We start from the raw sequence: 57113 nt of genomic DNA, 5'->3' as shown, positions 1-57113 counted from the left end.
ATAGAGCCTTAAATCCAACCAATTTGTATCTCGATTTTGTGCTTTCTTTTTGTAGGGCTTCAACTGTTCTAACACCCTGAAAATTCAGCATATTTTTATTGATCCCATTAAAAAGCCCTATCGTGTGATAGGGCTTTCATTCAAAACAGAGGGTAACTGTTTGAGTGCTGTTGCTTAGGCATTCTTATTGTTAAATTGATTGCCTTGGCATTTGGTACACGGGGGTAAACGGTCTGTACCAATTTCTAAGTAAACGCGATGTCCGCATTGGACACAAAAATAGAAGCCTGTTCCTGGCTTGTCGCCTGCAGTTACCATCTTTGTTCTCCGTATGATTTAGAAATGGTCTATTCAGTATAACCAATCTGTGATGATTGTCTATTGTCCATTTCGACGAGTGATGATGGCGTTTGGGCGAAGAGTACTAATTTATAACCAATACTTTAATTTAAATCATTAATAGGTAATGATTTATAATATTCTTCAACATGTTTTTTCCTCATCAACTCTTCTTTTTGTTTCATTTGCTTTGCCATCAACTCTTGCTCGTATGTAATATTAGGCAACTCTTGCATCCAAGTAGCAAAACGCTCTGTAGTAGCCTCAATAGATACTTCATCACAATAAACTTTATTTGCCTGAGATTTTACAAAATCAATTAGCAAAGAGTTAGATAAGTTACCTTCCAAATATCTTTTAAATAGCCATAAATAAATATCAACTATTTCTAAACCAACCGATTTTTTTGAGCTTTGAAATTTTGGGATAATCGTAGGTATATCTCTAAAATCCATACCACCTAAACCGAAATCATGTTTATAGTAAAAACCTTCAGCATTTCTATAAATCTGCAATAAATAATCTTGTGTGGTATTAAACTGATCTTGTTGATCTACGATTATTCCCAATACTTTTTTATTTTTCTTCTTTGCCCTCTTAGTTATTCCCCAATAAACGGATTGAAATCCAATAAGATTAGGAGAAATAAATTTTTTATCCCTTTTTGATTTAGCATTAAAAATTAACTGTCTCACATTATTTTTAGCCCAAACCAAAACATCTAAAAATAACTCTCGTGATCTAGAGTCATCTAACCGTCCCAAACGAGTTATTAACTGCTCACAAATATATATAACTTTTGTATCAGCCTCCTTATCCCTTGAACACAACCTAGCTTCCCACGCTAATTTTTTTAGTTCCCTACGGCTTTGTTGCACAAAGATTTCATAACTATATGATTTTAAAAGTTTTGATTATTTTTTGATCCAAAATTAAATTTATTTAAATCAGATGCTTACATATTTATGCAACAAAGCCGTTCCCTACTAAAAAGGAAATTCAATTTTGCCAATAGTACATATCTTAATGGCGTCCAATATCCAGACCATGTCATCGCTGGATTTATTCCTTGATCAAATACTTGATCAAAAAAACATATAACAGGATAGTCGTCTTTTTTTACTCGATAAAAGTCAAAAGTTAAAGAAAATTTCTTTGATAATTTTTTAAAATCTGCAACTAAATCAATTAACTTGTATTCTCCCAATTCTGCTGCATGCAAGCGATCAACATCAAAAATTTTTCTTATTTTTGAAATCTCTTCTTTAGCTAAAATATCCAAATTAACTGTAGAACCAATAACACCATAATACAAATATGGCTGGGTTATATCGAATAAGTTATTACCCGTATGACCACTTTCATCAACATAAAAGAACATTAAATATCCAAAACAAAAACACCCTACTTCACAGTAGGGTGTTTTTTAAACAATATCAATAACTTTAATCCCCCTTACGAAGCAATGCTTCTCACCTTTAAAAAAGGAGGGAGTTCCCCTCTTTTCTAAAGAGGGGCTAGGGGATATTTATACGAGCAACTAGAAAAGTTAAGCCACATTCCCTTCCAAGAAGTCCTGCGCAAAGCGTTGTAATACCCCACCCGCTTCATACACAGAAACTTCTTCTTCAGTATCCAGTCGGCAGGTTACTGGCACTTCCAGAATCTGGTTTTTACCATCAGCCGTGGAACGCTCAATCACAAGTGTTAAAGTCGAACGAGGTGCAATATTACCAATCACGCTATAAAGTTCAGTACCATCCAAACCTAGAGTTTTACGGTCTGTGCCCGGCTTAAACTCAAGCGGCAATACACCCATCCCAACCAGGTTAGTCCGGTGAATACGCTCAAAACCTTCTGCCACAATCGCTTCAACACCAGCAAGGCGTACACCTTTAGCCGCCCAGTCACGGCTTGAGCCTTGGCCGTAGTCTTTACCGGCAACAATAATCAGCGGCTGTTTACGATTCATGTAGGTTTCAATCGCTTCCCACATCCGCATTACTTCGCCTTCAGGCTCGACACGCGCTTTGGAACCTTGCTTAATGGTACCGTCAGAACGTACCACCATTTCATTAAACAATTTCGGGTTGGCCAGCGTTGCACGTTGTGCCGTCAAGTGATCACCCCGGTGGGTGGCATAGGAGTTGAAATCTTCCTCAGGCAAGCCCATTTTCGCCAGATATTCACCTGCCGCCGAATCCAGAATAATTGCATTCGATGGTGATAAATGGTCAGTGGTAATGTTATCGCCCAAAATTGCCAGCGGACGCATATTGGCTAATGTACGCGGTGCAGCCAGCGCGCCTTCCCAATATGGTGGACGGCGAATATAAGTACTTTGCGGACGCCAGTCATATAGCGGACTTGCCGCCTGCTCCACTTCGCCCAAGTCAAACATTGGAATATAGACTTTCTGGAACTGCTCAGGCTTCACCGAGGTTTTCACTAATGCATCAATTTCTTCATCCGACGGCCAAATGTCTTTCAGATAAATTGGATTACCGTTCTGGTCGGTGCCCAACGCATCTTTTTCGATGTCAAAACGGATGGTACCGGCAATTGCATAGGCAACCACGAGTGGCGGAGATGCCAGGAAAGCCTGTTTTGCATACGGATGGATACGACCATCGAAGTTACGGTTGCCCGACAGCACCGCAGTCGCATACAGGTCACGGTCAATAATTTCCTGCTGAATCTTTGGATCAAGCGCGCCTGACATCCCGTTACAAGTCGTACATGCATAAGCGACGATGCCAAAACCGAGTTTTTCTAAGTCTTTCAGTACACCCGCTTCTTCCAAATACAGCGCAGCTGCTTTAGACCCCGGTGCAAATGACGATTTCACCCAAGGTTTACGCACAAGACCGAGCTCATTGGCTTTACGTGCCAGCAAACCTGCCGCAACGGTATTACGTGGGTTTGAGGTATTGGTACATGAGGTAATCGCGGCAATGATGATGGCACCATCTGGCATCAAACCATCGGTACGCTGTTCAACAATACCGGCAATGCCTTTTTCTTTTAAGTCACTTGTGGATACACGTGCATGTGGGTTCGACGGCCCTGCAATATTACGGGTTACCGTTGATAAGTCGAAACGCAGCACACGTGGATATTCCGCCTGTGTCATGTCAGATGCCCAAAGCCCAATTTCTTTGGCATAGGTTTCAACCAGTTTGACTTGTTCAGGCTCACGACCGGTCAGGGTTAAATAGTCGATGGTGTTCTGATCAATATAGAACATCGCAGCGGTTGCACCATATTCAGGGGTCATATTGGAGATGGTGGCACGATCACCCACTGACATGCTGTCCGCACCTTCACCAAAGAACTCTAAATAGGCACCGACCACACGCTCTTTACGCAGGAATTCAGTTAACGCCAAGACGATGTCCGTCGCAGTAATGCCCGGCTGACGCTGACCAACCAATTCTACCCCAATAATGTCCGGCAGACGCATCCAAGATGCACGACCCAGCATCACATTTTCAGCTTCAAGACCACCCACACCGACTGAAATCACGCCTAGCGCATCGGTATGCGGGGTATGCGAGTCTGTACCCACGCAGGTATCTGGGAATGCTACGCCATCACGGTTTTGAATTACCGGTGACATTTTTTCCAGGTTAATTTGATGCATGATGCCGTTGCCTGCCGGAATTACATCGACATTTTTAAAGGCTGTTTTGGTCCATTCAATAAAATGGAAACGGTCTTCATTACGACGGTCTTCGACTGCACGGTTTTTCTCAAATGCATCCGGATCAAATCCACCGTATTCCACCGCCAGTGAGTGATCGACAATCAGCTGGGTTGGCACCACCGGATTGACTTTGGATGGATCACCGCCCTGATCGGCAATGGCATCACGCAGACCGGCAAGATCGACCAGTGCCGTTTGCCCCAAAATATCATGACAGACTACACGTGCTGGATACCATGGAAAATCATGCTCCTGCTTGCGTTCAATCAGCTGGCGTAAGGACTGCTCTAAAATGGCTGGATCACAACGACGCACCAACTGCTCGGCCAGCACTTTGGAGGTATAAGGAAGTTTGGCATATGCGCCTGGCTGAATATCTTCAACGGCTTGTCGCACATCATAATATTCTAGCGGGGTGCCTTGCAGCGGTTTACGGTAGTTGTTATTCATAGCGTACCTGCCTTGTTCTGACTTCTTCTTTCAAAGTTTTGTTGTTTAACATTCATGCTGCTTGGCATTGTACGCTGCCCGAAGCCTATTTCCCAAATTTCATATATTTCATAAACTTAAGTTTAAAATAATACATTTTTGAAAAATTTGGTTACATCTAATAGAAAATTCTGGCCAGAAATATGATTTTTTATGAAAAATAGCGCAAAATTAACCTCATTCTTTAGTATTAGATACGGTTTCGAGATTAGAACATGAGTAATCTGACTTTCTCTGCATTCACTTTAAACGGTGTAGATGCGCAAAAATTCTTACAAGGTCAAGTCACGGTAGATGTCGAAAAACTGCCGCAAACCGAAACCCGTTATACTGCAATTTGTAGCCTGAAAGGCCGTATTCTGTTTGGTTTATGGCTGACCAAACAGAATGCTGAACAGTTTGAAATTGTAGTAACGGCCGATCAAGCTGAAGACTTTGCCAAACACATTAAAAAGTTTGGTGCTTTCTCGAAAATGAAACTGGAAGAAGCCGGTCAGGTTTATCCGGTCGTAAACGGTCTAAACACCCAGTTCACAAGTACTGAACAGGATATTCAAGCATGGCAATTAAAGGCGCTTGAAAGTGGTCAGGCCTGGATTCAGGCCAGCACCGCGGAACTGTTCCAGCCACAGGAACTGCGCCTGCATCAGCGTGAAGGCATTCATTATGACAAAGGCTGTTATTTGGGTCAGGAAGTGATTGCCCGTTTATGGTTTAAAGCCAAGCCAAAACACTGGCTGCATCTGATTCAGGGTACAGGCGATGCTCCGGCTATCGCCAGCAAACTGAACAATGATGTAGAAGTAGTGAATAGCCTGGCTATTGATAGCGGTTATCAAGCTTTGGTGGTAGCAAAACCGGATGCCTTAGCCGAGATGGATGTAACGGTTCTGGATTTACCTGAAGCTTTAAGCGGTGATGTGGCGCGGCCGCAAAATTAAGCGTGTCACTAGCAGATCTATGAAAAACAGCCCAAGTGACACGTGTAACTTGGGTTGTTTTTTTATCCGTCAAAAAAACCACCTTAGAGTGAAGATTTTCATCTAAATACGCAAAAAACGAGACTGATTTACAAATTGAAGCAATCCTTAAATTCAGGATTTTTTTATTATTGTTCCTACGTGGTTTGAAAAAATTACCGGATTCCGATACATCTATATTTACATTCTTTGATTTCATCTTATGATGATGAGTGACAATTTATTCCCCACACATAAATGGAATTATGTGGTTATTGATACAAGGTTTTATACAACGATGAAAAAACTGATTTTGGCAAGTCTGGTTGCCCTTTCGACACAATTTACCCTCGCCAACAGCAATAACAGTATTCCGACCGATCCGGCTTTCGCCAAAATTGAAGCCATGGTCAAAGCCAACAACCTGAGCGGTGCCTATCAGGAATTAGACAAACTGGCCAAAACCGGTAATCCGCAAGCGATTTATAATCTGGGTTATTTGACCCAAACCGGCCAAGGTACGGCCAAAAATGAAAAGAAAGCCATCGAGCTATATGAGCAGGCCGCGAAAAAAGGCTATCCGGTGGCGAATTATGTACTCGGTAAAAACCATCTGACCGGCACTTTGGGTCTAAAACAGGATACCAATAAAGCCAAACAGTATTTGCAAAAAGCTTCATCACAAGGCTTTCATGATGCCACCATTGATTTAGCGGTGGTGTATTTCTCTGAAAACAAAGCCGATTCAGATAAAAAAGGCCTGCAATTACTGGAACCCCTCATTAAAAAAGGCAACAATCAGGCCATTCATGCCAAAGCCTTATATGACATTAGCCTGGGCTTTAAAAACAAAAATGAAGCACCCATTCAGCAAGGCTTAAAGAGCATTCAGGATTTAGCACAAAAAGGCTATATTCCAGCGCTGATGGCGGTCGGCAATATGTTTACCAATGGCAACATCGTGCCACAAAACCTGCCGGAAGCGAAAAAGATTTTCTCTGCCCTAGCCAAGGAAAATGTCCCGCAAGCCAAAGAATCGCTGGCCGTGGTAGACAAGATGATTGCCGATCAGGCCAAGAATCCACCAAAAGCAGCAGCCAAGAAAAGCTAATGCGCCTGACCGAAAAAAGCCCGATGATCGGGCTTTTTTTATTTGGGCCATATGAGGATTTAAAGAAAATACGATGACTGACTTAACCAGAAAGCCACCCCAATTAAACCCAATACCGTACTCATAATTAAAGGCTGGAGTGCCTGTTCATTCAGACCATAGTTCTGGCCAAAAATCCCAAAGGCCACCGGCATCGGCAAGGCGGCCAGCAAGGTGCCGACAAACAGCATTTCCGAGCTGACATTGGGCAGACTCCACAACAAGGTGAAAATAACCAGCGGCATCAGCAGGACTTTCATCCCAACCAGCAGCACACTTTGCAGATTGACCGAATGCAGGCGCATTCCGACCAGACTGCCGCCAATCACAAATAAAGCCAACGGCGATGCAGTTTTGCCGAGCATCTCCAGAATCTGATTGATGCTGTCCGGTAGTTTTAAATTGAGCAAGACACAGGCCATCCCGGCAATAATCGACAGAATCACCGGATTTTTTAGCAAACTTTTTAAGGTTTTCAGATATAACGCCGAAAGATGATGGTTTTGCTTTTGCAAACCGGCTTCGGCCAGAAACAGCACCATCGCCACAATAATCAGGTTTTCAATAATTAGAGTTAATGACAGATAAATGGCGGAATGACTGCCAATCAGCAGGGTTAAAATAGCCGTGCCAATAAAGCCGGTATTGGACATCGACGCGCCCATCGACAGCACACTGGCGTGGGTCAGGCTATGCCGGAAATAGGTTTTATAAATGACTAACGCCAGAAAAAACAGGATCAGCGAGCCCAGTCCATAACCAATAAAATAACCCGGATGCCAGATTTCAGCCAGATCTTTACTGGCCAGGGCATACAGTAAAAAGGCTGGCAGTGAAACCTTCATCACAAACTGGCTCAGGGCCTGAATATGCGTGGCCGCCAGAAAATTGGTACGTACGCTGCTATAGCCCAGCGCCAGTACTGCCACCAAGGGCAGTAAAATATTCAGCAACAAAAGTGCCTCCCTTCTCTAGAGCGAGATCTAAAACGCATCATCCCTGATGCTGCTGTTGCTTATTCCTGAACAGGAAATGGATGGAACAAATCTTTTAAACCATGCGGCTGACAGCGCAAGTATTGCGGCGCGATGGCAATCTGCCCGCCCAGTTCAGCGGCAGCATGCCACGGCCAACGTGGATCATAAAGCATCGCTCGTGCCAGACCAATGGCATCTGCATACTGATTTTGCAGAATTTCTTCAGCCTGTACCGCTTCGGTAATCAGGCCCACAGAAATCACCGGAATACGATGCACCGCCTGTTTAATGGCATGGGCAAAAGGCACCTGATAGCTTGGCCCGATCTCGATACTCTGCTGGGCATGCAGACCGGCACTAGACACATGAATATAGGCCGCACCCAATTGTTCCAGTGCTTTGGCCACCCCAACCGTAGACTGGATATTCCAGCCGCCCTGCGCATCCATCCAGTCGGTAGCAGACAGGCGTACCCCAATCGGATAACCTTCTGGCACCACCTGTTTCATGGCCTGGAATACTTCCAGGGTTAAACGGATCCGGTTTTCAAAGCTGCCACCATATTCATCATCGCGGACATTGGATAACGGCGACATAAATTGATGCAGCAGATAGCCATGGGCAGCATGGATTTCAATTAAATCAAAGCCGGCATCCACTGCACGCACCGCAGCACTGGCAAAGTCGGCAATTACCTGTTCAATTTCATTCAGACTTAGTGCATGGGGGGCATGATCGGTCGGGTTAAACGGCAAATTACTGGCCGATACGGTTTGCCAGCCCTGGGCATGATCCGGCGCAAACTGGTCTTTGCCCAGCCACGGTTTATCGGTAGATGCCTTACGTCCGGCATGTGCCAGCTGCACCGCAAATGGCATTGGTGACAAAGTTTTGACTTTGGCCAGCAAGGCTTTCATCTGCGCACGCTGCAAATCATTCCAGAGGCCTAAATCGGCATAGCTGATCCGCCCTTCTGGCTGGACCGCCGTGGCTTCAATAATACATAAACCGGCACCCGACAAGGCATAGTTGGCCCACTGCTGCTCATGCCAATAGCTGAGCTCGCCTTTGTCATTGGCCGAATATTGGCACATGGGGGCAATAATAATTCTGTTGTCTAATTCGAGCGTGCCAAAATGGATAGGTTCAAATAATAATGCCATGGGGCGATCCTGCCTTATGATTTTCATGAAAATTATTCTAACCGAGATAAACGGCCGAATTGGCTAAAAGCTGTTTATTTTTACCGCTTTATGTAACCGAATTAAACTGTGGCGTTGATCAAAATACGCTGCGTTTTTGTCAGCCCGATGACAGCCATTTTTTGCACGAGCGATCACACTTCAGACGCAGCACGACAAGCCTGTTCCAGCCGGTTTAAATAGGCGGCAAAACCATCACTGACCCGGCTGTCCAGACGACTGCTGGTGGTGACCCGTACCTGGTTGCTCCAGACAATCGGCAGGTTTAAGCACCGCATCTGCTCGACCAGCTGCACATCTTCATGACAACTGCTGGCCTGAAAACCACCGGCTTTTAAATAGGCCGCAGCAGAAAAACTGAGATTGGCCCCATGCACATGCCGATGGTCCATTTTATCCTGATAATGGCGCAGATATTTCTGCCGGGCGGCCGCAGATAAAGGCGACCAGTCTTTAATTTCAACCACGCCACAAATCAGTGCTGCCGGCTGATGGGCATATTGTGCAGATAACCACTGCGCATCAACCTGGGTATCGGCATCGGTACAGGCAATCCAGTCAGCACCTTTGGCAATCATGGCGCGCACGCCCAAATCCCGTGCCTTACCAACACAGCGTACTTCACAACACAAGTAGTCGATTCCGGCCTGTTGTACAATTTCAACAGACTGATCATCACAACTGTCCAGCACCACCAGCACCTTTACTTCAGACACAACGGGCGGTAATTGTGCAATGGCCTGCTGAATAGCCGCCAGACAGGCGCCCAGCGTTTCGGCTTCGTTATAGGCAGGCACCACCACCGCCATCCTCATATCAGTCCCTCCCGCGCAGCCACAGATTGTGCATCTTGAGTCCAGAGATCGAGCAGAAAATCCGGATCATTCATCTGCAAATAATGATGCAGCACCAAGTGTTGCCTTAAACAGGCATGTACCTGATCGCCATTCAGCTCAAAGCCTGCAATCGGGTAACGCCAGTGACAGGCCAGCAGCGTACCGTCTGCACTTAAACACTGCTGCAGCTGCTGCATTAGCTGCACTAATTCGGCCGGACGCAGGTAATAGGCCACTTCACTGAGAATAATCAGATCAAATAGACTATCATTTTCCAGCGCCAGATGGGTTTCAGGGACACGTTGTTGCCTCACCTGCACATGCGCAAACCTCGCCAGACGGGCCTGTGCCAGTTCAACCGCACGACGGTTGGCATCTACACAGATGAGCTGCTGACAACGCGGAGCCAGCAATTCACTGAAGATGCCATTGCTACAGCCAATTTCCAGTACCCGCTGAAACCGCGCCTGCGGCAAGGCCGCCAGACACAGCTGCCGTTTACGCTGCTCATACCAGCGCTGCTGATAGTGCCAGGGATCATCATTGTCCTGATACAGCTGGTCAAAATAGTCATCCGTGTTCAGTCGCATCAATATAGACCTCGTACGGGATTAAGAGTCGTGAAATGGTTTTTGCCGATAAAATTGGCGGCTGGTGAATAGTGTCATCAGCCTCGATCTGAGTTTTAAAACACTGAATCGCCTGCTGTTTTAAAGCCAGCTGCTGTGCAGTTAAACGGAGTTTTCGTGCCTGCGCCCAGGGAATCCGTGCATCTGCCGGTATGGCCCAATGCCAGGCCCAAATCAGCACCTGATAACAGCGCTGCCGGTGCTGTCTGGCCCAATGCTGCACCACCCGTCCGGTGGCTTCATGATCGGGATGGCCATCTTGAGCGAAGGTGGTCACCAGAATATCCTCAGGCTGCACCCAGTTTTGTAGCTGCTGCAACAGTTCGGATTCAGCCTGCATCACCTGGCCATCTGCAATGTTCAGGGCAATGCGCTGGACCTTATGTTCCAGTCCCAGCACCGCCAAGGCATTCAGACTTTCTTGTGGCCGCAGCACATTCAGCTGCTCAACGCTATAACGTTTTGACCGAGGATGGCTGCCGGTACCATTGGTTACTGCAACCAGCAGCAGTTCACGCCCTGCCGCGGCCAGTTGCTGCATCAGACCCGCACAACCGAGAATTTCATCATCGGGATGTGGCGCGAAAATTAGTACCCGGCCACGCTCAGGAAAGTGCTGCGTCAGATTCAAATCCGGCAGCCCGGTCAGTCCGGACCAATTGAGCCACTGCGCCTGATCGGTACCGCTACCATAGATTTTCCGGTCACCGACTACCGGATCGATCAGAGTTGCCATGTTTGCCCCTCCTGTAGCGATAAGCGGCCAATTGCAGCCAGATCAAAAGCAGCATGACTCTGGCGCAAAAATACCGGCAAGTCGGCAGCCAACCGGGCAAAATGTGCCTGCTCGCAAAAAGGTCGTGCGCCTAGCGCTTTTCCGACCTTTTCCAGTACCAATAGCGCAGTATCCTCAACTTGGGCGCGTAACATCCGGATGATCAGTTCATGGCTGTGTGCCGGCGCTGCATCTATCTGGGCAGCCACATGGGTAAAAAACTGTCGTGTCACGGCCAGTCGGGTACTGACTTCGCCCAAATACAATTCATGATAGGCATGGGTTTTCTGCTGCACATGCTGCTGTAAATATTCAGCCAGACGTACTGTAGCACCATACCAGCAGGCCGCAACACCGGCTGCACCATGCCAGAAGCCCGACCGATTCAGATAATCTCCGGGTTGTGCAATGCGTGTGGCTGGAGTGTGCTGAAAATGAACAGTTGCTGTGGCCGTCTGCTGCATACCGATGGCTTGCCAACTGCTATCATCTACTTGGATTGAAGGCTGCTGCATCTCGACCATCAATAATTGTGACTGGCCATCTGCACCGCGATAAGTCATTAAACCAAAATCCACCGCATATGCCGCCGAGCACCAAGCCTTATAACCGGAACAATAGCCCTGCTCATACTGTACAGGTTGTGGATGGCCTTCCGCGGCCCAGACTGCCCACCAGCCCGCCGGAACGGACTGAATCTGTAGTTCGTTTAAAATACTCAGCGCATCGAAATGTGATTCCAGCCATTTCACCAAAGTTAAATCGGTGGCCGCAACTTTGGCCAGCAGTTGCCAGCGCAGCAGGGTTTGCCCCCTGCCCGGATGAGGAAATTCAGGTGATACTGCCAGCAAACGGCGTAGTGTGGTGACGTAATCTTCGGCGGTAGGCGCTGTCTGCTGTTCAAATTCAGCCAGAATCTGGTCCATAGTGGTTCTATATTCCAAATATATAATTGTTCTCAATCTATCCGGTTGTCATCATTGCCAGCACAGTGACCACAAGCGGGCATGAGTAGCCAAACTTGCAGTCACCGTATGACGATATTGATCTTTTTAACTGATGACCCTGTTTAGATTTAGCACGTGGCTGGGCAGATAAATATTGAAAATTGTTAACGTATTAGTGAATCACCGGCGAGACCTGGGCGCGAAGCGGCATCTTGTAGTGATACAGGAAGCTGTTATGGCGCAGATCATTTAAGAAAGTAGTACGCCAGTCGGCAATATCAAATTTTTTCAGACCATCCATTAAGCGACTGTAACGCTGTATCCGCTCTGCTCGCGGCATCTCCAGTGCCTGTTTCAGGGCTCGCGTCATGGCCTCGCGGTCATGTGGATTCACAATTAGTGCATCCGGCATCTGGTCTGCAGCACCAGCTTTATCGGACAAAATCAGCACGCCCGGATCATTGGCATCCTGAGCGGCAATATATTCTTTGGCCACCAAATTCATACCGTCTTTTAAAGAAGTGACCCAGCAAATATCCGACTGGCGGTAAATTTTCATCAGCACTTCATGTGCCAAGGTCTGATGACTGCAATTCACCGGCAACCAGTCTGCTGTAGCATATTGGCTGTTAATGGCGGCAATCTGGTCTTCTAAACGCTGGTACAGGCGCTGATAGGCGGGAATATCCATGCGGCATGGACAGGCAATTTGCAGGTCCACCACCTGCTGGTGATATTCAGGATAAGAAGCCAGGAAATGGGCAAAAGCATCAAAACGTTCTAGCAGCCCTTTGGAATAATCAATCCGGTCAACGCCGATAATAGTTTTTTGTTGGGCCAGGGAGTCAAAATCAAAGATATCTTGGGTGCTCGTTAAGGGCTGAGCGGCCGCGTGCTGGATGAGGTCTGGATTCACCCCAATGGGGTAACTCTTCATCATGGTCAGCTTATTCTGATAACGCAGGATATAAGGATGAATTTCCTCACCACTGAGCATGGTCTGGCAAATGCGCATACATTGCTGCTGATCGCGCTGGGTTTGCAGTCCAACTACATCATATTCACAGAGGTCTTGCAGTAAACGTGATGCCACCGGAATTTCCCGCCACACCGCTTCATGGGCAAAAGGAATATGCAGGAAAAAACCAATCTTGTTATGCATGCCTAACTGGCGGCAATGCCGGGCGATACTGAAAAAATGATAATCATGCACCCAGATCACATCATCCGGCTCAGCAATCGCCTGTAGCTGTTCGGCAAACATGCGATTGACTTCCTGATAAGTCAGATATTCGTCTGTGGAGTATTCAATTAAATCGCTGCGATCATGCATGGCCGGCCACAAGGCATTGTTGGCAAAGCCACAGTAATATTGCTGGTACTGCTGTTCAGTTAAGGGGCTGGTCAGATATTCCACACCCTGATGCTGCACCGAGTCGAATTTCAGCTGGGAAAATTGCTCGACTCTTTCACCATTCCAGCCCACCCAGACCCCGCCAATATCATGCAGTGCATCTTGCATGGCCACCGCCAGACCACCTGCGGCTTTTTTTTTTTCAGGATTCGGTAAACTGACCCGATTGGATAACACGATTAGCTTTGACATTTTTACCCTCACATCCTCTTTTGATGGTCATTGCTCCTGTTTCGCAATGTATTTTTATTAAATGCAGCAACTCCGCCACGGCTTGGGTATTGGCCAGCCGATAGCGGGCCAGTGTCTCGCCTTCACCAACTTTAATACTCAAACCCTGACGCTGATTGACCACGGCAAATCCATCTTCATCCGTCACATCATCACCAATAAAAATGGGAAAAGTGCTGTTTTCTGGCATTGCTTCCAGTAAGCGACTAATTGCAAAACCTTTACTCGCTTGCTGAGGCAAAAGCTCGACCACACACTTGCCCTGCTTGAGCTTAAGTTGAGGATAACGCACTTGCAGCACCGCCATAATCTGCTGTGCAACCGGCGCAAGCTCTGGATATTCCCGGTAGTGCAGGGCTACCGAAAACTGCTTATCCTCAATACGTAAATTCGGGTAGGCGCGACAGGCCTGACTCAGGTCTGCCCGGAGCTGCTTATAATTAATATGACTTAAATCAAGTTGTAATTTCTTTGTACTATTCCACCAAATTTGTAATCCATGTAACTCGGCAATCGGCAGCGGTAACTGCTGTAACAGCTGTCTGGCCATCTCAATGGAACGGCCAGTAACCACACTCACCGGAATCCCCAACTGCAATAATTCGGCCAGGGTGTTTAAAGTCGAGGTGGGAATAAAACTGTGCTGCGGGTCAAGCTGAAAATCGGCCAGAGTGCCGTCTAAATCGAGAAACAGATTCAATTGACGTTGCTGCTGCTGACAGATCTCGATGATGTGTTGCGGCGTATGCATGTTGCTCCTCATCTGGATAACTCATTTTTGTTTTGCCCTATCTTGGCGTTTTTTTATGGGCGGCATGTGATTTTCAACATTAATGATGTGCAGGCTTACATTTTTTTACCTGGACGCTGAATCGCTTTTATTTTTCTGTGAATGTTCAGTTTGAGCCGCAAGACTGATCCGGCTGCGCGGTACGGCAATTCACTTTATAATGCAGCCTTGCTCTGTCTTGTATTTTTCAAGATTCAACCCGATATTAGCTGCATCCTCATGCCGAAGCCTGCCCATGCCTGAATTACCTGAAGTTGAAACCACCAAAACCAGTTTATTACCGCTGCTAGAACAGCGTGTGCACGCCGTGCAGGTACGCCAGTCCAGCTTACGCTGGCCAATTCCAGACGATCTACACAAACTGGTCGGGCAAAAACTACTGAACCTGACCCGTCGCTCCAAATATATTCTGGCCCAGTTTGAACAGGACAGCATGCTGTGGCATCTGGGCATGTCCGGCAGCTTCCGCCTATGTGAGCCCGAGGCCGAACTGCGCAAACATGACCATCTGATTATCCAGTTTGATGATATTCAGCTGCGCTACCACGACCCGCGCCGTTTTGGCTGTATTCTCTGGCTAGATGAAAACTCGCAAAGCAAACTGATTGATACGCTCGGGCCTGAACCTTTAAGTGATGCTTTCAATGCTCACTATCTGGCCGATAAACTGAAAAACAAAAATGTCGGCATTAAAATTGCAATCATGGATAACCATGTGGTGGTGGGCGTGGGCAATATTTACGCCACAGAAAGTCTGTTTAATCTGGGCATTCACCCGGCACAACCGGCGTCGAGCTTAAGTCTGGAACAGATTGAGCAGCTGACCCTGGAGATCAAACGGATTTTAAAACAGGCCATTGATTTGGGTGGATCGACCTTACGCGACTATAGCAATGCCATGGGTGAAAATGGCTATTTTCAGCAAACCCTGCTGGCCTATGGTCGTGCCGGTGAAATGTGTGTCAACTGTGAAACCACACTGGAAAACCTCAAGCTTGGTCAGCGCGCCTCAGTGTTTTGCCCGGAGTGCCAACCGCTGAAGAAAGTCAAACTGGCTCGTCCTAAAACCAGCAAGCCAAAACATACAGCGAGGTAATACCCATGAAAACGGCCATCGTCCGTCATATTCTGGTGAAAGATAAAGATACTGCCGAGCAGCTAAAAAAGAAGCTGCAAGCGGGAGCAGACTTTGCCAAAATTGCCAAACAGTATTCCACTTGCAACTCAGCCAAACGTGGCGGTGAACTCGGTGAAGTGAAAAAAGGCCAACTGGTCCCAGTGATTGATAAACTGGTCTTTACGGCTGCTGAACGGGTGTTGCATGGCCCGGTCAAAAGCCAGTTTGGTTTTCATTTGGTGGAAATTAAATTCCGGATGGATTTTTAATCCCTCTAAATCCCCCTTTAGCAAAGAGGGACTTCTCCTCTCTTTATTAAAGGGAGGTTGGGAGGGATTCTATAAAAAAACGGCGCCTTTGCGCCGTTTTCTTTTGCTTTCAATTACGCCTGCGGACGTTTTTTCAATTCGTCACGAATTTCACGCAGTAATTCAATATCTTCTGGAGTTGCTGCCGGTTCTGGCTCTGCTTCCTGCTTACGGCGCATTTTGTTCATCAGTTTCACCAACCAGAACACCACCCAGGCCAATAACAGGAAGTTAATGAAGATGGTCAGGAAATTACCATAATGGAAAATGTTCAGACCGGCTTCCTGGGCAGCAGCCAAGGTTTGGACATTGTTCGGGTTATCACCCAGAATCAGGAATTTATTGGTGAAATCGACATCACCACCTAAAATCCATGAAATCAGCGGCATGATCACATCTTTTACCAGTGAATCAATAATCTTACCGAATGCACCACCAATGATGACACCGACTGCCAGGTCCATCATGTTGCCTTTAATGGCAAACTCTCTAAATTCTTTTAAAATGCTCATATGCGCTCCAGAATATATCTTTATTTATGTGATGAAGTATACATAATTACTAGGATTTGATTTCTGCTTAATGTACGCTTTTTTCAATTATTTCCAAGTAGTTTTAGAACATTTAATACAAAAAAAACCGCCAAGTGGACCTGGCGGTTTCTTTTTTCTTCTTAATTTTAAAAATTAAGATTTGTTACGCTTACGTTCGTTTTCAGTCAGGTAACGCTTACGGATACGGATTGACTTCGGCGTTACTTCAACCAGCTCATCATCTTCAATGAATTCAAGTGCTTGTTCAAGTGTGAATTCAATTGCAGGAACCAGAGTTAACGCATCATCCGTACCAGATGCACGTACGTTGGTTAACTGTTTCGCTTTGGTTGGGTTCACCACCATATCGTCTGAACGAGAGTTAATACCCACGATCATACCTTCGTAAACTTCTAACTGAGGTTTAGCGAATAGACGGCCACGGTCTTGCAAGCTGAACAGTGCATAGCCCAAGCAAGTCCCTTGAACCATAGAAATCAGTACACCGTTTTGACGTTTTGCTACAGAACCCTGTTTCATTGGACCGTAGTGCGAGAAGCTAGAGGTCATGATACCGGTACCAGACGTCATGGTCATGAATTCAGAACGGAAACCAATCAGGCCACGTGAAGGAACAGTTGCTTCAATACGGATACGGCCTTTACCGTCCACTTCCATATTGGTCATCTCACCTTTACGGTTACCCATTTGTTCCATCACAGCGCCTTGGTGCTGTTCTTCAACGTCAAACGTTACGTTTTCGTACGGTTCTTGCATTTCGCCGTCAATCTCTTTCAAGATCACTTGCGGACGAGATACACCCATCTCGAAACCTTCACGACGCATGTTTTCAATCAGAACTGAAAGATGAAGTTCACCACGGCCAGACACTTTGAAACGGTCAGGACTGTCAGTATCTTCAACGCGCAGTGCAACGTTGTGAATCAATTCGCGGTCTAGACGTTCACGGATGTTACGTGAGGTCACGAACTTACCTTCTTTACCCGCGAACGGCGAGTTGTTGACCTGGAATGTCATAGACACGGTTGGTTCGTCTACAGAAAGCGGTGGTAATGCTTCAACATTTTTCGGATCACAGATAGTGTCAGAAATATGCAGCTCGTCCATACCGGTTACACATACGATGTCACCCGCAGATGCAGAATCTACATCAATACGCTCTAAACCGTGGTAACCCATGATTTTTAAGATACGGCCGTTACGTGTTTTACCGTCTTTGTCGATGACAGTTACAGGTGTGTTCAGTTTTACAGAACCACGCTGGATACGACCAACACCGATTACACCCACGAAGCTGTTATAGTCCAGTGAAGACACTTGCATCTGGAATGGACCATCAACGTCAACTGCTGGTGGTTCAACGATGTCTACGATGGTTTCAAACAACGGTGTCATATCTTCAGCCAGTTCTTCTGGAGATGGACCAGCCACACCACGTAAACCAGACGCATATACCACCGGGAAGTCTAGCTGCTCGTCAGTACCACCCAGGTTGTCGAACAAATCGAATACCTGGTCAATCACCCAGTCAGGACGCGCGTTTGGCTTGTCGACCTTGTTGATGATCACGATTGGCTTCAAACCACGTGCGAACGCTTTTTGTGTTACGAAACGGGTTTGTGGCATTGGACCTTCTTGTGAGTCAACCAGAAGAAGTACGCAATCCACCATCGACATGACACGTTCAACTTCACCACCGAAGTCGGCGTGTCCCGGGGTATCCACGATGTTGATACGGTATTCAGTATAGGTACGTTTATCTAACCATTTGATTGCAGTGTTTTTTGCAAGAATGGTAATACCACGTTCACTTTCAATAGCGCCTGAATCCATGACACGCTCAATCTCGCCCGCTCGTTCACCGAGAGCACCTGATTGTTGTAAAAGTTTATCTACAAGAGTGGTTTTACCGTGGTCAACGTGCGCGATAATCGCGATGTTGCGGAGAGTTTTAATATCTGACATGTAAATTCGATACGCTTTAAATTTGAGGGCAAATTATACAGAAAAATACTCTCATTTAGTAGTGACACTTTATTGACAATCGAACTTTTTTCGACAGAAGCGACGATTTAAAGTTTGTAAAGACGTGTAACTCGATTAGAATACCGCCACCTAGCCTAATTTGCTTTTGACTTATGTCTGAATTTAATTCATCTCCTGATCAAAAACCGCAACTGGATTTGGTCTATGGTCTGAATGACCGTCCTAAACCGTTTATTGCTTTTCTTGCTGCCTTCCAACACTTATTGGCCATTATTGTCCCGATTGTGACACCAGGTCTGTTGATCTGTCTGGCCTTGGGTGTTTCCAAAGAAGACACCAACATGATTTTATCGATGTCTTTGGTGATTTCGGGGATTGCAACCTTCCTGCAAGCTAAAAAAGTAGGTCCTTTTGGTGCCGGACTGTTAATTGTTCAGGGCACCAGCTTTAACTTTATTGGCCCAATCATCGGGATTGGTTCTGCAATGGTCGCAGCAGGTACACCAGTTGAGTCGGTTATGGCTGCTATTTTTGGTGTGGTGATTGCCGGTTCATTTATCGAGATGGGTGTTTCACAAATTCTGCCATGGGTTAAAAAACTGATTACCCCGCTGGTGACCGGGATTGTGGTCCTGCTGATTGGTTTAACCTTAATTAAAGAAGGTTTAATCAGTATGGGCGGTGGCTATCAGGCCATGTCGGACAAGACTTTCGCCAATGCCGATAACCTGATCATGTCTTGTACCGTTTTAGCGTTAATCATTATCCTGAACCGGATTAATGTGACCTGGATTAAAAGCTCCGCCATCCTGATTGCCCTGATCGTGGGTTATATTGTGGCTGGTTTTATGGGTCATCTGGACTTCTCTGGTCTGCAGGAAGCGCCACTGGTACAAGTGCCAACTCCAATGCACTTTGGTCTGGAATTCTCCTGGAGCCTGTTCATTCCAATGGCCTTTATTTACCTGGTCACGTCTTTAGAAGCGATTGGTGACATCACTGCAACCTCAAAACTGTCGAACCAGCCCGTGGATGGTCCAAAATGGATGGAGCGTATTAAAGGTGGTGTGCTGGTCAATGGTGCCAACTCATTCCTGGCCGGTATCTTCAACACCTTCCCAAGTTCGGTATTTGCACAAAACAACGGTGTGATTCAGTTAACCGGTGTGGCTAGCCGTTATGTCGGAATCTGGATTGCCGCGATGCTGGTGATTTTAGGTTTATTACCGGCTGTTGCGGGCGTGATTCAGGCTGTGCCTCAAGCCGTTCTGGGTGGTGCAGTGATGGTTATGTTTGGTGCGGTAGCCGCATCGGGAATTAACATTTTATCGGGTATTCATCTGGACCGTCGTGCCCTGCTGATCATTGCCATTTCTCTGGCACTGGGTTTAGGGGTTGCACAAGTGCCACAAATTCTGGAACATCTGCCAGAATTATTCCGTAATATCTTTAGCTCAGGTGTTGCGACCGGCGGTATTGCAGCGCTGATTCTGAATATTGTATTACCTGAAACCAAGAAGTAATTTCATGTCCAGAAAACACTGTCTGAGCCGGACTTGGACAGTGTTTTTCTATTGGAGAGCGACTCATGGATGCTAAAAGCGAAGTGCTATTACGACAATATGATTATTTATCAGGTCGTGTGTTACTGATCAATGCGCCTACAGACCAGCTGTTCGCTGAATTCGGTGAATCGGTCCAGCCTTTTTTCTGGACATGGAATTTTAACGATTACCACTATTTTCAGAACCAGACTGCCCCCGTTCATTTTGGTGCCGACTTTCCAGAAGGCGAATTTGATCAGGCGGTTATTTTTGTGCCGAAATCCAAAGAACTGCTGAATTATGTGCTGCACAATGTTGCCGCCCATCTGCAAACCGGCAGCAGTGTTTTTCTGGTCGGTGAGAAAAAAGGCGGCGTCGAACGTGCGGCCAAACAGCTACAGCCTTATGGTAAAGCCTTAAAACTCGACAGTGCCCGTCATTGCCAACTCTGGCAATTAACACTAGACTGCAGCGTCGAGAAAAAAGCACTGGCCGACTGGGCGCAGCGTTATACTGTAGCGACGCCGAAAGGCGATCTACAGATTTGTGCCCTGCCAGGTGTGTTCAGCCAGAACCGGCTTGATATCGGTACAGCGGTCTTCCTACCTTATTTAAGCCAAGTGCCATCGGGTAAAATTGCCGATTTTGGTTGTGGCGCCGGCATTATCAGTGCCTATCTGGCCAAGCTGAATCCAGATAACCGTATCTTCGCGCTGGATGTAGATGCTTTTGCACTTGCTTCAACCCAAATGACTTTTGAGCACAACCAGCTCAATCCGCAGCAGCTTGAGATTAAAGCCGTCAGTGGCATTGAAGATGCACCGCTGTTTTTGCATGCCATTGTCAGCAATCCGCCTTTTCATCAGGGGATTCAGACCGACTATGATGCCAGCGAAAAACTGTGTAAAACTGCGCGCCGCCACCTGAAATCGGGTGGTGAACTGTGGATTGTGGCCAACCGCTTTTTAAATTATCCCCTGTTGATTGAACAGAGTTTTGGCCAGTGTACGGTCAAGGCAGATCAACAAGGTTTTAAAGTGCTGTTCGCGAGCACTCAAAAAAATGTTAAGGAAGTATGATGAGCGAAACTCAACACAGCCGACAGCTGCAGCGTAAGCTCGGTGCTCGCCACTTAAATATGATCGCCATTGGCGGATCGATCGGGACCGGTTTATTCCTGGCCTCCGGTGCGACCATTGCCAATGCCGGTCCGGGTGGTGCATTACTGGCCTATGCCCTGATTGGCGTCATGATCTATTTCTTGATGACCAGCTTGGGCGAATTGGCGACCCACAATCCGACCTCAGGTGCATTCTTTACCTATGGCAGCAAATATGTTGAAGGTGGTTTTGGTTTCGCGCTAGGCTGGAACTACTGGTATAACTGGGCCATTACCGTGGCATTTGAACTGGTTGCGGTACAGTTCATCATGAAGTTCTGGTTCCCGGATATTCCCGGTTTCTACTGGAGTGCCCTGTTCCTGACCGTGGTGTTTGCGATTAATGCCCTGACAGTCAAAGGCTTTGGTGAGTCCGAGTTCTTCTTCTCTTTAGTCAAAGTGCTTGCGATTATCATCTTTATTATTATTGGTCTGGTCATGATCGCCAAGATCATGATGACCCCGGATGTTGCAACTTTTGGTAACTGGAGCCAAGGTGAAGCACCTTTTGTCGGTGGTTTATCAGCCCTGATTGGTGTGGCGATGATTGCCGGTTTCTCCTTCCAGGGCACAGAAATGGTCGGCGTGGCTGCAGGTGAATCCAAAGATCCACAGAAAACTATTCCGATTGCAATCAAACAGATTTTCTGGCGTATCCTGTTGTTCTATATCGTGTGTATTTTCATTATCGGCACCCTGATTGCTTATGATGATCCACGATTACTCCAGGCCGCTGCAACAGATGATGTGGCACTGTCACCGTTTACCTTACTGTATGAACAGGCCGGTTTTGCCTTTGCAGCCAGCGTCATGAATGCAGTCATTCTAACGGCGATCCTGTCTGCGGGTAACTCAGGCATGTATTCATCTACGCGTATGCTGTTTGATATGGCACGTAAAGGCAGTGCACCAAAAGCCTTTGCCCGCCTTGATCCACGTGGCGTACCGATGAATGCGCTGTATGCCACTACAGCCATTGCTGCATTATGTTTCTTGACCACCTTTATTGGTGAAGAACAGGTCTTTAACTGGCTACTAAATATGTCAGGCATGTGTGGCTTTATTGTCTGGCTGGGTATTGCGGTTTCTCATTATCGTTTCCGCAAAGGCTATCTTGCTCAGGGCTATAAACTTGAAGATCTGGCGTATCGTGCCAAGTTCTTCCCGTTCGCACCATGGTTTGCCTTCACTTTATGTGCGATTGTGGTCTTGGGCCAGAACTATCAGGCGGTACTTGATGGTGAGTGGCTGGCTGTGCTTTCCACCTATATCGGGATTTTATTGTTCCTGGCCATCTGGTTAGGCTATAAATGGAAATACAAAACCAAGCTGATTCCTTATCAGCAGATGGATGTCCAGCCGATGAAGATCGACCGTGAATAATTGATTCAGCTTTCTTTAAAAGCACTCAACAAAAAAGCAGTCCAAGTGACTGCTTTTTTTATGATCTCGATAAATGTGGCTTAGCTATAACGCATCACAAAATTTCGGTCATCAATCACAATGGCCTGACGGCAAATGCCCTCTACCTGACGCTGCTGCTCGAAAACCTGTGCTGGCATTGCATCAAAGCTGTCAAAGAAACAGACCTCTTCTGCATCCATCGAATAGATTAAGGAATGATTCCCCACGCCTTCTAGTGTGTCATAGAACACTATCACAAAGCGGCCCTGCTCAACACATGTCTGCAAAGCGCTATAGCTGAGTGCCGGCTGTAGCGGAATCTGTAATTGCTGCGCTTCCTGATAACACAGCACTTCCGTCGGGTGCTGGTGCGGATCAGGATCGGTATGAAAGCTCACCTCAAGCCCCAGCTTTTTCAACCCCACTGCTAGCGCAATTCCGAAAGTGCCATCTTCATTATTATGCCGGCACAGCTGGACCAGATCGGCAATTTCCAGATCAATCCCATAGTGCTGAAAAATCTTCCAAATAGCAAAAATACCACCATTGGCTTCAAGTTGAAGGAGTTGATCCGGAATTTCTGTGCTCATAATCCATCTTACCCAGACTGCGGGATTTTTAAGGCAATAAAATTCCATTATAAAAAAAAACGACTCCGAAGAGTCGTTTTTTCTAAGGTCTACTCAAATTATTGAGCAGCTGCTTCTGGTTGTACAGTAACTGTACGGCTACCAGTGATTGTCGCGAATACACGACGGTTCATAGCACGACCTTCTTTGGTGTTGTTGTCAGCAATCGGTTGATCCCAAGCGAAACCTTGAGTTGACAGACGAGCTGGGTCAACGTTGTATTCGTTTACAAGTGAAGATTTCACAGAGTTCGCACGAGCTAAAGATAAACGTTCGTTCAGTGCACGTGGACCAGTGTTGTCTGTGTGACCTTCGATACGCGCTGTTGCGTTTGGATACTCAACCAGTTTTTCAGCAACTTTAGCGATTTCTGGCTTGTATTGATCTTTGATGTTTGATTTGTTGGTATCAAAGAATACGCGAAGTTCCATGTTCAGGTCTTCAGTCAACTCTTGTGGAGCTGGTTGAACTGGAGCAACTGGCTCAACTGGAGCAACTTCTACCACTGGAGCAGCTGGTTTTAAACGGCCGCCAAGAACAACGTTCAGACCCGCTAAAGCAGTGTAGTTCCAGAAGTCTTCATCGATGTTATAAGTAGCACGTGCTTCAGTACGCAGCGCTAATGCATCGTTTAAGTGCCAGAATGCACCTAGACCCGCATTACCTAAAGTACCTTCTTCTTTAAGACCACGACCTTCACGACCTAAATCGTTGTCAAACTCGTATTTGTAGTGACCAGCACCTAACAATACATATGGCTTAACTTTGCTGTCATAGTTTTTAGTGATCAAATCAGAAGTCGCATAGAAGTTACCATTGATTTGAGTTTGCTTATATTCAGCGCCAGCTTGTTCAGCCATATCACCTTTCACTTGGTTATATTCAGCTTCAAAACCTAACCAAGGAGTCAGTTCAACACCCAATGCAGCACCAACAAATAAATCATCTTCCATTTCAGCAGATGAAGTTAGGTGTTCAGAACCATTGTTGTGTTTAGTGTCTTGGAAAGTGTAACCAAGCATTAATGGAGTAACAGTTACGCCTGCGTTTGCAGCTGCTAAAGGCGCAGCTACGAGCATTGCCAATGCAATACGACTCATTTTCATGGATTTATCCTCCAGAGATAACAAATTGTTGTTCAAGCTCAAGCCTAAAGTTTTGGCTATCCTGAGATAGGCTTTTTTTACCCCAGTTTTCTTTTTAAGCTAGTCACTTTGAATCATACAAACACTTTATTCTTTTTCCAAGTGCTTGATAATTTTAATCAAGTAAATTATTGACAAAATTACTTACAATTTCCGTTGTAATTCGGTAAATTTTTACTCAATTTTTTGTTGTGGATAGCTTATTGTCACTTCCACTTTATTTTAGCAGCTTTATAGAAAGATGCGTAAAAATAATGACAACCTAGAAAAATATTACAAAACAATATTTTGTATTACAGAAACATAATAAAAATATAAAAATTATAGGTCTACTTAGTATGTACCCGATCAAATCTCACACTTCAGGCTTTAGTCTGTTTGAACTCATTGTAGTGATGGCAATTATTGGCATCATCAGTGCGATTGCTTTGCCCCATTTTCAGCAATATCTGGCCCAGCAAGAAGCCAAGCGTATCCGTTATTTACTGCAATATAGTATTAACCTGGCCAAATCCCAAGCGCTCACCTATCGCGCCAATATTGTAATTTGCCCCAGTGCCGATCTGCAGCAATGTCAGAATAATCAATGGAACAGCGGTTTTATTATTTTTATCGATCATAACCGCAACCGAAGCCTCGATTCAGGTGAATCTATTGTCTTAACTGAAAAGACCCGCCTGAAATACGGTAACCTGGAATGGAAAGGCGCCCTGTCTCTGCCCAGTCTCAGATTTAACGCCCAGCAGGGTTTACCTTTAGGCTCTAATGGCAGTTTTTATTATTGTTCAGGTTTTACCCCCAATCAGCGTATTTTCCTCAGTAATCGTGGTTTTCTACGCATAGAATTTCCCAATAGCTGCTAAAACTTATGCGTCTAAAGATGTATGAAAATTACGCTTTATTCTGTGGATTTTTCCCCTATACTGCTAGGGCTTAAGCTCAAAATAAATATTGAATTGATTAGAAACAGATTGGAGATACAACGATGACGGATATCGTAATTGTTAATGGTGCACGGACAGCAATGGGTGGTTTTCAGGGTAGTCTTGCCAGTTTAACCGCACCCGACTTAGGTGCAGCCACCATTCAAGCCGCTATTTCTCGTGCTGGCTTACAACCGACCGATATCGAAGAAGTCATTATGGGCTGTGTTTTACCGGCCGGCTTAAAACAGGGTCCTGCACGTCAAGCCATGCGTAAGGCAGGCTTACCGGATTCAACCGGTGCTGTAACCATTAACAAACTGTGTGGTTCAGGCATGAAAGCGGTCATGCAAGCCGCAGATATGATTAAAGCCGGTTCAGCAACTTACGTGGTTGCAGGTGGTATGGAATCAATGACCAATGCGCCGTATATCCTGCCAAAAGCACGCGGCGGTTTCCGTATGGGCCATGGTGAAGTCAAAGACCATATGTTCCTAGATGGCCTTGAAGATGCAGAAACCGGCCGTTTAATGGGTTCTTTTGCACAGGACATGGCCAATACCAAAGGTTATACCCGCGAACAAATGGATGACTTTGCTATTCGTTCATTAAAACGTGCACAAACTGCAGTGAATGAAGGTTATTTTACCGATGAAATCGTGCCTGTAACGGTGTCTACCCGTAAAGGCGATGTCGTGGTCGATAAAGATGAACAACCATTCAACGCCAATATTGAAAAAATTCCAACACTACGCCCAGCGTTTGCTAAAGATGGCACCATTACTGCGGCCAATGCCAGCTCTATTTCGGATGGTGCATCTGCACTTGTATTAACCTCAGCAGACAACGCTGCAGCAAAAGGTTTACAACCGCTAGCCAAGCTGATTGCCTATGCTTCGAATTCACAGCATCCATCTGAATTTACCATTGCGCCAGTCGGTGCAATTCAAAAAGTTCTGGATAAAACCGGCTGGACGGTTGCAGATGTGGATCTGTGGGAAATCAATGAAGCTTTTGCCATGGTGACCATGTGTCCAATGGACGAGTTCAAACTGGACCCAGAAAAAGTCAACATCAATGGCGGTGCCTGTGCACTTGGTCACCCAGTTGGTTCGACCGGTTCACGTATTATTTTAACCCTGATTCATGCCCTGAAACGTACCGGTGGCAAGCGTGGTATCGCCGCCCTATGTATCGGTGGCGGTGAAGCAACTGCTGTGGCGATTGAGTTGCTTTAATTGAAAGTCTCCCTTTCTTAAAGGGGAGACTTAGAGGGATTCAATCAATCATTCCCAATCCTCTCCTACAAGGAGAGGGCCAGGGAGAGATCTACCCTCTCTCTAACTCTCTCCCAAAGGGAGAGAGAACTACTAGGAAGGAAAATAAAAAGCCTCCACTTGGAGGCTTTTTATCATCACAATTAAAGTAACCGTTTAAATTTTAATACTTAAAGAATTTCTTTACGCAGTTGTTCCGGTGACTTCATCGACAATAAACCTGGTGCAACATCAAATGCGGTTTTCGCACCGTACTGACCCATCTGGTTCATGCGGTAACACGCACGTGCATAAGCCACCAATACGCTTGCCGTAAACTCAGGATTACTCTCCAGTTTCAAAGAGAATTCCATGACTTGATTATGGGCATCGCTGGTATTGCCACTACGAATCACGAATCCACCATGTGGCATACGATTGTGTTCATTACGAAGAGTTTCTTCATCAATGAAGTTTACCGTTGTATTGTAGTCCGCAAAATAATCCGGCATGGTCACAATGGCCTGTTCAACCTTGGCTGCGTCTGCACCCCCTTCAAGTACCACATAGCACTCACGCGTATGCTTATCTCGGGTGCTTAACTCTGGACGTGAACCACTACGCACCTTGTCCATCGCATCGGTGGAGGGAATGGTATATTGCACACCCGCTTTCACACCCTCAACACGACGAATCGCATCTGAGTGACCTTGACTCAAACCTTTACCCCAGAAGGTATAGGTTTCACCGTCTGGAAGTAATGCTTCACCGAACAAACGATTGATAGAGAACATACCCGGGTCCCAGCCAATCGAAATCATGGCTGTTTTCTTGTTCGCAAGTGCTGGCGCATTTACAGCATCAAAGAACTCTGGAATACGTGCGTGTGTATCAAAGCTGTCGACAGTATTAAATTTACTTGCTAATTCAGGGGTCTGTTTAGGCAAATCAGCTTTCGATCCACCACATAAAATCAGTACATCAATCTGATTCTGGAAGTCAACCAATGCATCCATATGAAAAACTTTGGTTTCAGTAAAGCAGGGTGAAACAGTTTCAGGCGCACGGCGAGTAAAAATACCCACAAGCTGTAAATCCGGATTCTTTTGAATGGCAGTTTCCACACCACGTCCTAAATTGCCATAACCAGCAATACCAATACGAATAGAATGTTGCATACAGACAAGTCACTTCAAGCTAATAGTTAAACTTTTCCAAATCAGATTCAAAAAACGAAGATGATTGGGTGCTTCTTCTGTAGATTCAAGCCATGATTCAGCCTGCTCACAGAATGCACCATATTGTGCCACAATGTTGTATTTGCACCAAATTAAAGCAAAGTCAGTGACGATGCTGATCTAAAGCTATCGCACAAAAACAAAAAAACCTCCGTCAGGAGGTTTTTCGCAACGGGTGAAATTAAGCACCCGTTTGATAACGTGCCTGAGCCACGGCCGTCGAAGCCTGATAAGGATGGGTAAAATCACCCAGACCGGCTGCTGCTTCAGTAATATCTTTACCTTCTTTAATCACGAAGGTATCGAAACCGGAACGCTTCATATAGTTCAGTACATCTTTAAATACATCACCTGTGGCACGGAGTTCGCCTTCAAAACCCTGACGGCGAAGCAGTGCAGCAAATGAATAACCACGACCATCATTAAAGCCAGCAAACTCAATAAAGATGGCATCGAGCTGATCTAACGGAAACTCATTGGTTTCAGGCGAAGCATCTACGGTTAAGTACAATGCTTTTTTACCTGAAACATTAGCAAGTTGATCGAGCTGCTCAACCGTTAAAACCACATCACCTTGTGGTAACACGCCATCTTCACCAATAATTTGGTAAGTATTGTCTGCAATCGTGCCATCTTTAGAGAGCACTTGTAGTGCGGTATTAAGCATATGCACGCTCCTTAAATGGTTGAATGCCAACACGGCGATAGGTATCAATAAACTCTTCACCTTCCTGGCGCAGGTCAAGATAAGTATTTAAAATTTCTTCCACCACATCTGGCACTTTTTCCGCAGCAAATGATGGCCCTAAGATGTCACCGATTGAGGCATCATGATCAGCATTACCACCCAGGGTAATCTGGTAGAATTCCGCGCCTTTTTTATCAACACCTAAAATCCCGATGTTGCCGACATGGTGATGACCACAGGCATTCATACAACCGGAGATGTTCAGATCCAGTTTACCCAGGTTGTAAATGGTATCAAGGTCATCAAAACGGCGTGAAATCGCTTCAGAAATTGGAATTGATTTGGCATTGGCCAGCGAGCAGAAATCACCGCCTGGGCAGCAGATAATATCAGTCAAGAAACCAATGTGCGCACGCGCCAGATTGTGTTGATCCAGGGTTTGCCATAAGGCAAACAGGTCTTTTTGTGGTACATCTACCAGCGCAATATTCTGCTCGTGTGTAGTACGTAATTCACCGAAAGTGTACTGATCAGCCAGGTCAGCGATCAGGTTCATTTCTTCCGTGGTGACATCACCCGGGGCAATACCGGCACGTTTCAGTGAAATGGTGACAATACGGTAGCCTTTCACTTTGTGTGCATTGGTATTGATGTTAAACCATTGCTTGAACTTCGGATATTGTGCAAACAGCGCGGTGAAGTCCTCATCTGCATAGTCCTGATAATCGAATGGCGTAAAGTTCTCATCCATTTTTTTCAGGGTGTCTGCATCGACTTTTAAGGTTTTCACCGTATGTGCAAATTCAGCTTCAACTTTCTCGGCAAATACTTCTGGCGTGAGTGCTTTTACCAGAATCTTGATACGTGCTTTATATTTGTTATCACGACGGCCGTGCAGGTTATAGACACGCAGCACTGCTTCCAAGTAAGCAATTAAGTCTTCACGTGGCAGCCATTCTTTAATCACTGCACCGATGATTGGGGTACGACCCAAACCACCGCCAACCATGATTTTATAGCCCATTTCGCCGGCTGCATTGCGTACAATATACACACCAATATCATGGAAAGCAGTTGCCGCACGGTCAATTTCTTCAAGTGCAGATACCGCAATCTTGAATTTACGTGGCAAGAAGGCAAATTCTGGATGGAAAGTCGACCATTGACGGATCAGCTCACAGGTCGGACGCGGATCGGCAATTTCACCAGCGACCACACCGGCATACTGGTCCGTGGTGGTATTCCGGATACAGTTACCTGAGGTTTGAATCGCGTGCATCTGAACTGTGGCCAGTTCAGCCAGCATATCTGGCACGTTTTCTAGTGCAGGCCAGTTAAACTGAATATTTTGACGTGTTGAAACGTGGGCATAACCACGGTCATAGGCCTTGGCCAAGGCAGCGACTTTACGCAGCTGGGTCGAGCTCATTAAACCATAAGGCACGGCAATACGTAACATTGGCGCATAGCGCTGTACATATAAACCATTTTGGAGACGAAGTGGACGATATTCATCTTCTGTCAATTTGCCCGCTAAATAACGTTCCGTCTGGTCACGGAACTGCGCAACACGTTCATTAATCAGTTGCTGATCGAAATCAGTATATAAATACATGGCGTACAGCTAGTAGTTTCATTATAACGACCGACAGGATAGCGACATTTTATCTATCAACAAAATGCGTTTTTTACATATTTCATAGCGATTTTATTGATAAGTCAGCTGGACTTGCGCTGTAAGCAAGCCTTTGCAGCCATTCATTATTATTTTCTGGATCTTTCATTATTTTTTGCGTTATTTAGCATTTTTTTTCATAAGATGTTTATCCTCACTTTTGGGTCTGGATAAACATCTTATATTGGCTGATAAACCTCTTTTATAGACCGGCGCGTTACCAGTTCCCCTGCCCCAAACCTTGGCCACGGAAATCATAACGAGCTTTGGAGCGCGAGAATTTAATCGGGCAGGCCAACTGCGCTTCAGTGTCTGGGCTGTCCTGTTCCAGTGGCACTTGAACCACCCATTCGCGTTGCTGGGCCAGTGGTGAATGCAGTGCTTCTTCTAAATACAGCACCGGTTCGACACAAACATCCTGCTCGGCAAATATTTGCTGCCATTCTACCCAGCTTTTGGATTGAATTTTATTGCCAATGGCCTGTTTCACCGCCTGCCGGTCGTCTGAATCAAAAGAACTTCCTTTTTCCACAATTAGTGGCAACTCCAGGACCGCGGCCAGACCTTGCATAAATTGTGGCTCCAAACCACCGATCGAAAGATAGCGGCCATCTGAGGTACGATAGTAATCATAGAAAATCGCGCCATTTAAATGGCCGGCTTCCGGACGCTGCGGCTCCTGTCCGGCCAGGCTGGCTGCCGCAGCCATATTGTTTAAGGTCGCCACACAGTCAGTCATGGAAATATCAATATATTGTCCCTGTCCGCTGCTTTGCCGTTCAATGACGGCGGCCAATATACCGACCAGCGCATGTAGTGAGCCACCTGCAACATCAGCAATCTGAATGCCCATTGGCGGTGGCCCGGACTGTGCCCGGCCACTATGCCCGGCAATACCGGAAAGCGCTAAATAATTGATATCATGTCCAGCCTTGGCCTGATAAGGACCGCTTTGTCCATAGCCGGTAATGGAACAATAAATCAGTCCGGGATGAATTTCTGCCAATGTGGCATAATCCAGCCCCAAACGCTGCATTACCCCAGGGCGAAACTGCTCAACCACAATATCGTAATCTTTAATTTTGGCTTTAATTTGTGCAATGCTGTCCGGGTCTTTTAAATCCAGCGTCACCGACTGTTTATTGCGGTTCAGGTAACTGTGCGAAGTCGCCTGGCCATTGGCATAGGGCGGAAATAGCCGGACCAGATCTGGACGGTTCGGTGATTCAATATGCACCACTTCTGCGCCTAAATCGGCCAGATAAAGCGTGGCAAATGGTCCGGGTAACAAGGTGGAAAAATCTAAAACTTTGAGTCCGTTTAAAGCGTATGACATTGGAGTTTTTACTCTATTTGTGTTGATTTTTTCATCATCTTAGAAATATAAAAGCATAAACACAATGTCATGTTCAGCCATTTACCTTGATCATTTCGGCAATTTAATATGTAAAAATGGCAAAACAACTCAAGTAAATTGCCAAAAACTTTATTTTTAATGTCATTTAGGTCAAACATACGTGATTACCAAAGACAAAGAGTCAGAAGGCTTTAATATGAGCCGCGATACCATCAGTATCCACTTCGTAAATGCGGCTCTAACCGGTGTCAAACGCCTTGGCATGGACGTCGAGACCTTATTATCACACGTGGGTATTGAGGCCGAGCTGTTACGCCAGCCCAAAGCGCGAATCTCGCCAGAACAATATACCCGTTTTATTAAAATGCTGTGGATGGTGACTCAGGACGAGCACATCGGCTTTGATGTTCAAGGCCGCCGCTTAGGTACTTTTGCCATCATGTGCCAGCTGATCATCCATGCCAAAACCTTGGGTGATGCCTTAGAACTGTCCTCCCAGTTCTATAAACTGTTTGGCGATGAATGGTCGGTGACGCTGGAACGTGACAAACACGAAGCCCGTCTGGTGCCGTTAATTCCTAAGAGCATGGACCCGGACCACTTTATTACTGAAAGTATGCTGATGATCTGGCATGGTCTGGCATCGTGGTTAATTGAACGCCGTCTGCCGCTGGAACGTGTCCACTTTGGTTATGAGCGCCCTGCCCATGCCGATGAATATGATGCGCTGTTCTTCGCCCCAGTGATGCAGTTTGATATGCCGCGTACCGAAATTACCTTTGCGGCCGACTATCTGGACTTGCCAATTCGCCAGAATGAAGAAACCCTGGAAGAATTCCTGAAAGCGGCACCGGCACAGTTATTAGTGAAATTCAAAAATACCAACTCTTTAACTTCACGAATTCGTGATGTCCTGAAGAGCCAGATTGGCGAAGAAATGCCAACCTTGAATGATGTTGCCTCAATGCTGTATCTGTCGCCGCAAACCCTGCGCCGCCGTCTGGCAGCCGAAGGTAAAAGCTATCAGGGCGTCAAAGATGCCTTACGTCGTGATGCCGCGATTCACCTGTTGCTGAATCCGGAACTGACGCTAGAAGATGTAGCGCAACAGGTCGGCTTTAGTGAAACCAGTACCTTCCACCGTGCCTTTAAAAAATGGACTGGAGTGACACCAGGGCTATATCGCCAGCTACACGGTTATCACTAAACATTTTTTAGACAACGTCTTTTCAGGTTTGATCTTCCTCTCCGCCCTCACCGCCAAGTGAGGGCTTTTTTTATTGGCGAAAAGCATCATCTGACCTCGCCCGTTCTCGTCATTGCACTTCATCAATTAATCATTACACTCAAAAAGCATAACAATTTAAAACTCATCAAAGGGATAGCACATGAGCGAGGCTTATATTATTGATGCCATTCGCACACCACGCGGAAAAGGAAAAAAAGATGGTTCACTCTATGAAGTGAAACCAATCAGTCTGGTCACCACCCTGTTGCGTGAATTAGAACAGCGCCATCAGCTGGATACTTCACAGGTCGATGATATTGTGCTGGGCTGCGTCACACCGGTCGGTGATCAGGGTGCCGATATTGCCAAAACAGCAGCGATTGCTGCCGGCTGGAACAATGATGTGGCAGGTGTGCAGATCAACCGTTTCTGTGCCTCAGGTCTAGAAGCCGTGAACTTGGCCGCGCAAAAAGTCCGCTCTGGCTGGGAAGATCTGGTCGTCGCCGGTGGAGTGGAGTCAATGTCCCGCGTACCAATGGGTTCAGATGGCGGCCCGTGGGCGCTGGACCCGGAAACCAACATGGCCTCGAAATTTGTCCCGCAAGGCATTGGTGCCGATTTAATTGCCAGCATTGATGGCTATAGCCGTGCCGATGTCGATGCCTTTGCCGAGCAGTCACAAAAGAAAGCCGCGGCTGCGCAGGCCAATGGTCATTTTGAGCGTTCAATTGTGCCGGTCAAGGACAAAGCCGGTGTTGTAATTCTAGCCAAAGATGAATTTATTAAGCCGAATACCACCGCGGAAGGCCTGGCCAAACTCAATCCAAGTTTTGAAATGATGGGACAGATGGGTTTTGATGCCATCGCCCTGCAAAAATATCCTGAAGTCGAGAAAATTCAGCATGTGCATCATGCCGGTAACTCCTCCGGTATTGTCGATGGTGCCGCGCTGGTGTTATTGGCCTCGAAAAAAGCCGTACAGGAACAGGGTTTAAAACCGCGCGCCAAAGTGCTGGCCACGGCACTGGTTGGTGCTGACCCGACCATCATGCTCACCGGTCCTGCACCGGCAGCCCGTAAAGCTCTGGCCAAAGCTGGCTTAAGCATTGAGGACATTGACCTGTTTGAAGTCAATGAAGCTTTTGCGGCGGTGGTGATGCGGTTTATTAACGAGATGCAGGTCGATCCGGCCAAAGTCAATGTCAACGGCGGTGCAATTGCCATGGGTCATCCACTCGGGGCCACCGGTGCCATGATTTTAGGCACCCTGCTGGATGAGCTGGAACGTCAGGGCAAAAAACGTGGTCTGGCCACCTTATGTGTCGGTGGCGGTATGGGTATTGCCACCATTATTGAACTGGTTTAAGGAGGAGCCGCATGAGCGCTATTCAATTCGAAAAAAACGCCGACAATATTGTAATCTTAACGCTAGACTCGCCAAACCAGTCCACCAACACCATGAATGCAGATTTCCGTGCCGCTTTGGCGGAAACCGTGGAAAAACTCAAAGCCGATGAACAGATTGCCGGAATTATCTTCCGTTCGGCCAAAAAAACCTTCTTTGCCGGCGGTGATCTCGATGAACTGATTCAGGCTCAACCGGAACAGGCCAGCGATTTTTTCCAGATGGTGGAAGGCATGAAAGCCCAGCTGCGTTATATCGAAACGCGTGGTATTCCGGTGGTGGCTGCCTTAAATGGCACAGCTCTTGGCGGTGGCTGGGAACTGGCGCTGGGCTGCCATCACCGCATTGCCTTGAATGACCCCAAAACCAGATTCGGTTTACCGGAAGTGACTTTGGGCCTGCTACCAGGTGGCGGCGGCATCGTGCGAATGGTACGTCTGCTCGGCCTGCAAACCGCTTTTCCATTTTTAATCGAAGGCAAACAGTTTGGGGTAGAAAAAGCTCTGTCTTTGGGCTTGATCCATGACACGGCCGACTCAGCAGATGAAATGCTGCAAAAAGCCATCGACTGGATTCAAACACATACGAAATCACAACAACCGTTTGATGTAAAAGGCTATAAAATTCCGGGTGGTGATCCGAAACATCCAGCCGTGGCGCAGATGCTGGCGATTGCTCCGGCGATTTTACGTGACAAGACCAAAGGCTGTTATCCAGCACCGGAAGCAATTATGTCGGCTGCGGTCGAAGGTGCACAGGTTGATGTCGATACCGCACTGACCATTGAATCACGTTATTTTACCTATCTGGCGACCGGTCAGGTCTCTAAAAATATGATTGGCACCTTCTGGCATGGCCTGAATGCCATTAAATCCGGTGCCAGCCGCCCACAGGATATTCCGCAGTGGCAGGCGAAAAAAGTCGGTATTTTAGGTGCCGGAATGATGGGTGCCGGAATTGCCTATGCTGCAGCCATTAAAGGTATTGCGGTTATCCTGAAAGATGTTGCTATAGAAAATGCAGAAAAAGGCAAAGCCTACAGCCAGAAACTGCTGGATAAAAAAGTTGCTCAAGGGCGGATGACTGCGGAAAAACACGACCAGATTCTGGCACGCATTACCCCAACGGCCTCAGCGGCAGATCTGGCTAGCTGCGACCTGATCATTGAAGCGGTGTTTGAAAATCAGCAATTAAAAGCACAGGTGACCCAGGAAGCCGAAAGCTATCTGGCTGCCGATGGCGTGATGGCCTCTAATACTTCGACCCTGCCCATTAGCGGTCTGGCACAAGCTGCGAAAGATCAAAGCCGTTTTATTGGCCTGCATTTCTTTAGTCCGGTCGATAAGATGCAACTGGTTGAAATTATTAAAGGCCAGAACACCAATCGTGAAACCGTGGCCAAGGCCTATGACTTTGTCCAGCAGATTGGCAAGACGCCTATTGTGGTCAATGACAGTCGTGGTTTCTTTACCAGCCGTGTGTTTGGTACCTTTGTGCAGGAAGGTCTGCGTATGCTGGCAGAGGGCATCCATCCGGCCAAAATTGAAATGGCCGCGCTCAAAGCCGGGATGCCTGTTGGACCGCTGGCGATTCAGGATGAAGTCTCGCTGACCTTATCCGAGCATGTCGCGGCAGAAACCCGCAAAGCCTTGCAGGCGGAAGGCAAAGAACGCCCACGCTCAGGTGCAGATGAAGTCATTGAAACCATGATCCATCAGTTTAACCGTAAAGGTAAAGCAGCCGGCGCCGGGTTCTATGACTATCCTGAAGGTGGCAAAAAATCGCTCTGGGAAGGCCTCAGTTACTGGAAAAAAGAGCAGACTGTCGATGAGCAGGAACTGATTGACCGCTTCCTGTTTGTCCAATCGCTGGATACTTTGCGCTGTCTGGAAGAAGGCGTGCTGGAATCGGTGGTAGATGGTAACGTCGGCTCGATTTTCGGGATTGGTTTTGCCCCGTGGACAGGTGGTGCCCTGCAGTTCCTGAATCAATATGGACTAAAAGATGCGTTAAACCGAGCACAAGCTCTGGAACAACGCTATGGTGAGCGTTTTGCCCCACCGCAGTTATTGAAAGATAAAGTCGCGCAAGGCGAACAAATTTAAACCCATCCATCTGGGTAGCATTCAAGAGGCCTTTAGGGCCTCTTGTCTGTTCTGGCGACAGTATTGAGCCGCGCCTCGGCGCAAGGAAAGCATTTTCTTGGCTTGGACTTTGAAATAATTATGTTATAAAGTTTCAACAGATTCAGTTTTCTTTTTATCCAATTGGGCAGTTTGTTATGACCGACCACTCATCTCCAGAAAAATCTCCTTGGGGTTGGAAAGCACTTATTATTTTCTCGGTTTTAGGTGCGTTATTTCTTGGCCTGTTCTATCTTGCCGTGAGCAATGAACCGGACTATATGCCAAGCCAGCAGAATAAACACAACACCCAGCAACATGCATTTAAAAATGCGCCTGCCATGTCTGAAGAGGCTTTGGCCAAAGCTCAGGCTGACCGCGAAGCGCGTGAAGCTCGTGCGGCTGCCAGCGCAGAACAGCATCAGATGACCGAAGCGGAACACGCTGCCATGGATGAAAGCCATGAGCAAGCACCTGCACATGGGCACTAATTAAATACCATTTGAAAATAGACTCTACTCTTAGGGTCTATTTTTCAAACTTGGGTGCTAGATCAAAATATAGTGGTAAATGATCACTCAAACTTAGCCAAGGTGTTTGATCTCCCACCTGCATGCTAGCTTGATCTATTTTCCAAAATTGCTCAGAAGCAAACATATAATCAATATGATATGCCTTCGCTAAATTTCGCTGTAAAAAGAATGTTGCTTGACTTTCCTGCCCTTGTTTCTCATTAGAAATGTGATGGTAAAGACTCTTTATTTTTAGATCATTAAATATACGTATGACATCGGAGTGATTCCACCACCGATCCCAAACATCCCACTGTGAGTTGCTGTTAAAATCTCCACCAATAATGAGCGGAATATTTTGCATTTTTAGTTGATGTAACTGTAAATATTTCCAAATTTGACCAATATATGCAAAAGTTGGAAAGTTTGCATGTTTTGCCCATACAGCAAGGAGCGTAAAGGATTGATTAACTTGAATAGGTAAAAATAGTTCTAGTTTGTTGTCTTGCCAATCTAATACTTCTAGTGATAAAGCATCTTTTGTAAAAACACCTATGCCTTTATTCTTATTATTTCCTTTCCAAACAAAATTAGAAAAATATTGTCGATAAATTTTCTTTGCCTGTTCCGTATGCTCACATTCCTGAATAATATAAATATCGGCATCAAATTGAAGAATAGGCTCAATTTTATTTCTAAAAGCACCATTACAATTCCATGTCACAATCTTCATTGTATTCAACTTTCAAACACTAAATGCATGTCTACATGCGCAATACCACAATCTAAATACGATTCACCCTCCACCTGAAAACCCAAGCTTTGATAAAACGGAATCGCGTGTTCCTGCGCAGACAACTTGACCCACGGACGTTGCTGCTGCTTTGCCATCTGAATAATATGCTGCATTAGAACACGTCCCACACCTAAACCACGCTGTGACTTCAGTACCGCGACCCGCCCAATACTGTGATTTTCCAATAAGCGTGCTGTTGCAATCGCCTGCTTTGCTATATAAACCACAAAATGCAAGGCAACTGCATCCTGTGCATCCCATTCATCTTCAGGGGCAATCTGCTGTTCCTGAATAAAGACTTGCTCACGAATAGATTTGGCCTCTGTCGCAAACTGTCCCCAAGTGCCCGATTGAATTTCATAATTTTGCATCTTTTTATCCTGATCCATCTTGCTTAGCACTTCGAACCAATGCCCTGTTGATCCCATTGATCGTTCAACAACAACTCCAAAGAATGTCTTTGAATACCGTACATGGTTTTTAAATCACGAATTTGTGCCAAAATTGCTTGATCAGGTTCACTCCAATTTTGGCGTTTGGTTGCCAAAATCATTTTGTTCTTACTGGTATGTTCCAAAGAGACAAACTCAAAAACTTTGGTGTCATAACCATAAGCTTTGAGCAATAACGCACGAATGGTATCGGTCAACATTTCTGCTTGTTGTCCTGCATGAATGCCAAATTGTAGCATCGGTTGCAGCACTTTGGGTGCCTGTAACTGCGGACGTAACTCTTTATGACAACACGGCGCACACATAATCATTTGTGCATTCAGGCGAATGCCGGTGTGAATGGCAAAGTCGGTGGCGACATCACAGGCATGCAAGGCAATCATCACATCGAGCTGTTCCGGTGCATAGGTACGGACATCGCCCTGGAAAAAGTCCAGTTGCTGAAAGCCGGAATCTTGCGCCACCTGCTGGCAGAACGCGACCATTTTCGGATTCAGTTCCACACCGGTCACATACGGCGTCTGCTGATGCTTGGCCAGATAGTCATACAGGGCAAAAGTTAAATAGCCTTTGCCAGAACCAAAATCGACAATATGCAAGGGCTGATCTTGAGTGTTGAGTTGCTCCACCGCCCCGGAGAAAATTTCCACAAATTTATTAATCTGTTTCCATTTTCGCGCCATGCTCGGAATGATCTGGCCATGCTGATCGGTAATGCTTAAATGCTGCAAAAATGGGCTGTCCTGTTCGACATAACGCTGTTTGCTGCGGTCATGACCTTGCGCGACACTTGCCGGTGCAGTCTCAGCTTTTTTCTTGTTCACCATCAGCATGGCTTTTTTCTTGTTCTTTTTCAGCTGCAGGTCTTCATCTAAGGTCAATAAATTGGCCTGTTTGCAGCAGCCTAGCAGTGCGCTGACCTGAGCCACTGCCTCAGTGAGCGGATAGTTTTTGGTGACATCCTGGGTTTTATATCGGTACACACAGTTCAGTACAGCTTCATTTTGCAAAGAAATGACCCGGAAGGTCATTTTTTCCAGCTGTTCAAGTTCACCTTTGTACTGACTCAGAATTAAACGCTCAAAACGCTGTGTTTCAATGGCTTGCTGAAACGCATCTAGAAATTGTTGTTCCGGATTGGGAGAAGTCGCCAATTGAGACATGAGTAAAATCTGAAATGAATTGCAGCTAAAGTGTAAAGCGTCTTACGCGAAATGCAAAATTGAATTACTATACATTCGTATATTTTAATTATAACGATCCCACGCTTATGAATGCACCCTTGGCACCCGACTACGATCCGGTTGAAGAACGAATGAACTTCATCAGCCATGCCATAGGCGCAGCTTTGGCGCTGGTGGCCGGTATTTTTTTAGTGATTAAAGGCAGTTATTTAACTATCGGACCCTGGATCGGGCTGTGGGTCTATGCGCTGAGTATGTTCCTATTGTTTTCGGCGTCCAGTCTGTACCATTATGCCGACAGTCCGCAGCGCCGCGGCTGGTATAAAAAGCTCGATCACACCGCCATCTATTATTTAATTGCTGGCACCTATACCCCTTTTCTGTCTATCGCCATTCCTACTGCCAAAGCGCAATATCTGTTAATTGCACTGTGGATTATTGCCCTGATTGGCACTGTATTTAAGCTGGTTTTCATCAACCGGTTTCAGAAAATTTCACTGATTGCCTATCTGGTGATGGGCTGGTTAGCACTTCTGGTGATTGATGATATGCAACGCTTTTTAAGTCCACCTGCGCTAACTTTTTTATTGATTGGTGGAATTTCTTATACGATTGGTGCATTGTTTTATGCGTTAAAACGGGTAAGATACACACACGCTATCTGGCATATTTTTGTATTGATCGGGGCAGGATCACATTTTCTGTCTATCTATCTGTACGTGATTTAATTGTTTTGATTCTCCATTTCAGTGACCCTGAGCGCGTTGAATCGAAACGATTGCCGTTGTTTTTTTAAGAAATTACGCCTTTTTTAAAAAGATTACGCTTGTAAAACTAATTTTTTATTTTTAATAAGTGTAAGGTCATTCATGGCGTCATCAACTTCTGCTGCAATCAATGAAGAAGCAGCACCAACGAACTCAAAATTTCGTGTCCTCACCGCGAGTCTGGTAGGCACTACCATCGAATTCTTCGATTTTTATATTTATGCGACTGCTGCGGTCATTATTTTCCCGTACCTGTTCTTCCCGACCAGTACCGATCCAATGACCGCCACCATTCAGTCTCTGGCCACCTTTGCCATTGCCTTTATTGCCCGCCCGATTGGCGCGGCACTGTTTGGTCACCTCGGTGACCGTATTGGGCGTAAAGCCACCCTGGTCGCTGCGCTGCTGACCATGGGGATTTCCACTGTAGCCATTGGCCTGTTACCCACCTATGCACAAATCGGCATTGCCGCACCGTTACTGCTGGCCCTGTGCCGTTTAGGTCAGGGGCTGGGCTTGGGCGGTGAATGGTCAGGTGCGGTTTTACTGGCCACCGAAAATGCACCGGAAGGCAAACGTGCTTGGTACGGCATGTTCCCGCAACTGGGGGCTCCAATTGGTTTTATTCTGGCCACCGGTTCCTTCCTGTTGTTAGGCGCGTTCATGAGCGAAGAAGCATTCATGAGCTGGGGCTGGCGTATTCCCTTTATTTCCAGTGCTTTACTGGTGATTGTTGGTCTGTGGATTCGTTTAAAACTGCATGAGACACCGGCTTTCCAGAATGTTTTAAACAAACAGAAAGAAGTGAATGTACCGTTTAAAGAAGTCATGACCAAACATTGGGGCATGCTGATTTTAGGCACCATTGCCGCGATCTGTACGTTCGTGGTGTTCTATCTGACCACGGTATTCGCGCTCAACTGGGGCACCACCCAGCTCGGTTATAGCCGCGCCGACTTCCTGGAATTACAGCTGATTGCTACCCTGTGCTTTGCAGCGTTTATTCCACTCTCAGCGATTTTGGCAGAAAAATTTGGCCGTAAAGCCACGTCTATTGGTGTGTGTGTTGTATCGGCGCTCTTTGGTCTGGTTTTTGCCAGTATGCTGGAATCCGGTAATACCTTGGTGGTGTTCCTGTTCCTGTGTATTGGTCTGGCGATTATGGGACTGACCTATGGTCCAATTGGGACCGTTCTGTCAGAGATTTTCCCGACTTCGGTACGTTATACCGGGTCTGCGCTGACCTTTAACCTGGCCGGTATTTTCGGTGCCTCTTTTGCACCGCTGATTGCCACCAAACTGGCGACCGAATATGGTCTGGCTGCCGTGGGTTATTACCTGACAGCTGCATCTATCTTGTCACTTCTGGCCTTCTTGGCGATTCGTGAAACCAAGCATGATGATGTCAACAGCCAGATTTAAAATGTTCATCTGACTGAAAAAAACCAGTGTAGATAACGCTGGTTTTTTTATCTGTGATGCAAAATCATACACAAACACACTATTGCATCTGGCCAAGTTTAGAAACAATAAAAGCTTATCCCCCACCAGCAGGTCATTGTATGGATCGTCTGATTGAAACCCTTCGGGAAGAACAACTGGTGAAAGTTATTTTGTTGCTGGATGATGGCAAACGCCATGAAGCGGTGCAGTACCTCAGAACAGACAGTCATTTGACTGAAGCAGAAGCCCAGCAGCTGATTGATGAACTGATTCGCCAGCACGGTCTGGCCATGGATGCCTCCAAGGGTGAATGTGCCCCCAAACCGATAGACGACATCAGCACACCTTATTTTGATACTGAAGATCCACCGCGCCCGCAGCTACATACCGAAGCACAAGCCCCGGTCGAAACAGCGGCAAATGGCATTGAAGATTTAAACCGGAACAATCACCGCCTGAATATCGGGGTATTGGTCTTGATTGGCGTCGTGATTCTGATCGCCTTGCTGTGGTGGGTCTTTTAAAATGCCCCCCTTTGGCATTAGCAGAGTTCAATAATATCAATGGTCGGTGGTACCCGGAAACGAAATGGCACACCCACCATTCCGGTACCAACAGTGACAAACACATCGGCATGTTCATGCCGGTACAGGCCTTTTTTATGACCAACAATAGATACGCGTTTCATCACATAATCGGTCAGCCACGGCAATTCCACCTGACCGCCATGGGTATGTCCCGACAGCATTAAGGGATGAGTTGGCAATTTCGGCACCATATCGACCGTATCAGGGTTATGCGACAAAATCAGCCACGGCTTGTCTTGCGGTAAATCTGGCATATAGCGCATATCGGTACGGCCGGACCATAAATCGCCAATCCCAATCAGGCGGAACTCGTCAAACTCGACAATCTGCCCTTCAATATCAATCACATGATTAACCTCAAGCGCATGTTTGAGCAGTTCCTGAATCGGCGGACCAGGATACTGTTCATCATGATTGCCGGTCACAGAATAAATTGGCGCTTTAATCTCTTTTAGTATTGCCAGCTCATCGGCCAGTTTATTTTCCGGCTCATAGGTCCAGTCACCTGCCACCAGCACCATTTCCGGTTCTTCCTGGTTAATCTTGGCGACAATCTGCTTGAGCTGGCGTTCATGCCCGGAAAATAGACCTATATGCAGGTCGGCAATCAGGGCAATTCGGACTGGGCGTTGTAGCGGCTGATCGGGCAGCATCTGATAGCGGGTGGTTTTCACCAAAATCAGATGCGGTTCAATAAAACGCGCATAGACCAGCACACCACTGACCAGCCCGATAAAAATGGCTTCATGCAAGGAGTAATAGCCAATCCAGCCGGCATAAATACTAAAGAAGAACAGCGGAATTAATAAATAGGATAGATAAAAGGCCAGCAGATGCACAAAGGCTTTAAAGGGATGAATCGTTTCTGTATTGGCCTGACTGCGCCACGCCTGTGACACGGCCCAAACTGCCAGTATGGCCAAGCCGATATAGAAATACAGTATAATTGATTGGCTATCCCACATAGTTATGCCCGACTCTCCCCCGGCGACTAAATTCGTCCGTTCTTATATTTATCTTTTCACAGCTGGCAATTATACTCAAACCAAATTTTGGACTTGTTTTAGACAATATGATACATCCTGACAAATTTAATTTGCAATCAAATACATACGCGAGAAGTTCTATGTCTTCTTCTACCGCGGCCATGCTGTTGAGTTGCAGTTTAGTGTTGGGAGTCAGTGGCTGTTCAACCCTGCCCAAACAGATTGAACATCCGGTTCAAATGGCTTTTGAAACGCCAACCGAGCATACCCATCTGGCCCAGATTGTATTGCCGCTGCGTGAAAAAAATCCGCAGCTGACCGGTTATCGGGTGCTGTACGATCCGCTGGAAGCCCTGTCAGCACGCTTGTATTTAATTGATAAGGCAGAAGAAACCCTAGACCTGCAATATTATATCTGGGACAACGACAAAATCGGGGCGCTGGCACTACATTCAATTATTCGCGCAGCTGATCGCGGCGTGAAAGTGCGCTTGCTGGTCGATGATAACAATGCCAAGAAAATGGAAGGTATTTATCTGGCGCTGGACCAGCACAGCAATATCGACGTCAAGCTATACAATCCGTACCGCTTCCGTAAATACCGCGCCATGGACATGGTGCTAGATTTAAAACGTATCAACCGGCGCATGCACAATAAAAGCTTTATTGCCGATAACCAGATTGCCCTGATTGGCGGGCGCAATATGAGTAACCAGTATTATAACGTCAGCGACAGCTATCAGTTTTCCGATGTCGATGTGATGCTGGTCGGTTCTGCCTCCGATGAAATCATTCACTCCTTTGATGAATACTGGAATGATGATTATGCCTATTCGGTCAAGCAGCTGGTCAATCCACAGCAGCATCATCTGCGTTATGAAAGCCTGAAACAGCAGCTCGAAGACCATTCTGCAGAAGTGGCGGTACAAAATTATCTTGATTTAGCCACACGCTCCCAAGCCATTGAACAGTGGTTTAACCACAAAATCCAGTTTGACTGGGTCAAAGCAGAAGTGGTGAAAGACTCGCCAAGCAAGATTAAAGACCGCGCACCCAAAGAAGAATTACTGAATTTCCAGCTGCTCAGTCATCTGGAAAAACCGACTGAAAGTGTGGATATTATTTCGGCCTATTTTGTGCCGGAAGAATCCGGGGCTGACCGCTTAAAACAGCTGGCCAATGACGGCGTACAGGTGCGGGTACTGACCAATTCCTATAAGGCCAATGACGTTCCGCTGGTACACGCGTTTTATGCCAAATACCGTCAGGACTTACTGGAAAATGATGTCGAGCTGTATGAGTTTTTATATGCACCCGAGGCCGAGCATCTGAACAGCAATACCGAAGAACTGTCGAAAAAAGCCAAAGTCAGCTTAAAAGGCCTGAGCCGTTCCAGCCTGCATGCCAAACTGATGGCACTGGATGAAAAACAGGTCTTTATTGGCTCTTTTAATTTTGATCCGCGCTCAGCCTATTTAAACAGTGAAATTGGGGTATTGCTCAACAGTCCGACGCTGGCGAAATCGGTGCATCAGACCATGGATGCCAATTTATCCAAATATGCCTACCGTCTGGTGCTGGATGCACAAAACAACATTAACTGGCGCGTCGTGAACAGCAAAGGCGAAGAACGCGTATTTGTTAAAGAACCGAAAATGAAATGGTATGAAAAAGCAGCCATGAAAATCATTTCCTGGCTGCCAATTGAAGGCTTTATGTAAGCCTGCTACACAGGTTAAAGCTTAAGCACTGGCCTGCTGAATCAGGACTTTTTGATGCAGCTGCTCCAAGCCCTCAATCATCTTGTTTTGAACCAGCGAGGTCAGGCTTTCCACCGTATGCCCTTCTACCGAAATCGGATTTAAAGCCATTAAATGTGCGGTGACTTTCGGCATCTCCAGCACATTTTTAACATGCTCAATAAAGGTCATTTCATTGATAAACGGCGCTACGGTATCCAGCTCGCCCTGCTGGTTGATATAACAGATCAGGCAGATTTGCACCGGACGCTGCGCTTCAATTGCCGCGCCCAATAAACGGCCATGTACTTTTTTAATTTTAGTCCCATCCGAAGTCGTGGCCTCCGGGAAAAACAGTACCGGCACATCCTGTTTTAAAAACTGGGTAATCTGGTCGCGGATTTTAATTGAATCGCCCGAACCGCGTTTAATAAATAAGGTCCCGCCACCTTTGGCCAACTTTCCAAACACCGGCCATTGCTCAATTTCAGCTTTGGCCAGAAAAAATACCCGCGCACCTGAACCGAGCACCGGCACATCCAGCCACGACACATGGTTGCTGACCCATAAGGCCGGCTGGGTGGGAATTTCTCCATGCACTTCGACTTCAATATTGAACACCTTGCACAACTGACGGCAAAAATGCTGCACATAACGGGTATTCTGCGGATTATTCGGCTGCTTATACAAGCTGTGACGATACACCAGATAAAAGCCTTCGCTCACCGCTGCCAGACCGGCAGTGATTTTTTTAGAATAGAGAAAAAATTTGGACAAACTATTCATTGAAGCGGATGAAGATAAAGAAACTTGAGACATAGCATAATCGTGAATTGCGAAAATCACAGCAAGAATTGTTCAGAGAACTGTATTCTATCTTGAAGCAATTGACCAGACATTGATCATAAGCATCGAAAAACTGTCCAGATCGCTCAATTGAAATGCGCTATGCCAATTCTTCTACAGTCTTGCTGCAATGGATAAATCCACAGCAAATCCCTTGATGTAATGATCATCCTGATGGATCAGAGGCAACGATCAAACTGCCCATTCCTCTATCTCACGAAATGATGATACAGCCTCCAAACTGGGGATTGTGAGGATTCGCCTGCTTTTTGTCATGCTGCTGTAATCATCTTCATCTAGTTCACGCAGCTGGCGCTTTTTGCTCTAGAATAGAATTTTCATGAGGAGAAATGCCCAGGTGCCAGATTACCAGCAACATCAAGGCGGTGAACGCGTTGTGCTCGTGAGCGTCAGCGTGCAGATTTTGGAAGACCTTGATGCAGAAGAATTTCATCTGCTTGCAAAGTCTGCAGGCGCTGAAGTTTTGCAGCATGTGTTTGCCCAGCGGATTAAACCCGATGCCAAGTTATTTATCGGTTCTGGTAAAGCGGACGAAATTGCTGCGCTGGTTGCAGAACTCGAGGCTGAACTGGTGATTTTCGATCATGCGTTGACGCCGGCACAGGCACGTAATCTTGAAAAAATCATGAAATGCCGTGTGGTCGACCGGACCGAGCTGATTCTGGATATTTTCGCCCAGCGCGCCCGGACCTATGAAGGGAAATTGCAGGTCGAGCTGGCACAATTGCATCACCTCTCCTCACGCCTGATTCGTAGCCGCGGCAATCTGGACAGTCAAAAAGGCGGGATTGGTTTACGTGGTCCGGGTGAAACCTTGCTGGAAACCGACCGCCGCCTGTTAAGAATTCGTATGGGCCAGCTGAAAGCCAAACTGGATAAAGTCCGCCAGACCCGTATGCAGGGTCGTGTGGCCCGTCAAAAAGCCGCCGTTCCTACCGTATCACTGGTTGGCTATACCAATGCCGGCAAATCGACGCTGTTTAATATTCTGGCCAATAGCGATGTCTACGCCGCCGATCAGCTCTTTGCTACGCTCGACCCGACCTTACGCCGGCTGGAATGGGATGGGATTGGTACGCTGGTGCTGGCCGATACCGTGGGTTTTGTCCGTAATCTCTCGCACTCGCTGGTGGAATCATTTAAGGCCACGCTGGAAGAAACTCTGGAAGCGACCTTGTTGCTGCATGTGATTGATTCCAGCAGTCCGGACATGCTGGAACAGATTGAAGCAGTTGAGCGCGTCCTGAAAGAAATTGGCGCAGATGTTCCGGTGCTCAGGGTTTATAACAAAATCGACTGCACCGGCGAGCAAGCCAAAATTGTCTATGCCAAGCCACATCAGCCGGAGCGGGTTTATATTTCTGCGCATTCCGGTCAGGGACTGGAGCTGTTACGTCAGGCCGTGCATGAATGTCTGATGGGCCAGATTCAAAGTTTTGATGTGGTGTTAAAACCGGCCTATGGCAAATTACGCAACCAGTTTTATGAACTGAATGTAATCCAGTCCGAGCACTATGATGAGCAGGGACAACTGAATCTGCGCGTAAATATGGCCCCGGCCAAACTGGAACAGATGATCCGTCAGGCGCACTTGCCGCTGGACGAAATTCTGGGTGCCAAGGCTCAGCAATTTAAACGGCCTTTAGAAGAATTTGAAATTGATGATGAGATCAGTTAAAACTTGAACAGTAAAATATGACCGACTGATAAAAAATGAACAGGCTTAAACGTATCGACTGGCCAGCTTGGATTGGCACACTGCTCTTAATTATTGTATTTCGTGAAACAGCCGTCTGGATTGCGACCTATTTCAACCATCCTGAACTGGGCAACCTGATGGGTTTACTCAGCCTGCTGGTGGTGCTTTTCCTGTGGCGCCGACTGCATAAAATTCCAGCCCGGATTGTCGATACCAACAATAAAATTATGAAAGAAAGTGCGTTTGCCTTTTTACCGATTAGTGCCGGCTCACTGCTGATGCTGACCCATATGGGCAATAAAATTCCGGCTTTTCTAGTGGTGCTGTTTCTCAGCACCCTACTGCCGTTATGGCTGTATGCCAAAATGGCCAAACGCTGGCTCTAGGAGATTAAAACATGCTCGCAATTGTTTATGGCTTTTTAATCACCCTGGTGGCCTATCTGCTTGCCAAACCCTGTAACCAGAAACTGCCGCAAATTCCGGTCATTGTCTTTGGCATGATTTTTATTGTGCTACTGCTGTATGTATTTGGCATTCCCTATGAAGATTATATGGCACAGGTCAATCCGCTATTTAACCATCTGCTGGGTTATGTGACCGTGGCACTGGCGATTCCGCTGGCGGCCATGCGCTATGATGATCTGCCGCTCAAAGCCATTCTGGGCATTTTGCTGTTTGCCAGCATCAGTGCCGTAGCCTTGCCAATGGGACTGGCCTATCTCTTACATATGGCCGGCGATGACATCATGGCATTTGCCACCCGTGCCGTGACCACACCAATTGCCATTAATATTGCCACCCTACTGGAAGCACCGGTCAGTCTGGCCATTCTGATTGTGATTTTATCTGGGGTGATTGGTGCCGCTTTCTCGCCGCTGCTGCTGCGTCATATTAATGATGAGCGCGCCTCAGGACTGGCCTTAGGCCTTGCTGCGCATGCAATTGGCACAGCGCAAGCCTGGCAACGCGGTAGTGTGGCCGGACGTTATGCTGCATTTGGAATGGCGGTGAATGCCGTGTTTACCGCAGTCTGGCTGCCAACATTTATACTCTTTATTCAAAAAATGTGACTCAAGAATCAATATTTACATCTTGTGTTGATGAAAAAATATTCTTAAGATGAAAATTGAATTTTTTGAAGTGTATTAAAGGGATAGAAACATGGGGAAATTTAAATATACAGTGGCACTTCTGGCAGCCACATTCAGTGCCGGCATTTTCGCGGAAGATCTCTCCGGTACCTGGCGCAATATTGATGATAAAACCGGTTCATCCAAAGCCATTTTAGAGATTCGTCAAGAAGCCAATGGCACCTATACCGCTAAAATTGTCAAAATTACACCACGTCCGGGGTATACCCCGAAAACCACCTGTGTGGACTGCCCTGCACCCTATACCAATCAGCCAATTTTAGGCATGGATGTACTAAAAGGACTGGCGTATAAAGGCAAACTCAACTATAGCGGCGGCAAGATTATTGATCCGCTGTCTGGCAATATTTACAGCACCAAAGCCAAACTGAGCAGCAACGGTAAACGTCTAACCCTCAGAGGTTATGTCGGCGTATCTGCGCTTGGCCGTAGCCAAACCTGGATTAAAGCAGACTAAGCTACATTCGAACATGCCACAGGAGGTGGCATGTTCTACTAATACGTTGAAAAATAGAAATTTATAAAAATAAGGGTTGACTCTCTGCGCCGCAGGTCTTATACCTGAAAACAGGGATAAAAAATAAAAGTTGTACCCGGTAAAGGAATTGAAATGAAAAAGAATATTTTACTCACCGCATTCACTAGCCTGTTATTCTCAACTGCAGCATTCGCCAATGACCTAAGTGGTGTTTGGCAACAAATTGATGATAAAACCGGCTCTGCCAAAGCAATTATTGAAATACGCAAAGAAGCCAACAATACCTATACCGGTAAAATCATTAAAGTGACTCCGCGTCCGGGCTATACGCCACGTGAAACCTGTAATAACTGCCCTGCGCCGTATACCAACCAGCCAATTCTGGGCATGGAAATCTTAAAAGGCCTGAAGCATGTTGAAGGCACCAACAATTATGAAAAAGGCCGGGTTATCGATCCGCTGGCAGGAAAAATCTATAACGCCAGAATCCGGATGAATTCAACTGGCAAGCGTCTGACCCTGCGCGGCTATATCGGCGTATCGGCACTTGGCCGTAGCCAGACCTGGATTCGTATGGAATAAGTCCGTTTTTAATCTGTTAACGAAGCCACATTTGTGGCTTTGTTTTTGCGCTAATCCCAGTTCTGGTAAGGCTTTTATTGACTCCTGGAGTAATTAACCTAATATAGCAGCCTCTAAAAACAAGGGGATGCAACAGGGTTAATTATGTTGAAGAAATTATTGCTGACAATGGCGACCGGAACGCTCTTGAGCAGCAATGTCTGGGCCGATGATCTGTCTGGTACCTGGCAGCAGATTGATGATAAAACCGGTGCGGCCAAAGCCATTATCCAGATTCGCCAGGAAGCCGATAAAAGTTATAGCGGCACTATTGTGAAAGTCACACCTCGTCCCGGCTATCAGGCACGCGAACTCTGCCAGAACTGCCCTGCACCGTTTACCAACCAGCCCATTTTAGGGATGAAAATCCTGCAAGGCCTTAAGCATGTTGCAGGCACCGGCACCTATAACCACGGACGTGTTATCGATCCGCTGGCTGGCAAAATCTATAATGCCAAAATCCGTTTAAACAGCAGTAAAAGACGCCTGACTTTAAGAGCCAATCTTGGGGTGTCTGCGCTGGGACGCAATCAGACCTGGATTCGTATCGACTAAGCTGCACATCGACAAAGACCAATCAGTACAGACAAAGACCAATCAGTACAGACAAAAAAAGCCACATCATAATGTGGCTTTTTTATGGCGATTGTAGTTAGAAATCAGCCAGCGGGTTATCAACCTGAAAAATCGTGTCATCTTCCAGACGGTAAGCCACCAGTTGATGCCCCCAGACACAGCCTCCATCAACATTCTGAATCTGGGCGGAAATGGTTTTGCCTTGCAGCGCGGCCCAGTGCCCAAAAATAATCTTATGCGTTTCAGCCGCAGCCGAAGCATATTCAAACCACGGTTTAAACCCGGCCGGCATCGGATCATCCAGACTGTCTTTAAAACTGAACTCCAGGCGTCCTTCTGCATCGGTCAGGCGCATGCGGGTTAAATAGTTGACGATACAGCGTAAGCGTTCATTGCCTTGCAAATCATCTGACCAGAGGGCTGGCTCTTTGCCAAACATCTCGGCCAGAAAATGATCCATCACCGCAAAATCGTCATGCTGAATCACCGCTTCAACTTCTTTGGCCAGCGCCTGAGTTTTTTCCGCACTCCACAAATGCGGAATACCGGCATGGGTAATGATGGTCGATTCATTCGGACAGACACATAACGGCTGCTTGCGTAACCAGTCAATCAATTCATCGCTGTCAATGGCATCAATCACATCGCGGGTCTGGTCTTTGTCTTTAATCTCTTTCAGGCCACGTGCACCAGCCAGCAAAGTCAGGTCATGATTGCCCAGCACTGTGGTCGCAACACCACGATCAGCCAGCTTTTTCACAAAGCGCAATACGCCAAGCGAGTTTTCACCACGTGCCACCAGATCACCGGCAAACCAGATAAAGTCCTGATCCGGATCAAAGCGGATTTCCTTGAGCAAGGCTTTCAGGGCTTCAAAACAGCCCTGTACATCGCCAATCACATAGTTATAACGTGCCATCGTTGTTTTACACCACCATTTGATCTGCCAAAGCCACAAATTCGGCCAGGGTCAGGGTTTCCGGACGTGCCATCGGATCGACACCGGCTTTTTCAAAACCATCTTCTGCCAGCATGCCTTTTAAGCTATTGCGCAAGGTTTTACGACGCTGGGTAAACACATGCGAAACCAGACGCGATAAAGCCTTTTCATTTTTTGCCACAATCGGTTTCACCTCATACGGCTCTAAACGAAACACCGCAGAAGTCACTTTTGGTGGTGGGTTAAAAGAGCCCGGTGGCACTTCAAACAGGAAAGTTGGTTTGCAGTAATACTGAATCATCACCGACAAACGGCCGTATTCTTTGGTATTTGGCTCAGCAGTAATCCGGTCGACCACTTCTTTTTGCAGCATGAAGTGCATGTCTTTGACTTTGTCACCAAATTCCAGGAGATGGAACAACAGTGGGGTCGAAATGTTATACGGCAGGTTACCCACCACACGGAGTGGACGGTCATCTTCAAACAGATTGCTAAAATCATATTTCAGCGCATCGGTTTCAATAATGGTTAAACGTTCCGGATGTGGCACACGCCCCGGCAAACCGGCAGCCAGATCACGGTCCAGTTCCACCACGGTCAAGGCATCACATTCACCAATTAATGGTGAAGTTAAGGCCGCCAGACCCGGGCCAATTTCAACAATATTATCGCCCGGACGCGGATTGACCGAGCGTACAATTTTCGCAATCACACGTTGGTCATGTAAAAAGTTTTGACCAAAACGCTTGCGCGTGTGGTGCCCTTCATCTTTCGGGTTTAAGGCATTAATCTGATACATAAAGATTTCCAACGTGTAATAAAGACAAGATCAGTGACGCGCTAAATCCAGCGCCAAATCAACAGCCACATTCAGGCTTGAGCTTTTCGCAAGACCGCTGCCTGCGAGGGAGAGTGCTGTGCCATGATCAACTGAAGTGCGAATAAACGGCAAGCCCAAAGTAATATTGATGGCTTCACCAAAGCCTTGCGATTTTAGCACAGGTAAGCCCTGATCGTGATACATCGCCAGAACCGCATCGGCATCTTTTAGGTTTTCCGGAGTAAATAAGGTATCAGCCGGCAGGCTTAAACTTATCTGGATGCCCTGCGCGCGATAGCTTTCCAGCACCGGATTAATCACCTCAATTTCTTCCATGCCCAAATAACCGCCCTCACCGGCATGCGGATTTAAACCACAGACCAGAATATTCGGCTGCTCAATTTTAAATTTGGATTTTAAATCGTGGATGAGAATATCAATCACCTGATGCAGACGTTCAGCGGTAATCGCATCAGCCACTGCACGCAGCGGTAAATGCGTAGTGGCCAGGGCCACTCTTAGGGTTTTGGTGGCCAGCATCATCACCACGCGCGGCACGCCCGCAAACTCCTGGTAATATTCGGTATGGCCACTAAAGGCTATACCAGCGTCATTGATGACTGACTTCTGTACCGGCGCAGTCGCTACCCCGACACTTTTGCCTGACATGGCATAATCGGCCGAACGACGTAGCTGTTCCAACACATAAGCGGCATTTTGCGGATTCAGCTCGCCCATCACCACAGCTTGCTGTAAAGGCACATGCTCGACATAGAGCTGCCCTTTTTCTGAAGAAGCAGTTTGCCCGCTGTATTCAATCAGTTCTACCGGCATCTTCAACACTTGCGCACGCTGGGCCAGCATGGCCAGATCGGCCAGAACCACAACGGGACGCTCATCTACACGGTCAGCAAGATGCAGACAAATATCCGGGCCAATGCCGGCAGGTTCACCACTGGTCACATATAAAGGCAGCATGATTGATCCTAAACAATAAGGCATCTCCCATTATAAGCAGACTTTGACCGCAGCGGCCGTGAATTCTGCTGAAGATTCGGGCAGATTGGCCGGTTTTGGGGCAATCTAAACTGCTTTTGAAGGCGGATATTTAGCTGAAAGTTGATCAGTACTAGGCACGGCAGATGGATGTTCTTGGCAAGTCTTTTCTTTTCTCAGGATTTTGATTAAAATACAGCGCTTGAAATTTTATATTTTCATTGTGGTTCTCGACAATTTCGTTTAGAATCTCGTCTCCTTTTTGTTTGGACTGATTCACCGTCCAAACCAACTATAATAGGTAGTGGTTTAATGAAAACTCTCAGCGCTAAGCCAGCTGAAGTTCAACACGACTGGTACGTTGTTGATGCTTCTGGCAAAACTTTAGGTCGTCTTGCGACTGAAATCGCTCGTCGTTTACGCGGTAAGCATAAGACTTCTTATACTCCTCACGTTGACACTGGTGACTACATCGTTGTTATCAACGCTGAACAAGTTCAAGTAACTGGTAACAAGTCACTTGACAAAAAATACTATCGCCACACTGAATTCCCAGGCGGTTTAAAAGAAACTAACTTTGAAAAGTTAGTTGCTCACAAACCTGAAGAAATCTTCCAACGCGCTGTGAAAGGCATGTTGCCAAAAGGTCCTCTTGGTTATGCAATGATCAAGAAAATGAAAGTGTACGCTGGTAGCGAGCATCCTCATACTGCTCAACAGCCACAAGTTTTGGATATCTAAGGGATACAGCACATGGCTACTAACTATGGTACAGGTCGCCGTAAGACCGCAACTGCACGTGTTTTCTTATCTGCTGGTACTGGTAAACTCGTGATCAACAACCGTTCATTAGAGCAATATTTCGGTCGTGAAACTGCTCGTATGGTTGTTCGTCAACCTTTAGAGCTTCTTGAAGCAACTGAAAAATATGACCTTTACATCACTGTTGCTGGTGGTGGTATCGGTGGTCAAGCAGGCGCGATCCGTCACGGTATTACTCGTGCATTAATCGCTTCTGACGAGACTTTAAAACCTGCTCTTCGTCAAGCTGGTTTCGTTACTCGTGACGCTCGTGAAGTTGAACGTAAGAAACTTGGTTTACGTAAAGCACGTAAACGTCCTCAATTCTCTAAACGTTAATTCGTTTACCGAGTTGGACAAAAAGCCTTGGTTTATCCAAGGCTTTTTTATTGGCTGTTATTTTAAAGATAAAGGAATTTATTGTTCAGGTACATCTTTACCCCAACTGCCCTCATGCAGCCAGAAGGCCTTGCTGAAATAATAGTTCACTACCCCAATTCCTAAGCAGAACATCAGAAACACAAGTTTTATCATCATACTGCGCCGCTCCTGTTATTTTTTTATAATCTAACCCATTTTCACCCGATTCATCCTTTTTCGCTTCGTGCTTTTTAGGTTGAATTTTAGTATCCTAACTGATTCATTTTGCTGCTTACTGATTTATGTCCTTGGAAAATACACCGCTACAGGGAATTACACTATACAGTCATGCAGACGATTTCCGCTCGCACTGGATTCGCCTGGTACTGGCTGAGAAGAATATTAAATATCATCTGGTCCTGGTCGACCATGAAGATGAAGATTTAGCCAGCCTGAATCCTTATAATCGCCTACCCATGCTGGTAGAGCAAGATTTAAAACTGTTCCATGCCCCAATTATTTCCGAATATATCGATGACCGCTACCGGCAAAACAGGCTCTATGCCGATGCACCAGCACCCCGTGCAGAGCAGCGCCAATACATCTGGCGTTTTGAGCAGGACTGGCTAAAGCTGGCCGATATCCTGCTTTGCCATGAAGATACCCTGAATAGCGCAGCACAGGCCAAGGCACAAAAGCAGCTTCGTGATACACTGGTCTCACTCACACCATTATTTCAGCATTTCCCTTATTTTATGGCGGAAAACTTTGGCATCCTGGATTGTATGTTGGCCCCAATTTTCCTGCGCTTGAAAGCCATGGGCATTGAACTGCCAAAACAGCATTGCCGCCCGATTCATTTATATTGCCAGCGAATTTTTAGTCGCCCTGCATTTGTAAAATCCTTAACCGTGCAGGAAAAAAACCGCTATAGCGAATTTTTAATAAATAAGTAGAGAGTAGATATGTCTGAACAGGAACTCAACTTAAGCCCAACCCGTCCCTATCTGGTGCGTGCCATTTATGAATGGATTTGCGACAACCAGCTTACACCACATATTCTGGTCGATGCTACCCAACCGAACACCATGGTGCCAGAGCAGTTTATTCAGGATGGCCAGATTGTGTTAAATATCGTGCCACATGCAGTCCATGGCTTGCACATCTCCAATGATGCGATCAGCTTCTCAGCGCGCTTTGGTGGCGTAGCACGCGATATTTATGTACCCATTGCTGCAGTTTTGGGAATTTATGCCCGTGAAAATGGCCAGGGTTTATTCTTTGATCCAAGTGAATATGAACATATCCAAAATGATCCAAATGCTTTAAAATCAAGCACAGAGGAACAAACTGAAACACCAAAGAAAAAACCAAGCCTAAGATTATTAGATTAAAAAAGAAATAGGAGTAAATGCATGGCTTTTGATTTAGTACAATACTTTAGCGATCAGGTTAAAATTCAAAAGCCTCAGCTTTTGCAGCAGTACGATGCTGATAGCCGCAATGCATATATCCAGGAACTCAATGCGCTAACTCTAGGCAAACTGATTCGTCTGTGGCGCGAAGATGACAATAAGCTCTATCAGGAAATCAAGACCCTCGATCCGCTGTATATTCAGGAAGTGTCCCGTCATCTGACCACTTCGGTACACAACCAGTCTGAACTGCCTAAACCTGAACTCGAACACGGTATTAGTGAAATTTTAAGCCTGCAACTGACCGAATTAAAACAGTTAGATGAAACCGGTAACTTCGGCAGCAATGGCTTAAAAGAGCTACTACAGGGTCAAATTGAACATCTGTCAGGTCAGGCAGATGATTGGGTTTGGTCAACAAACGAGCTAACAGAGTTAAAGGGCTCTAAACCCCTTCCCCAAGAAGAGCTATCATTAGATGATACGATGAAGGAGTTTAATCAAATGTTACATCAACAAGCCGATCATGCGCCGGTAGAAAGCACAGTAGCAGCAGAACCGACTGTTCCAGGCTGGGCCAAAGTTTTGGAACCTGTCGTAGCAATTGCGATTCTATGGATTCTATATTGCGCAGCAAGCCAAATGTTTGCTTAAGCAGTCTGATTCCAAACCGCCTGACATAGGCGGTTTTTTATGGCTGAAATTTTCCAATAAATAGTTCAGTCTCCTTGTACGTTTTGGCTTACATTGAATGAAGATAATTGAGGCTAGGCGTACACACAGAATTTTCGTATTCTAAATTCATCAGGAAACAGGATGTTTCCCAAACGGAAAACAACAATAATAAGTTTGTACACCAGGATCGTGAGGTACGACAGGAGTTATACCTAAAGCACGAAATACGAAGAAACCCCGTCAGGATGATGGGTTTTCTTTTTATCTATTCTTTATTTTCTACAGCAACTCTACCATTACACCCACTACGAAAATAAATACCGTTCAACTTGCTAGATGGTGAAGGTATGATCTTGAGATGAGATTCTTACTTACCCCCTATCTCCCCTTTGAAGAAGACTTAAAGGACGTATTAAAGCATGCTGCTACGGCAGTTCAATGAGCCTTAGAGATGGTTTAGGGAGCATACTAAAAACTCATACTCCCTGCAGATAAACCTGCAATAAACGCATACTCAACATAAAACTCTGTCATGTTGAATACATATAACACGGTACACACCAAGCCAAAGACCACTAATCCAGACATTACGGGTGCTGCCTTATACTCTGCATGCTTATATATTGGGGTTTGTACAATAGAATAATATAATTTTTTTCGATTAATATAAAAGCGATTAAAAACCGGTAAACGGATAATCAATATATGCATCAGCACAATTCCGAGAATCCAATGTATTACCACCATCCAGTAGTTCAATAACACATGATCAGGATACATACCAATAGCCAAAAAAATAACTGAAATACAGAGATTTAACAGCAAATAGCTGGGATAAAATTTTCTATACATGGATTATTTTTTAATAATTTTATTTATATTGAAGTACTATAACTTTATTAAAAGCATAAAAAAATCCCCCTGCTGTTTAAGCTCGGGGGATTTTGAATTAATGAGCTGGCGATGACTTACTCTCACATGGGTAACCCCACACTACCATCAGCGCTAAGAGGTTTCACTTCTGAGTTCGGGAAGGGATCAGGTGGTTCACTCTTGCTATTGT

The 57113-nt window shown here is 46.2% G+C and carries 56 protein-coding genes and 1 rRNA gene; 28 read left to right on the top strand and 29 right to left on the bottom strand.

Annotated features, from left to right (window positions below):
* Positions 1-174 precede the first annotated feature (174 nt).
* From FTT68_RS00285 to acnD, 4 genes are all read right to left on the bottom strand, one after another.
* Positions 175-318 carry a zinc ribbon-containing protein gene (locus FTT68_RS00285; protein WP_075167893.1) on the bottom strand — a complete coding sequence of 48 codons (144 nt, stop codon included), beginning with the start codon at positions 316-318 and terminating at the stop codon, positions 175-177.
* Positions 319-443: 125 nt separating this feature from the next.
* On the bottom strand, positions 444-1217 hold the full coding sequence (locus FTT68_RS00280) for a DUF3800 domain-containing protein (RefSeq protein ID WP_180083594.1): 774 nt from the start codon (positions 1215-1217) through the stop codon (positions 444-446).
* Positions 1218-1294: 77 nt separating this feature from the next.
* Entirely contained in the window at positions 1295-1720 is a 426-nt protein-coding gene (locus tag FTT68_RS00275; protein ID WP_180083591.1) for a DUF3800 domain-containing protein, read from the bottom strand.
* A 168-nt stretch (positions 1721-1888) separates the two neighbouring features.
* Positions 1889-4495, bottom strand: a complete 2607-nt coding sequence (gene acnD / locus FTT68_RS00270; protein WP_127800825.1) for a Fe/S-dependent 2-methylisocitrate dehydratase AcnD — start codon at positions 4493-4495, stop codon at positions 1889-1891.
* A 254-nt stretch (positions 4496-4749) separates the two neighbouring features.
* On the opposite strand from acnD, the gene FTT68_RS00265 reads away from it, so the two are divergent.
* On the top strand, positions 4750-5475 hold the full coding sequence (locus FTT68_RS00265) for a folate-binding protein YgfZ (RefSeq protein ID WP_160241570.1): 726 nt from the start codon (positions 4750-4752) through the stop codon (positions 5473-5475).
* 316 nt (positions 5476-5791) lie between these two features.
* Complete coding sequence (locus tag FTT68_RS00260) at positions 5792-6604, top strand: tetratricopeptide repeat protein (RefSeq protein ID WP_005175859.1); 813 nt, start codon at positions 5792-5794, stop codon at positions 6602-6604.
* A gap of 59 nt (positions 6605-6663) precedes the next feature.
* Here FTT68_RS00260 and FTT68_RS00255 read toward each other — a convergent pair whose 3' ends face one another.
* The 8 genes from FTT68_RS00255 to otsB all read right to left on the bottom strand — a co-directional run bounded on the left by FTT68_RS00255 (position 6664) and on the right by otsB (position 14405).
* Entirely contained in the window at positions 6664-7599 is a 936-nt protein-coding gene (locus FTT68_RS00255) for an AEC family transporter (protein ID WP_168416541.1), read from the bottom strand.
* 59 nt (positions 7600-7658) lie between these two features.
* A complete protein-coding gene (locus FTT68_RS00250; protein ID WP_016659829.1) occupies positions 7659-8783 on the bottom strand; it encodes an NADH:flavin oxidoreductase/NADH oxidase in 1125 nt (374 codons plus the stop codon).
* 173 nt (positions 8784-8956) lie between these two features.
* Positions 8957-9637 (bottom strand): glycosyltransferase family 2 protein, encoded by a 681-nt coding sequence (locus tag FTT68_RS00245; RefSeq protein WP_180083587.1) that lies wholly within the window; start codon positions 9635-9637, stop codon positions 8957-8959.
* Complete coding sequence (locus tag FTT68_RS00240; protein WP_087662250.1) at positions 9634-10248, bottom strand: SAM-dependent methyltransferase; 615 nt, start codon at positions 10246-10248, stop codon at positions 9634-9636. Before FTT68_RS00240 ends, FTT68_RS00245 begins: the two co-directional genes overlap by 4 nt.
* Positions 10229-11023 carry a PIG-L deacetylase family protein gene (locus FTT68_RS00235; protein ID WP_005175842.1) on the bottom strand — a complete coding sequence of 265 codons (795 nt, stop codon included), beginning with the start codon at positions 11021-11023 and terminating at the stop codon, positions 10229-10231. Before FTT68_RS00235 ends, FTT68_RS00240 begins: the two co-directional genes overlap by 20 nt.
* Entirely contained in the window at positions 11011-11988 is a 978-nt protein-coding gene (locus tag FTT68_RS00230) for a hypothetical protein (RefSeq protein ID WP_016659825.1), read from the bottom strand. The genes FTT68_RS00235 and FTT68_RS00230 overlap by 13 nt, the downstream gene beginning before the upstream one ends.
* Positions 11989-12181: 193 nt before the next feature.
* The gene (locus FTT68_RS00225) at positions 12182-13615 is read right to left on the bottom strand and encodes a trehalose-6-phosphate synthase (RefSeq protein ID WP_180175114.1); all 1434 of its coding nucleotides are present in this window, start codon (positions 13613-13615) and stop codon (positions 12182-12184) included.
* The gene (otsB, locus tag FTT68_RS00220; protein WP_180083584.1) at positions 13566-14405 is read right to left on the bottom strand and encodes a trehalose-phosphatase; all 840 of its coding nucleotides are present in this window, start codon (positions 14403-14405) and stop codon (positions 13566-13568) included. The genes FTT68_RS00225 and otsB overlap by 50 nt, the downstream gene beginning before the upstream one ends.
* Positions 14406-14679: 274 nt before the next feature.
* Here otsB and mutM point away from each other — a divergent pair, with 274 nt between their 5' ends.
* Entirely contained in the window at positions 14680-15540 is an 861-nt protein-coding gene (gene mutM, locus FTT68_RS00215; RefSeq protein WP_016659822.1) for a bifunctional DNA-formamidopyrimidine glycosylase/DNA-(apurinic or apyrimidinic site) lyase, read from the top strand.
* 5 nt (positions 15541-15545) lie between these two features.
* Positions 15546-15830 carry a peptidylprolyl isomerase gene (locus tag FTT68_RS00210; RefSeq protein WP_005175832.1) on the top strand — a complete coding sequence of 95 codons (285 nt, stop codon included), beginning with the start codon at positions 15546-15548 and terminating at the stop codon, positions 15828-15830.
* A gap of 113 nt (positions 15831-15943) precedes the next feature.
* On the opposite strand, the gene mscL is transcribed toward FTT68_RS00210, so the two are convergent.
* Both mscL and typA read right to left on the bottom strand, forming a co-directional pair.
* Positions 15944-16381, bottom strand: a complete 438-nt coding sequence (gene mscL, locus FTT68_RS00205) for a large conductance mechanosensitive channel protein MscL (protein WP_005175830.1) — start codon at positions 16379-16381, stop codon at positions 15944-15946.
* 174 nt (positions 16382-16555) lie between these two features.
* Positions 16556-18388 (bottom strand): translational GTPase TypA, encoded by a 1833-nt coding sequence (typA, locus tag FTT68_RS00200; protein WP_180006860.1) that lies wholly within the window; start codon positions 18386-18388, stop codon positions 16556-16558.
* Between the two features lie 173 nt (positions 18389-18561).
* Between typA and FTT68_RS00195 the strand changes: the two genes are divergently transcribed.
* The 3 genes from FTT68_RS00195 (at position 18562) to FTT68_RS00185 (ending at position 22495) form a co-directional block, all read left to right on the top strand.
* Positions 18562-19932, top strand: coding sequence for a uracil-xanthine permease family protein (locus tag FTT68_RS00195; RefSeq protein WP_016659820.1), 1371 nt, complete (start codon positions 18562-18564; stop codon positions 19930-19932).
* A 65-nt stretch (positions 19933-19997) separates the two neighbouring features.
* A complete protein-coding gene (locus tag FTT68_RS00190; protein WP_016659819.1) occupies positions 19998-21032 on the top strand; it encodes a class I SAM-dependent methyltransferase in 1035 nt (344 codons plus the stop codon).
* The gene (locus tag FTT68_RS00185; RefSeq protein WP_005175817.1) at positions 21032-22495 is read left to right on the top strand and encodes an amino acid permease; all 1464 of its coding nucleotides are present in this window, start codon (positions 21032-21034) and stop codon (positions 22493-22495) included. The genes FTT68_RS00190 and FTT68_RS00185 overlap by 1 nt, the downstream gene beginning before the upstream one ends.
* An 80-nt stretch (positions 22496-22575) precedes the next feature.
* On the opposite strand, the gene FTT68_RS00180 is transcribed toward FTT68_RS00185, so the two are convergent.
* Both FTT68_RS00180 and omp38 read right to left on the bottom strand, forming a co-directional pair.
* Positions 22576-23106, bottom strand: coding sequence for a peptidase C39 (locus FTT68_RS00180; RefSeq protein ID WP_180006861.1), 531 nt, complete (start codon positions 23104-23106; stop codon positions 22576-22578).
* Positions 23107-23204: 98 nt separating this feature from the next.
* On the bottom strand, positions 23205-24251 hold the full coding sequence (gene omp38, locus FTT68_RS00175; protein ID WP_005175810.1) for an outer membrane protein Omp38: 1047 nt from the start codon (positions 24249-24251) through the stop codon (positions 23205-23207).
* 377 nt (positions 24252-24628) lie between these two features.
* On the opposite strand from omp38, the gene FTT68_RS00170 reads away from it, so the two are divergent.
* Both FTT68_RS00170 and FTT68_RS00165 read left to right on the top strand, forming a co-directional pair.
* Complete coding sequence (locus FTT68_RS00170; RefSeq protein WP_016659816.1) at positions 24629-25153, top strand: GspH/FimT family protein; 525 nt, start codon at positions 24629-24631, stop codon at positions 25151-25153.
* A 122-nt stretch (positions 25154-25275) separates the two neighbouring features.
* On the top strand, positions 25276-26451 hold the full coding sequence (locus FTT68_RS00165; RefSeq protein WP_104470652.1) for an acetyl-CoA C-acyltransferase: 1176 nt from the start codon (positions 25276-25278) through the stop codon (positions 26449-26451).
* Between the two features lie 209 nt (positions 26452-26660).
* Here FTT68_RS00165 and FTT68_RS00160 read toward each other — a convergent pair whose 3' ends face one another.
* From FTT68_RS00160 to FTT68_RS00145, 4 genes are all read right to left on the bottom strand, one after another.
* Positions 26661-27647 carry a diaminopimelate dehydrogenase gene (locus FTT68_RS00160; protein ID WP_180083581.1) on the bottom strand — a complete coding sequence of 329 codons (987 nt, stop codon included), beginning with the start codon at positions 27645-27647 and terminating at the stop codon, positions 26661-26663.
* Positions 27648-27888: 241 nt separating this feature from the next.
* Positions 27889-28374, bottom strand: coding sequence for a DUF934 domain-containing protein (locus FTT68_RS00155; RefSeq protein WP_075167910.1), 486 nt, complete (start codon positions 28372-28374; stop codon positions 27889-27891).
* Positions 28367-30010 (bottom strand): nitrite/sulfite reductase, encoded by a 1644-nt coding sequence (locus FTT68_RS00150; RefSeq protein ID WP_016659814.1) that lies wholly within the window; start codon positions 30008-30010, stop codon positions 28367-28369. The genes FTT68_RS00155 and FTT68_RS00150 overlap by 8 nt, the downstream gene beginning before the upstream one ends.
* 277 nt (positions 30011-30287) lie before the next feature.
* Positions 30288-31406 (bottom strand): CaiB/BaiF CoA-transferase family protein, encoded by a 1119-nt coding sequence (locus FTT68_RS00145; protein ID WP_180006862.1) that lies wholly within the window; start codon positions 31404-31406, stop codon positions 30288-30290.
* Between the two features lie 217 nt (positions 31407-31623).
* On the opposite strand from FTT68_RS00145, the gene FTT68_RS00140 reads away from it, so the two are divergent.
* From FTT68_RS00140 to FTT68_RS00125, 4 genes are all read left to right on the top strand, one after another.
* Positions 31624-32634: an AraC family transcriptional regulator gene (locus FTT68_RS00140; protein ID WP_034597576.1), complete on the top strand. Its 1011-nt coding sequence runs from the start codon at positions 31624-31626 to the stop codon at positions 32632-32634.
* 181 nt (positions 32635-32815) lie between these two features.
* Positions 32816-34021, top strand: coding sequence for an acetyl-CoA C-acetyltransferase (locus tag FTT68_RS00135; RefSeq protein WP_180006863.1), 1206 nt, complete (start codon positions 32816-32818; stop codon positions 34019-34021).
* A gap of 11 nt (positions 34022-34032) precedes the next feature.
* Positions 34033-36165, top strand: a complete 2133-nt coding sequence (locus FTT68_RS00130; protein ID WP_180006864.1) for a 3-hydroxyacyl-CoA dehydrogenase NAD-binding domain-containing protein — start codon at positions 34033-34035, stop codon at positions 36163-36165.
* Between the two features lie 176 nt (positions 36166-36341).
* Entirely contained in the window at positions 36342-36674 is a 333-nt protein-coding gene (locus tag FTT68_RS00125; protein ID WP_016659810.1) for a hypothetical protein, read from the top strand.
* Between the two features lie 37 nt (positions 36675-36711).
* On the opposite strand, the gene FTT68_RS00120 is transcribed toward FTT68_RS00125, so the two are convergent.
* From FTT68_RS00120 to FTT68_RS00110, 3 genes are read right to left on the bottom strand one after another with little or no spacing between them, the layout of a single operon-like run.
* On the bottom strand, positions 36712-37428 hold the full coding sequence (locus FTT68_RS00120) for an endonuclease/exonuclease/phosphatase family protein (protein ID WP_180057406.1): 717 nt from the start codon (positions 37426-37428) through the stop codon (positions 36712-36714).
* Between the two features lie 5 nt (positions 37429-37433).
* Positions 37434-37862: a GNAT family N-acetyltransferase gene (locus FTT68_RS00115; protein ID WP_180057403.1), complete on the bottom strand. Its 429-nt coding sequence runs from the start codon at positions 37860-37862 to the stop codon at positions 37434-37436.
* A 23-nt stretch (positions 37863-37885) separates the two neighbouring features.
* Entirely contained in the window at positions 37886-39106 is a 1221-nt protein-coding gene (locus FTT68_RS00110; RefSeq protein ID WP_180057400.1) for an SAM-dependent methyltransferase, read from the bottom strand.
* Positions 39107-39213: 107 nt separating this feature from the next.
* On the opposite strand from FTT68_RS00110, the gene FTT68_RS00105 reads away from it, so the two are divergent.
* From FTT68_RS00105 to FTT68_RS00095, 3 genes are all read left to right on the top strand, one after another.
* Entirely contained in the window at positions 39214-39855 is a 642-nt protein-coding gene (locus FTT68_RS00105) for a hemolysin III family protein (protein WP_160241586.1), read from the top strand.
* A gap of 141 nt (positions 39856-39996) precedes the next feature.
* Positions 39997-41316 (top strand): MFS transporter, encoded by a 1320-nt coding sequence (locus FTT68_RS00100; protein WP_075167916.1) that lies wholly within the window; start codon positions 39997-39999, stop codon positions 41314-41316.
* A gap of 140 nt (positions 41317-41456) precedes the next feature.
* Positions 41457-41861 (top strand): hypothetical protein, encoded by a 405-nt coding sequence (locus tag FTT68_RS00095; RefSeq protein ID WP_005175774.1) that lies wholly within the window; start codon positions 41457-41459, stop codon positions 41859-41861.
* 17 nt (positions 41862-41878) lie between these two features.
* On the opposite strand, the gene FTT68_RS00090 is transcribed toward FTT68_RS00095, so the two are convergent.
* Positions 41879-42889: a metallophosphoesterase gene (locus FTT68_RS00090; protein WP_104470660.1), complete on the bottom strand. Its 1011-nt coding sequence runs from the start codon at positions 42887-42889 to the stop codon at positions 41879-41881.
* Between the two features lie 161 nt (positions 42890-43050).
* Between FTT68_RS00090 and FTT68_RS00085 the strand changes: the two genes are divergently transcribed.
* Entirely contained in the window at positions 43051-44631 is a 1581-nt protein-coding gene (locus FTT68_RS00085; RefSeq protein WP_168382188.1) for a phospholipase D family protein, read from the top strand.
* Between the two features lie 21 nt (positions 44632-44652).
* Here the strand turns inward: FTT68_RS00085 and FTT68_RS00080 are convergent, their stop codons facing one another.
* Positions 44653-45468, bottom strand: a complete 816-nt coding sequence (locus FTT68_RS00080) for a 1-acyl-sn-glycerol-3-phosphate acyltransferase (protein WP_034597361.1) — start codon at positions 45466-45468, stop codon at positions 44653-44655.
* Positions 45469-45835: 367 nt separating this feature from the next.
* Between FTT68_RS00080 and hflX the strand changes: the two genes are divergently transcribed.
* The 6 genes from hflX to FTT68_RS00050 all read left to right on the top strand — a co-directional run bounded on the left by hflX (position 45836) and on the right by FTT68_RS00050 (position 50022).
* Positions 45836-47194 (top strand): ribosome rescue GTPase HflX, encoded by a 1359-nt coding sequence (gene hflX, locus FTT68_RS00075; protein WP_034597358.1) that lies wholly within the window; start codon positions 45836-45838, stop codon positions 47192-47194.
* A gap of 35 nt (positions 47195-47229) precedes the next feature.
* Positions 47230-47601: a hypothetical protein gene (locus FTT68_RS00070; RefSeq protein WP_045794996.1), complete on the top strand. Its 372-nt coding sequence runs from the start codon at positions 47230-47232 to the stop codon at positions 47599-47601.
* An 11-nt stretch (positions 47602-47612) separates the two neighbouring features.
* Entirely contained in the window at positions 47613-48287 is a 675-nt protein-coding gene (locus tag FTT68_RS00065; RefSeq protein WP_016659801.1) for an LrgB family protein, read from the top strand.
* A 91-nt stretch (positions 48288-48378) separates the two neighbouring features.
* Entirely contained in the window at positions 48379-48825 is a 447-nt protein-coding gene (locus FTT68_RS00060; RefSeq protein WP_075167922.1) for a DUF2147 domain-containing protein, read from the top strand.
* 153 nt (positions 48826-48978) lie between these two features.
* Positions 48979-49428 carry a DUF2147 domain-containing protein gene (locus FTT68_RS00055; RefSeq protein ID WP_016659799.1) on the top strand — a complete coding sequence of 150 codons (450 nt, stop codon included), beginning with the start codon at positions 48979-48981 and terminating at the stop codon, positions 49426-49428.
* A gap of 144 nt (positions 49429-49572) precedes the next feature.
* A complete protein-coding gene (locus FTT68_RS00050; RefSeq protein WP_160243507.1) occupies positions 49573-50022 on the top strand; it encodes a DUF2147 domain-containing protein in 450 nt (149 codons plus the stop codon).
* 97 nt (positions 50023-50119) lie between these two features.
* Here FTT68_RS00050 and FTT68_RS00045 read toward each other — a convergent pair whose 3' ends face one another.
* The 3 genes from FTT68_RS00045 to pdxA are packed head-to-tail and all read right to left on the bottom strand — an operon-like array spanning position 50120 to position 52781.
* On the bottom strand, positions 50120-50962 hold the full coding sequence (locus tag FTT68_RS00045) for a symmetrical bis(5'-nucleosyl)-tetraphosphatase (RefSeq protein ID WP_160243508.1): 843 nt from the start codon (positions 50960-50962) through the stop codon (positions 50120-50122).
* Between the two features lie 7 nt (positions 50963-50969).
* On the bottom strand, positions 50970-51782 hold the full coding sequence (rsmA, locus tag FTT68_RS00040) for a 16S rRNA (adenine(1518)-N(6)/adenine(1519)-N(6))-dimethyltransferase RsmA (protein ID WP_180006868.1): 813 nt from the start codon (positions 51780-51782) through the stop codon (positions 50970-50972).
* A gap of 30 nt (positions 51783-51812) precedes the next feature.
* Positions 51813-52781 (bottom strand): 4-hydroxythreonine-4-phosphate dehydrogenase PdxA, encoded by a 969-nt coding sequence (gene pdxA / locus FTT68_RS00035; protein ID WP_180006869.1) that lies wholly within the window; start codon positions 52779-52781, stop codon positions 51813-51815.
* A 330-nt stretch (positions 52782-53111) separates the two neighbouring features.
* Here pdxA and rplM point away from each other — a divergent pair, with 330 nt between their 5' ends.
* From rplM to FTT68_RS00010, 5 genes are all read left to right on the top strand, one after another.
* Positions 53112-53540: a 50S ribosomal protein L13 gene (rplM, locus tag FTT68_RS00030; RefSeq protein WP_004857442.1), complete on the top strand. Its 429-nt coding sequence runs from the start codon at positions 53112-53114 to the stop codon at positions 53538-53540.
* 12 nt (positions 53541-53552) lie between these two features.
* A complete protein-coding gene (gene rpsI, locus FTT68_RS00025) occupies positions 53553-53939 on the top strand; it encodes a 30S ribosomal protein S9 (protein ID WP_004785251.1) in 387 nt (128 codons plus the stop codon).
* Positions 53940-54262: 323 nt separating this feature from the next.
* The gene (locus FTT68_RS00020; protein ID WP_168384832.1) at positions 54263-54916 is read left to right on the top strand and encodes a glutathione S-transferase N-terminal domain-containing protein; all 654 of its coding nucleotides are present in this window, start codon (positions 54263-54265) and stop codon (positions 54914-54916) included.
* Positions 54917-54925: 9 nt separating this feature from the next.
* Complete coding sequence (locus FTT68_RS00015; RefSeq protein ID WP_005175725.1) at positions 54926-55354, top strand: ClpXP protease specificity-enhancing factor; 429 nt, start codon at positions 54926-54928, stop codon at positions 55352-55354.
* Between the two features lie 21 nt (positions 55355-55375).
* Positions 55376-56029, top strand: a complete 654-nt coding sequence (locus FTT68_RS00010; protein WP_005175723.1) for a hypothetical protein — start codon at positions 55376-55378, stop codon at positions 56027-56029.
* Between the two features lie 976 nt (positions 56030-57005).
* On the opposite strand, the gene rrf is transcribed toward FTT68_RS00010, so the two are convergent.
* Positions 57006-57113 (bottom strand): 5S ribosomal RNA (gene rrf, locus FTT68_RS00005); the annotation flags it as partial.

The organism is Acinetobacter sp. Q85-2, from assembly GCF_013420555.1.
Taxonomy (GTDB): Bacteria; Pseudomonadota; Gammaproteobacteria; order Pseudomonadales; family Moraxellaceae; genus Acinetobacter; species Acinetobacter indicus.
Note: the sequence above shows the minus strand (reverse complement) of the source record. Positions and strands in the feature narration are given on the sequence as shown.

Excerpts from the sequence above, each read along its gene's own strand:
- FTT68_RS00285 (WP_075167893.1), bottom strand. The coding sequence starts at position 318 with ATGGTAACTGCAGGCGACAAGCCAGGAACAGGCTTCTATTTTTGTGTC.
- FTT68_RS00275 (WP_180083591.1), bottom strand. The coding sequence starts at position 1,720 with ATGTTCTTTTATGTTGATGAAAGTGGTCATACGGGTAATAACTTATTC.
- acnD (WP_127800825.1), bottom strand. The coding sequence starts at position 4,495 with ATGAATAACAACTACCGTAAACCGCTGCAAGGCACCCCGCTAGAATAT.
- FTT68_RS00265 (WP_160241570.1), top strand. The coding sequence starts at position 4,750 with ATGAGTAATCTGACTTTCTCTGCATTCACTTTAAACGGTGTAGATGCG.
- FTT68_RS00260 (WP_005175859.1), top strand. The coding sequence starts at position 5,792 with ATGAAAAAACTGATTTTGGCAAGTCTGGTTGCCCTTTCGACACAATTT.
- FTT68_RS00250 (WP_016659829.1), bottom strand. The coding sequence starts at position 8,783 with ATGGCATTATTATTTGAACCTATCCATTTTGGCACGCTCGAATTAGAC.
- FTT68_RS00245 (WP_180083587.1), bottom strand. The coding sequence starts at position 9,637 with ATGAGGATGGCGGTGGTGGTGCCTGCCTATAACGAAGCCGAAACGCTG.
- FTT68_RS00240 (WP_087662250.1), bottom strand. The coding sequence starts at position 10,248 with ATGCGACTGAACACGGATGACTATTTTGACCAGCTGTATCAGGACAAT.
- FTT68_RS00235 (WP_005175842.1), bottom strand. The coding sequence starts at position 11,023 with ATGGCAACTCTGATCGATCCGGTAGTCGGTGACCGGAAAATCTATGGT.
- FTT68_RS00230 (WP_016659825.1), bottom strand. The coding sequence starts at position 11,988 with ATGGACCAGATTCTGGCTGAATTTGAACAGCAGACAGCGCCTACCGCC.
- FTT68_RS00225 (WP_180175114.1), bottom strand. The coding sequence starts at position 13,615 with ATGTCAAAGCTAATCGTGTTATCCAATCGGGTCAGTTTACCGAATCCT.
- otsB (WP_180083584.1), bottom strand. The coding sequence starts at position 14,405 with ATGCATACGCCGCAACACATCATCGAGATCTGTCAGCAGCAGCAACGT.
- mutM (WP_016659822.1), top strand. The coding sequence starts at position 14,680 with ATGCCTGAATTACCTGAAGTTGAAACCACCAAAACCAGTTTATTACCG.
- FTT68_RS00210 (WP_005175832.1), top strand. The coding sequence starts at position 15,546 with ATGAAAACGGCCATCGTCCGTCATATTCTGGTGAAAGATAAAGATACT.
- mscL (WP_005175830.1), bottom strand. The coding sequence starts at position 16,381 with ATGAGCATTTTAAAAGAATTTAGAGAGTTTGCCATTAAAGGCAACATG.
- typA (WP_180006860.1), bottom strand. The coding sequence starts at position 18,388 with ATGTCAGATATTAAAACTCTCCGCAACATCGCGATTATCGCGCACGTT.
- FTT68_RS00195 (WP_016659820.1), top strand. The coding sequence starts at position 18,562 with ATGTCTGAATTTAATTCATCTCCTGATCAAAAACCGCAACTGGATTTG.
- FTT68_RS00190 (WP_016659819.1), top strand. The coding sequence starts at position 19,998 with ATGGATGCTAAAAGCGAAGTGCTATTACGACAATATGATTATTTATCA.
- FTT68_RS00185 (WP_005175817.1), top strand. The coding sequence starts at position 21,032 with ATGAGCGAAACTCAACACAGCCGACAGCTGCAGCGTAAGCTCGGTGCT.
- FTT68_RS00180 (WP_180006861.1), bottom strand. The coding sequence starts at position 23,106 with ATGAGCACAGAAATTCCGGATCAACTCCTTCAACTTGAAGCCAATGGT.
- omp38 (WP_005175810.1), bottom strand. The coding sequence starts at position 24,251 with ATGAAAATGAGTCGTATTGCATTGGCAATGCTCGTAGCTGCGCCTTTA.
- FTT68_RS00170 (WP_016659816.1), top strand. The coding sequence starts at position 24,629 with ATGTACCCGATCAAATCTCACACTTCAGGCTTTAGTCTGTTTGAACTC.
- FTT68_RS00165 (WP_104470652.1), top strand. The coding sequence starts at position 25,276 with ATGACGGATATCGTAATTGTTAATGGTGCACGGACAGCAATGGGTGGT.
- FTT68_RS00160 (WP_180083581.1), bottom strand. The coding sequence starts at position 27,647 with ATGCAACATTCTATTCGTATTGGTATTGCTGGTTATGGCAATTTAGGA.
- FTT68_RS00155 (WP_075167910.1), bottom strand. The coding sequence starts at position 28,374 with ATGCTTAATACCGCACTACAAGTGCTCTCTAAAGATGGCACGATTGCA.
- FTT68_RS00150 (WP_016659814.1), bottom strand. The coding sequence starts at position 30,010 with ATGTATTTATATACTGATTTCGATCAGCAACTGATTAATGAACGTGTT.
- FTT68_RS00145 (WP_180006862.1), bottom strand. The coding sequence starts at position 31,406 with ATGTCATACGCTTTAAACGGACTCAAAGTTTTAGATTTTTCCACCTTG.
- FTT68_RS00140 (WP_034597576.1), top strand. The coding sequence starts at position 31,624 with ATGAGCCGCGATACCATCAGTATCCACTTCGTAAATGCGGCTCTAACC.
- FTT68_RS00135 (WP_180006863.1), top strand. The coding sequence starts at position 32,816 with ATGAGCGAGGCTTATATTATTGATGCCATTCGCACACCACGCGGAAAA.
- FTT68_RS00130 (WP_180006864.1), top strand. The coding sequence starts at position 34,033 with ATGAGCGCTATTCAATTCGAAAAAAACGCCGACAATATTGTAATCTTA.
- FTT68_RS00125 (WP_016659810.1), top strand. The coding sequence starts at position 36,342 with ATGACCGACCACTCATCTCCAGAAAAATCTCCTTGGGGTTGGAAAGCA.
- FTT68_RS00120 (WP_180057406.1), bottom strand. The coding sequence starts at position 37,428 with ATGAAGATTGTGACATGGAATTGTAATGGTGCTTTTAGAAATAAAATT.
- FTT68_RS00115 (WP_180057403.1), bottom strand. The coding sequence starts at position 37,862 with ATGCAAAATTATGAAATTCAATCGGGCACTTGGGGACAGTTTGCGACA.
- FTT68_RS00110 (WP_180057400.1), bottom strand. The coding sequence starts at position 39,106 with ATGTCTCAATTGGCGACTTCTCCCAATCCGGAACAACAATTTCTAGAT.
- FTT68_RS00105 (WP_160241586.1), top strand. The coding sequence starts at position 39,214 with ATGAATGCACCCTTGGCACCCGACTACGATCCGGTTGAAGAACGAATG.
- FTT68_RS00100 (WP_075167916.1), top strand. The coding sequence starts at position 39,997 with ATGGCGTCATCAACTTCTGCTGCAATCAATGAAGAAGCAGCACCAACG.
- FTT68_RS00095 (WP_005175774.1), top strand. The coding sequence starts at position 41,457 with ATGGATCGTCTGATTGAAACCCTTCGGGAAGAACAACTGGTGAAAGTT.
- FTT68_RS00090 (WP_104470660.1), bottom strand. The coding sequence starts at position 42,889 with ATGTGGGATAGCCAATCAATTATACTGTATTTCTATATCGGCTTGGCC.
- FTT68_RS00085 (WP_168382188.1), top strand. The coding sequence starts at position 43,051 with ATGTCTTCTTCTACCGCGGCCATGCTGTTGAGTTGCAGTTTAGTGTTG.
- FTT68_RS00080 (WP_034597361.1), bottom strand. The coding sequence starts at position 45,468 with ATGTCTCAAGTTTCTTTATCTTCATCCGCTTCAATGAATAGTTTGTCC.
- hflX (WP_034597358.1), top strand. The coding sequence starts at position 45,836 with ATGAGGAGAAATGCCCAGGTGCCAGATTACCAGCAACATCAAGGCGGT.
- FTT68_RS00070 (WP_045794996.1), top strand. The coding sequence starts at position 47,230 with ATGAACAGGCTTAAACGTATCGACTGGCCAGCTTGGATTGGCACACTG.
- FTT68_RS00065 (WP_016659801.1), top strand. The coding sequence starts at position 47,613 with ATGCTCGCAATTGTTTATGGCTTTTTAATCACCCTGGTGGCCTATCTG.
- FTT68_RS00060 (WP_075167922.1), top strand. The coding sequence starts at position 48,379 with ATGGGGAAATTTAAATATACAGTGGCACTTCTGGCAGCCACATTCAGT.
- FTT68_RS00055 (WP_016659799.1), top strand. The coding sequence starts at position 48,979 with ATGAAAAAGAATATTTTACTCACCGCATTCACTAGCCTGTTATTCTCA.
- FTT68_RS00050 (WP_160243507.1), top strand. The coding sequence starts at position 49,573 with ATGTTGAAGAAATTATTGCTGACAATGGCGACCGGAACGCTCTTGAGC.
- FTT68_RS00045 (WP_160243508.1), bottom strand. The coding sequence starts at position 50,962 with ATGGCACGTTATAACTATGTGATTGGCGATGTACAGGGCTGTTTTGAA.
- rsmA (WP_180006868.1), bottom strand. The coding sequence starts at position 51,782 with ATGTATCAGATTAATGCCTTAAACCCGAAAGATGAAGGGCACCACACG.
- pdxA (WP_180006869.1), bottom strand. The coding sequence starts at position 52,781 with ATGCTGCCTTTATATGTGACCAGTGGTGAACCTGCCGGCATTGGCCCG.
- rplM (WP_004857442.1), top strand. The coding sequence starts at position 53,112 with ATGAAAACTCTCAGCGCTAAGCCAGCTGAAGTTCAACACGACTGGTAC.
- rpsI (WP_004785251.1), top strand. The coding sequence starts at position 53,553 with ATGGCTACTAACTATGGTACAGGTCGCCGTAAGACCGCAACTGCACGT.
- FTT68_RS00020 (WP_168384832.1), top strand. The coding sequence starts at position 54,263 with ATGTCCTTGGAAAATACACCGCTACAGGGAATTACACTATACAGTCAT.
- FTT68_RS00015 (WP_005175725.1), top strand. The coding sequence starts at position 54,926 with ATGTCTGAACAGGAACTCAACTTAAGCCCAACCCGTCCCTATCTGGTG.
- FTT68_RS00010 (WP_005175723.1), top strand. The coding sequence starts at position 55,376 with ATGGCTTTTGATTTAGTACAATACTTTAGCGATCAGGTTAAAATTCAA.